This window comes from Barnesiella intestinihominis YIT 11860, assembly GCF_000296465.1.
In the GTDB taxonomy this organism is placed as follows: Bacteria; Bacteroidota; Bacteroidia; order Bacteroidales; family Barnesiellaceae; genus Barnesiella; species Barnesiella intestinihominis.
In genome coordinates, this window is sequence record NZ_JH815205.1 from 1 (window position 1) to 57,671 (window position 57,671).

General features: G+C 45.1%; 56 protein-coding genes, 1 tRNA gene and 2 pseudogenes (1 of these 59 running past the window's edge). 32 read left to right on the forward strand and 27 right to left on the reverse strand.

Annotated features, from left to right (window positions below):
• A partial coding sequence (locus tag HMPREF9448_RS14840) for a hypothetical protein (RefSeq protein WP_232297242.1) occupies positions 1 to 197 on the forward strand: 197 nt, incomplete at its 5' end.
• A 42-nt stretch (positions 198 to 239) separates the two neighbouring features.
• Here HMPREF9448_RS14840 and HMPREF9448_RS14240 read toward each other — a convergent pair.
• The 8 genes from HMPREF9448_RS14240 to HMPREF9448_RS08845 all read right to left on the reverse strand — a co-directional run bounded on the left by HMPREF9448_RS14240 (position 240) and on the right by HMPREF9448_RS08845 (position 12,048).
• Positions 240 to 3,089, reverse strand: a complete 2,850-nt coding sequence (locus HMPREF9448_RS14240) for an endonuclease (RefSeq protein WP_008862260.1) — start codon at positions 3,087 to 3,089, stop codon at positions 240 to 242.
• Positions 3,090 to 3,106: 17 nt separating this feature from the next.
• Complete coding sequence (locus tag HMPREF9448_RS14245) at positions 3,107 to 5,164, reverse strand: HNH endonuclease signature motif containing protein (protein ID WP_008862261.1); 2,058 nt, start codon at positions 5,162 to 5,164, stop codon at positions 3,107 to 3,109.
• A 152-nt stretch (positions 5,165 to 5,316) separates the two neighbouring features.
• Positions 5,317 to 6,543, reverse strand: a complete 1,227-nt coding sequence (locus HMPREF9448_RS08825) for an ABC transporter permease (protein ID WP_008862262.1) — start codon at positions 6,541 to 6,543, stop codon at positions 5,317 to 5,319.
• A gap of 17 nt (positions 6,544 to 6,560) precedes the next feature.
• Positions 6,561 to 7,742 (reverse strand): ABC transporter permease, encoded by a 1,182-nt coding sequence (locus HMPREF9448_RS08830; RefSeq protein WP_008862263.1) that lies wholly within the window; start codon positions 7,740 to 7,742, stop codon positions 6,561 to 6,563.
• A gap of 32 nt (positions 7,743 to 7,774) precedes the next feature.
• Positions 7,775 to 8,779: an HlyD family secretion protein gene (locus HMPREF9448_RS08835; protein ID WP_008862264.1), complete on the reverse strand. Its 1,005-nt coding sequence runs from the start codon at positions 8,777 to 8,779 to the stop codon at positions 7,775 to 7,777.
• Between the two features lie 37 nt (positions 8,780 to 8,816).
• Positions 8,817 to 10,271, reverse strand: coding sequence for a TolC family protein (locus HMPREF9448_RS08840; protein WP_008862265.1), 1,455 nt, complete (start codon positions 10,269 to 10,271; stop codon positions 8,817 to 8,819).
• A gap of 709 nt (positions 10,272 to 10,980) precedes the next feature.
• A complete protein-coding gene (locus tag HMPREF9448_RS14920) occupies positions 10,981 to 11,109 on the reverse strand; it encodes a hypothetical protein (protein WP_262483662.1) in 129 nt (42 codons plus the stop codon).
• A 45-nt stretch (positions 11,110 to 11,154) separates the two neighbouring features.
• Entirely contained in the window at positions 11,155 to 12,048 is an 894-nt protein-coding gene (locus tag HMPREF9448_RS08845) for a GumC domain-containing protein (protein WP_008862267.1), read from the reverse strand.
• A 260-nt stretch (positions 12,049 to 12,308) separates the two neighbouring features.
• Between HMPREF9448_RS08845 and HMPREF9448_RS08850 the strand changes: the two genes are divergently transcribed.
• From HMPREF9448_RS08850 to HMPREF9448_RS08885, 9 genes are all read left to right on the forward strand, one after another.
• Positions 12,309 to 12,941 (forward strand): PASTA domain-containing protein, encoded by a 633-nt coding sequence (locus HMPREF9448_RS08850; protein ID WP_008862269.1) that lies wholly within the window; start codon positions 12,309 to 12,311, stop codon positions 12,939 to 12,941.
• Positions 12,942 to 12,956: 15 nt separating this feature from the next.
• Complete coding sequence (locus tag HMPREF9448_RS08855) at positions 12,957 to 14,018, forward strand: RluA family pseudouridine synthase (RefSeq protein WP_008862270.1); 1,062 nt, start codon at positions 12,957 to 12,959, stop codon at positions 14,016 to 14,018.
• A 52-nt stretch (positions 14,019 to 14,070) separates the two neighbouring features.
• On the forward strand, positions 14,071 to 15,234 hold the full coding sequence (locus tag HMPREF9448_RS08860) for a hypothetical protein (RefSeq protein WP_008862271.1): 1,164 nt from the start codon (positions 14,071 to 14,073) through the stop codon (positions 15,232 to 15,234).
• A gap of 78 nt (positions 15,235 to 15,312) precedes the next feature.
• Positions 15,313 to 16,503: a metallophosphoesterase gene (locus HMPREF9448_RS08865; protein ID WP_008862272.1), complete on the forward strand. Its 1,191-nt coding sequence runs from the start codon at positions 15,313 to 15,315 to the stop codon at positions 16,501 to 16,503.
• Positions 16,500 to 18,629, forward strand: a complete 2,130-nt coding sequence (locus tag HMPREF9448_RS08870; protein WP_008862273.1) for a Tex family protein — start codon at positions 16,500 to 16,502, stop codon at positions 18,627 to 18,629. Before HMPREF9448_RS08865 ends, HMPREF9448_RS08870 begins: the two co-directional genes overlap by 4 nt.
• Positions 18,626 to 19,006 carry a 2-amino-4-hydroxy-6-hydroxymethyldihydropteridine diphosphokinase gene (gene folK, locus HMPREF9448_RS14250; RefSeq protein ID WP_008862274.1) on the forward strand — a complete coding sequence of 127 codons (381 nt, stop codon included), beginning with the start codon at positions 18,626 to 18,628 and terminating at the stop codon, positions 19,004 to 19,006. The genes HMPREF9448_RS08870 and folK overlap by 4 nt, the downstream gene beginning before the upstream one ends.
• Before the next feature lie 46 nt (positions 19,007 to 19,052).
• Positions 19,053 to 19,559, forward strand: a complete 507-nt coding sequence (locus HMPREF9448_RS08880) for a nitroreductase family protein (protein ID WP_008862275.1) — start codon at positions 19,053 to 19,055, stop codon at positions 19,557 to 19,559.
• 66 nt (positions 19,560 to 19,625) lie between these two features.
• Positions 19,626 to 19,811 (forward strand): hypothetical protein, encoded by a 186-nt coding sequence (locus HMPREF9448_RS14845; RefSeq protein ID WP_008862276.1) that lies wholly within the window; start codon positions 19,626 to 19,628, stop codon positions 19,809 to 19,811.
• A gap of 124 nt (positions 19,812 to 19,935) precedes the next feature.
• Complete coding sequence (locus HMPREF9448_RS08885) at positions 19,936 to 20,913, forward strand: hypothetical protein (RefSeq protein WP_008862277.1); 978 nt, start codon at positions 19,936 to 19,938, stop codon at positions 20,911 to 20,913.
• Between the two features lie 794 nt (positions 20,914 to 21,707).
• On the opposite strand, the gene HMPREF9448_RS08890 is transcribed toward HMPREF9448_RS08885, so the two are convergent.
• Positions 21,708 to 22,358, reverse strand: coding sequence for an HAD family hydrolase (locus HMPREF9448_RS08890; protein ID WP_008862278.1), 651 nt, complete (start codon positions 22,356 to 22,358; stop codon positions 21,708 to 21,710).
• Positions 22,359 to 22,518: 160 nt separating this feature from the next.
• On the opposite strand from HMPREF9448_RS08890, the gene HMPREF9448_RS08895 reads away from it, so the two are divergent.
• Positions 22,519 to 23,232, forward strand: coding sequence for an HAD family hydrolase (locus tag HMPREF9448_RS08895; RefSeq protein WP_008862279.1), 714 nt, complete (start codon positions 22,519 to 22,521; stop codon positions 23,230 to 23,232).
• A 309-nt stretch (positions 23,233 to 23,541) separates the two neighbouring features.
• A complete protein-coding gene (locus HMPREF9448_RS08900; protein ID WP_008862280.1) occupies positions 23,542 to 25,218 on the forward strand; it encodes a putative transporter in 1,677 nt (558 codons plus the stop codon).
• A 48-nt stretch (positions 25,219 to 25,266) separates the two neighbouring features.
• Here the strand turns inward: HMPREF9448_RS08900 and HMPREF9448_RS08905 are convergent.
• Positions 25,267 to 26,162, reverse strand: a pseudogene (locus HMPREF9448_RS08905) (helix-turn-helix domain-containing protein).
• Positions 26,163 to 26,519: 357 nt separating this feature from the next.
• Here HMPREF9448_RS08905 and HMPREF9448_RS08910 point away from each other — a divergent pair.
• The 8 genes and pseudogenes from HMPREF9448_RS08910 to HMPREF9448_RS08945 all read left to right on the forward strand — a co-directional run bounded on the left by HMPREF9448_RS08910 (position 26,520) and on the right by HMPREF9448_RS08945 (position 35,269).
• Positions 26,520 to 27,701: pseudogene (locus HMPREF9448_RS08910) on the forward strand (aldo/keto reductase).
• A gap of 7 nt (positions 27,702 to 27,708) precedes the next feature.
• Complete coding sequence (locus tag HMPREF9448_RS08915; RefSeq protein WP_008862285.1) at positions 27,709 to 28,734, forward strand: alpha/beta hydrolase; 1,026 nt, start codon at positions 27,709 to 27,711, stop codon at positions 28,732 to 28,734.
• A 138-nt stretch (positions 28,735 to 28,872) separates the two neighbouring features.
• A complete protein-coding gene (locus HMPREF9448_RS08920) occupies positions 28,873 to 30,195 on the forward strand; it encodes a TolC family protein (protein ID WP_008862286.1) in 1,323 nt (440 codons plus the stop codon).
• A 31-nt stretch (positions 30,196 to 30,226) separates the two neighbouring features.
• Positions 30,227 to 31,429, forward strand: coding sequence for an efflux RND transporter periplasmic adaptor subunit (locus HMPREF9448_RS08925; RefSeq protein ID WP_008862287.1), 1,203 nt, complete (start codon positions 30,227 to 30,229; stop codon positions 31,427 to 31,429).
• A gap of 13 nt (positions 31,430 to 31,442) precedes the next feature.
• A complete protein-coding gene (locus HMPREF9448_RS08930) occupies positions 31,443 to 32,189 on the forward strand; it encodes an ABC transporter ATP-binding protein (protein ID WP_008862288.1) in 747 nt (248 codons plus the stop codon).
• 11 nt (positions 32,190 to 32,200) lie between these two features.
• Positions 32,201 to 33,421 carry an ABC transporter permease gene (locus HMPREF9448_RS08935; RefSeq protein WP_008862289.1) on the forward strand — a complete coding sequence of 407 codons (1,221 nt, stop codon included), beginning with the start codon at positions 32,201 to 32,203 and terminating at the stop codon, positions 33,419 to 33,421.
• A 36-nt stretch (positions 33,422 to 33,457) separates the two neighbouring features.
• Entirely contained in the window at positions 33,458 to 34,525 is a 1,068-nt protein-coding gene (locus HMPREF9448_RS08940; protein WP_008862290.1) for a sensor histidine kinase, read from the forward strand.
• A 15-nt stretch (positions 34,526 to 34,540) separates the two neighbouring features.
• Entirely contained in the window at positions 34,541 to 35,269 is a 729-nt protein-coding gene (locus HMPREF9448_RS08945) for a LytR/AlgR family response regulator transcription factor (protein WP_008862291.1), read from the forward strand.
• A 63-nt stretch (positions 35,270 to 35,332) separates the two neighbouring features.
• On the opposite strand, the gene HMPREF9448_RS08950 is transcribed toward HMPREF9448_RS08945, so the two are convergent.
• The 3 genes from HMPREF9448_RS08950 to HMPREF9448_RS08960 are packed head-to-tail and all read right to left on the reverse strand — an operon-like array spanning position 35,333 to position 36,854.
• Positions 35,333 to 35,659: a hypothetical protein gene (locus tag HMPREF9448_RS08950; protein ID WP_008862292.1), complete on the reverse strand. Its 327-nt coding sequence runs from the start codon at positions 35,657 to 35,659 to the stop codon at positions 35,333 to 35,335.
• Complete coding sequence (locus tag HMPREF9448_RS08955; RefSeq protein ID WP_008862293.1) at positions 35,652 to 36,191, reverse strand: RNA polymerase sigma factor; 540 nt, start codon at positions 36,189 to 36,191, stop codon at positions 35,652 to 35,654. The genes HMPREF9448_RS08950 and HMPREF9448_RS08955 overlap by 8 nt, the downstream gene beginning before the upstream one ends.
• Before the next feature lie 9 nt (positions 36,192 to 36,200).
• Positions 36,201 to 36,854: a DUF6249 domain-containing protein gene (locus tag HMPREF9448_RS08960; RefSeq protein ID WP_008862294.1), complete on the reverse strand. Its 654-nt coding sequence runs from the start codon at positions 36,852 to 36,854 to the stop codon at positions 36,201 to 36,203.
• A 409-nt stretch (positions 36,855 to 37,263) separates the two neighbouring features.
• Here HMPREF9448_RS08960 and HMPREF9448_RS08965 point away from each other — a divergent pair, with 409 nt between their 5' ends.
• Complete coding sequence (locus HMPREF9448_RS08965; RefSeq protein WP_008862295.1) at positions 37,264 to 38,796, forward strand: carbon-nitrogen hydrolase family protein; 1,533 nt, start codon at positions 37,264 to 37,266, stop codon at positions 38,794 to 38,796.
• A 47-nt stretch (positions 38,797 to 38,843) separates the two neighbouring features.
• Here HMPREF9448_RS08965 and HMPREF9448_RS08970 read toward each other — a convergent pair.
• Positions 38,844 to 38,916, reverse strand: a tRNA-Gly gene (locus HMPREF9448_RS08970).
• A 100-nt stretch (positions 38,917 to 39,016) separates the two neighbouring features.
• Here HMPREF9448_RS08970 and HMPREF9448_RS08975 point away from each other — a divergent pair.
• A complete protein-coding gene (locus tag HMPREF9448_RS08975) occupies positions 39,017 to 39,514 on the forward strand; it encodes a metallophosphoesterase family protein (protein WP_008862296.1) in 498 nt (165 codons plus the stop codon).
• 9 nt (positions 39,515 to 39,523) lie between these two features.
• On the opposite strand, the gene HMPREF9448_RS08980 is transcribed toward HMPREF9448_RS08975, so the two are convergent.
• Positions 39,524 to 40,492 carry a diacylglycerol/lipid kinase family protein gene (locus HMPREF9448_RS08980; RefSeq protein WP_040296196.1) on the reverse strand — a complete coding sequence of 323 codons (969 nt, stop codon included), beginning with the start codon at positions 40,490 to 40,492 and terminating at the stop codon, positions 39,524 to 39,526.
• A gap of 444 nt (positions 40,493 to 40,936) precedes the next feature.
• Between HMPREF9448_RS08980 and HMPREF9448_RS08985 the strand changes: the two genes are divergently transcribed.
• Positions 40,937 to 41,449, forward strand: a complete 513-nt coding sequence (locus HMPREF9448_RS08985; RefSeq protein WP_008862299.1) for a DUF308 domain-containing protein — start codon at positions 40,937 to 40,939, stop codon at positions 41,447 to 41,449.
• A 19-nt stretch (positions 41,450 to 41,468) separates the two neighbouring features.
• Here the strand turns inward: HMPREF9448_RS08985 and HMPREF9448_RS08990 are convergent, their stop codons facing one another.
• Complete coding sequence (locus HMPREF9448_RS08990; RefSeq protein ID WP_008862300.1) at positions 41,469 to 43,883, reverse strand: TonB-dependent receptor; 2,415 nt, start codon at positions 43,881 to 43,883, stop codon at positions 41,469 to 41,471.
• 612 nt (positions 43,884 to 44,495) lie between these two features.
• Between HMPREF9448_RS08990 and HMPREF9448_RS14530 the strand changes: the two genes are divergently transcribed.
• The 9 genes from HMPREF9448_RS14530 to HMPREF9448_RS09035 all read left to right on the forward strand — a co-directional run bounded on the left by HMPREF9448_RS14530 (position 44,496) and on the right by HMPREF9448_RS09035 (position 48,389).
• A complete protein-coding gene (locus HMPREF9448_RS14530; RefSeq protein ID WP_009126113.1) occupies positions 44,496 to 44,882 on the forward strand; it encodes a hypothetical protein in 387 nt (128 codons plus the stop codon).
• Between the two features lie 161 nt (positions 44,883 to 45,043).
• Positions 45,044 to 45,259, forward strand: coding sequence for a hypothetical protein (locus tag HMPREF9448_RS09000; protein WP_004291535.1), 216 nt, complete (start codon positions 45,044 to 45,046; stop codon positions 45,257 to 45,259).
• 11 nt (positions 45,260 to 45,270) lie between these two features.
• Entirely contained in the window at positions 45,271 to 45,492 is a 222-nt protein-coding gene (locus tag HMPREF9448_RS09005) for a hypothetical protein (protein ID WP_004291534.1), read from the forward strand.
• Between the two features lie 13 nt (positions 45,493 to 45,505).
• Positions 45,506 to 45,922, forward strand: a complete 417-nt coding sequence (locus HMPREF9448_RS09010; protein ID WP_004291533.1) for a PcfK-like family protein — start codon at positions 45,506 to 45,508, stop codon at positions 45,920 to 45,922.
• Positions 45,919 to 47,250: a PcfJ domain-containing protein gene (locus HMPREF9448_RS09015; RefSeq protein WP_004291532.1), complete on the forward strand. Its 1,332-nt coding sequence runs from the start codon at positions 45,919 to 45,921 to the stop codon at positions 47,248 to 47,250. Before HMPREF9448_RS09010 ends, HMPREF9448_RS09015 begins: the two co-directional genes overlap by 4 nt.
• A gap of 24 nt (positions 47,251 to 47,274) precedes the next feature.
• Positions 47,275 to 47,532: a hypothetical protein gene (locus HMPREF9448_RS09020; protein ID WP_004291531.1), complete on the forward strand. Its 258-nt coding sequence runs from the start codon at positions 47,275 to 47,277 to the stop codon at positions 47,530 to 47,532.
• Positions 47,533 to 47,551: 19 nt separating this feature from the next.
• Positions 47,552 to 47,785 carry a DUF3873 domain-containing protein gene (locus HMPREF9448_RS09025; protein WP_004304291.1) on the forward strand — a complete coding sequence of 78 codons (234 nt, stop codon included), beginning with the start codon at positions 47,552 to 47,554 and terminating at the stop codon, positions 47,783 to 47,785.
• On the forward strand, positions 47,782 to 48,027 hold the full coding sequence (locus HMPREF9448_RS09030) for a DUF6956 domain-containing protein (RefSeq protein ID WP_004291529.1): 246 nt from the start codon (positions 47,782 to 47,784) through the stop codon (positions 48,025 to 48,027). Before HMPREF9448_RS09025 ends, HMPREF9448_RS09030 begins: the two co-directional genes overlap by 4 nt.
• 53 nt (positions 48,028 to 48,080) lie before the next feature.
• Complete coding sequence (locus tag HMPREF9448_RS09035; RefSeq protein WP_004304290.1) at positions 48,081 to 48,389, forward strand: hypothetical protein; 309 nt, start codon at positions 48,081 to 48,083, stop codon at positions 48,387 to 48,389.
• 33 nt (positions 48,390 to 48,422) lie between these two features.
• On the opposite strand, the gene HMPREF9448_RS09040 is transcribed toward HMPREF9448_RS09035, so the two are convergent.
• The 11 genes from HMPREF9448_RS09040 to traK form a co-directional block, all read right to left on the reverse strand.
• The gene (locus HMPREF9448_RS09040) at positions 48,423 to 48,626 is read right to left on the reverse strand and encodes a hypothetical protein (RefSeq protein WP_004316914.1); all 204 of its coding nucleotides are present in this window, start codon (positions 48,624 to 48,626) and stop codon (positions 48,423 to 48,425) included.
• 342 nt (positions 48,627 to 48,968) lie between these two features.
• On the reverse strand, positions 48,969 to 50,264 hold the full coding sequence (ltrA, locus tag HMPREF9448_RS09045) for a group II intron reverse transcriptase/maturase (protein WP_007567572.1): 1,296 nt from the start codon (positions 50,262 to 50,264) through the stop codon (positions 48,969 to 48,971).
• A 745-nt stretch (positions 50,265 to 51,009) separates the two neighbouring features.
• Complete coding sequence (gene erm(F), locus HMPREF9448_RS09050; RefSeq protein WP_004295323.1) at positions 51,010 to 51,810, reverse strand: 23S rRNA (adenine(2058)-N(6))-methyltransferase Erm(F); 801 nt, start codon at positions 51,808 to 51,810, stop codon at positions 51,010 to 51,012.
• 274 nt (positions 51,811 to 52,084) lie between these two features.
• On the reverse strand, positions 52,085 to 52,612 hold the full coding sequence (locus HMPREF9448_RS09055) for a glycoside hydrolase family protein (protein ID WP_004291526.1): 528 nt from the start codon (positions 52,610 to 52,612) through the stop codon (positions 52,085 to 52,087).
• Positions 52,609 to 53,112, reverse strand: a complete 504-nt coding sequence (locus tag HMPREF9448_RS09060) for a DUF3872 domain-containing protein (protein ID WP_004291525.1) — start codon at positions 53,110 to 53,112, stop codon at positions 52,609 to 52,611. Before HMPREF9448_RS09060 ends, HMPREF9448_RS09055 begins: the two co-directional genes overlap by 4 nt.
• Positions 53,109 to 54,011, reverse strand: a complete 903-nt coding sequence (locus HMPREF9448_RS09065; RefSeq protein WP_004291524.1) for a toprim domain-containing protein — start codon at positions 54,009 to 54,011, stop codon at positions 53,109 to 53,111. Before HMPREF9448_RS09065 ends, HMPREF9448_RS09060 begins: the two co-directional genes overlap by 4 nt.
• Positions 54,012 to 54,018: 7 nt before the next feature.
• Positions 54,019 to 54,594 (reverse strand): conjugal transfer protein TraO, encoded by a 576-nt coding sequence (locus HMPREF9448_RS09070; RefSeq protein ID WP_004291523.1) that lies wholly within the window; start codon positions 54,592 to 54,594, stop codon positions 54,019 to 54,021.
• A gap of 2 nt (positions 54,595 to 54,596) precedes the next feature.
• Complete coding sequence (gene traN / locus HMPREF9448_RS09075) at positions 54,597 to 55,583, reverse strand: conjugative transposon protein TraN (RefSeq protein WP_004291522.1); 987 nt, start codon at positions 55,581 to 55,583, stop codon at positions 54,597 to 54,599.
• A 34-nt stretch (positions 55,584 to 55,617) separates the two neighbouring features.
• Complete coding sequence (traM, locus tag HMPREF9448_RS09080) at positions 55,618 to 56,970, reverse strand: conjugative transposon protein TraM (protein WP_004291521.1); 1,353 nt, start codon at positions 56,968 to 56,970, stop codon at positions 55,618 to 55,620.
• The gene (locus HMPREF9448_RS14715; protein WP_018697145.1) at positions 56,951 to 57,238 is read right to left on the reverse strand and encodes a TraL conjugative transposon family protein; all 288 of its coding nucleotides are present in this window, start codon (positions 57,236 to 57,238) and stop codon (positions 56,951 to 56,953) included. The genes traM and HMPREF9448_RS14715 overlap by 20 nt, the downstream gene beginning before the upstream one ends.
• A gap of 27 nt (positions 57,239 to 57,265) precedes the next feature.
• Positions 57,266 to 57,671, reverse strand: partial view of a conjugative transposon protein TraK gene (gene traK / locus HMPREF9448_RS09090; RefSeq protein ID WP_004291519.1) — the 3' portion only. Its footprint extends 218 nt past the window's final position; the window shows 406 of its 624 coding nt (coding positions 219-624); its start codon lies off the right edge, out of view; its stop codon occupies positions 57,266 to 57,268.

Sequence of the window (57,671 nt, forward strand, 5' to 3'; positions counted from 1 at the left end):
TTTATTATACCTTCGAAGCGTTACCTGACCGAATTGACTTCTTTCTCTCTTATTTCCTGTACTACACTTGCTTCTTCAATTCCTTCAATGAACTTCTCTCTCCAACGGCGGCCCCGCAGCCTCCCCGTTTTGCGAAAGTGCTGCAAAGATACTGCCTTTCCCACTTACAATCCAAATTTTTCTCAATGTTTTTTTGAATTATTTTTTTAATAAAATATAACCATATAATATTCTGCATTTTACAGAATTATTTTTTTATTGAATATTTTATTCCTCGCCTCTATTTTTATTATATAAATTCCTCGATCGACATTTATCGCTATTTGGTTTTTCCCCTCAGCAGCCACTGCATATAACATTTGCCCAGATAGATTGTAAACCGATATTCGTTCGGAACCACAAAGAGTCGCTATTATAATTTGCCGTCCCGACACATATACGAGCGGATCACATGATCGAACAGATGTAACAGCCGAGATATCGGCCGTAACGGCTCTCTGTACCGAAGACCAATTTGAAACAACATCTTTACATACCGAACGGACTTGATAGCCATACTCTGTCTGAGGAGAAAGCCCCTCTATAACATGAGTCGTAATATTCCCGACCTTTTCCTGAGAGAAAATATCCTTAACATAAGCTCCATAAGTAATCGAAGCATCATCGACAGCTACGTTTCCTTTTTCTTTATGTGCATAAACGACTTTTACCGAAGTTACCTGCTCATCGATCGAAAAGGTATATTCGGGATAATTCTTAGAAGTATCGACATATCGCAATGTATCAATAGCTGTCCAACTATTATCCGATTCTTTCTCAACAACAATGTAGGATCCCGTCCCGGAGGATGCAAAACGATACATAAACGAAAACTTTACTATACCCTCGTTATACCGAGGGGTCTGTAAATATTCTCCCGTATTTTTCAATGCGACCGAAGGAGCCGACACTCCGCTACTTGCCACAGATGTATAATTACCGGAAGCTGTTCCCTCCCAATTATCGGGCAGAGGTTTTCCGGACGAATCTACTTCGTCAAATCCCTCAGTATAAACATGTTGTTCACCGGTCTGTGTAAAACAAATTATCTCATAATTATCGGCTCCCTGAACTTCTTCCCAATTTATTCGGAAAGTACTATCGGTTATATCCGAGGCATCGAGCAACTGCGGCACAGCCAGAGAATCTGTCTCAAATTGCATGCTGTATGCGGCCTTTACTATACCCGAAGGTATAACAGCGCTCACTTGATAGGTGTAGCGAGTCAACGGTCGCAATTCGGTAAAACGATAGTTTTGTACGAGCCCGATTGACTTATCGGTCTGTATATATTCCCGTTTGTCGTCAAGCTGCATACGAAAAAGCCCTATCCTCGAAAAATCATCTTTCGGAGACGATATCCACTCTTTCCCATTATATCGCGATGTAGGGTGTGTTATCTCGGATCGGCGATACAACGTTTTATCTTGCCCCCAATAAGCTATTTCCCCGGCAACACCCACCACATCAATTATTATACCATCGCGACAAAGCGCAACAGCATCATTCCCATTGAAATTGAGAGGCGAAGTTTCTCCCCCGGGAATAATCTGCGAAGCCTTAGCGATTAACTCCCCATCAGTCGATAGCGAATTTAATAATAAATAGGTCTCTCCGTTATTTAATATAGAAGTTCCTAACGGAGTATCGTTCACGAAAGAACCACTGCCATTAACCTCCATTCGCAAACTGTATGCAGAAAGGTCGACCGGGACTCCTGTTCCGTTATAGATTTCAATCGCTTTATTATACCCCGCTCCCTCGACATAAGCCGAAATAATCAAATCTCCGGCAGAGGTATTCCCCGACCAAAGAGAAACTTGGTAATCGATAGCTTCGGGGTAATTAACCCAATGTATCAAAGCCTCGGTGGCCGTAACATCGGATGCCGAGGTTTCTATAAACGAAGGGACTGAAACTACTTGTACCGGTATGCGGTACGGGGTCTCAATGCCCCCTCCCGAAATAATCACCGTATCGCGATATTCTCCTTTCCTCAGCTCTCGACACGATATTTCAACTGTACAACCATCGTGCACTTCTTGTGCCGACACTTCGTAATCGGAAAGTTCAAATATGCCTCCTATCGCCCACGAGAGGGACAAAGGAGAGGTGAGGTTGTTTCCCAATATATCAAGTTGTTCGCTTTTATTATCACCCAACATAATCACCCCCATATCCATGATTTGATCCCGACGAGGCAAAGCCAAGAAAGGGAGAGTCTCTGCGGGGAACCTGAACGGGTCTTCCCGATGAGCTCCCCATATATACTCGACCAAATCGGGATAATCTATATAAGGATTTCGATTCCCCTGTATGGTATAAACCGAATCGTTCCTCGCCAACTCTCTTTCGCACGGAGGGTCTTGCGAATGCCACTCCAACAGCATGTCCAACGCCCACTCTTTCCATACCGGATAAGTATTGTTATCGAGCATAGGCGACTGCCAATAGTCACACAAGTTTTCATAGGCCGTTACGACATAGAAATAGGCACGAGCAAAATCGCCCTTATACTCGTCGGCAGGTTCGAAGCAACGGTCGGTATAATCTACTCCCCAACCATTCTTTCCTACCTTCGAGATCCCATTGTCAAAGCCGGAAACTCCCGTGACCTCACCCAACGGCAAATTGTTTTTAGCGGAATTGGCCGATCCGTCTGCCGGGAACAAATGATGCAAATCCCTATAAGCATTATTTTCATAAGCGCCCCACCAACTTTTCGGGAAAGAGTGCTCTATATGCATGCCCCCGACGGCATTAAAGCCATCGAAATAGCGTATTTCATCGGAATACCTGTCCCACACACTGCCATCTTCTTTACGGTCTGTTCGGGAGAAGCCCTCCCACGTGGCATCTTCCCCACTGCCGTAACCGAGTGTATGCATCGAACTTATTATCTCGCATAATGCAGTTTTCAACTCAGCTCCATGTTTTCCATCGGCCGCATAATAATAGCCCGCAGGAACTGTGGCATCAAGCCGAAATCCCAGAAACGAAACGCCCAATACCCCGAAAATTATCCGGGCACAATTTTTCATAGTACTCATAATACAGATTTCTAATCTCAACGCGAGCTATGCACTCTCACCGTATTTTGTAACGACGGAGATACAACCCTCACGATATAAATTCCTTCGGGCAACTCCCATTCGACCTCCTCGCTATGCAAAATCCGCGAGCCACACAAACGCCCGTCCATCGTATACCACGAGGCAACAGCATTCATCGGGGCATTGAGTATATGCAACACATTCCCAGAGGTAAATATCAAAACACGATCTGCCTCCATATCATCGACAGCTGCCGACCACGTAGAGACCGAAATCGTATTAGACTCCGACTGAGCCTCTTCCCCGATATAAGGAGTCACCGTATAATGATACTGCACAGCGGGAGTTAAATCGGATACCATATATTCGTTTACATCTCCTACCCGACGAGGATATCCATCTAAAACAACAGGGGTAGAACCTCCGCCGCTTTTCACTTTAACGCTGTGCAAATAGACACGATGGGTTTTTTCTGCTTTGAACGTAATCTTCGATGACTTCGTCCCTCCTTTGAAAGGAATTGTTTTCGTCACCGTCCCTTCCGGTAACGATATTTCATCGACAGGTTCATCATCTACCAGAATGTACAAAACCGAATTATCGGTTGTTTTGTAAGGCGATGCCTCCACTGTTATAGACACATCGTCTGCCGACAAATCGACCACCGGAGAAATGGCGCTACCATCATCTTTACCTGAACCTAATCGTAATTTTCCCGATTCAACAGCAGTATATCCCTCATAGGTCCACGAATCGGGCTTCGACGAAAACGTCACGTCCAATATGTCCTTCTCAGGAGCACTCGACGAATAGTCGTCGTACCACACATTCAATTCATAATCGGTTGCTTCCGATTTCGGAGTCCAAACCGCCACAAAAGAATTTTTCGTAATATCCTTCGCCGGCAATGCGACAAAATCATCGATAGCCTGTCCTTTCAAATTAACGATAATCGGAGACTTTAACCCACCTCCCGATATTTCCAAAACAGCTTCGTGCGAACCTACTACCGAAGAACGATAGGCTAACTCGACAGTCGTTCCATTATTAACCTCATCGGCTGTAAGTTCCCGACGATTCACCGAAAAGCACTCACTATCATTACCCCCTACTTCAACCGAAACAGTACTCTCGATATTACGTCCTCTAACAGACAGTTGAACCGTTACCGGTGAAGAACTATTCACCGAAGCGATTCCCATATCGACAGTCGATCCGTTTCGAGGAGCCTCGATATACGGAGCATCTCCTCCATCTGGCATAAAGGGGATATTACGACTGTCTCCAAAGATGAGATCGACCAATTCGGGATAATCGATAAACGGGTTCCGATTTCCTTGACGCGACTCATAGACAGCTTCATTTCTATCCAATTCTTTTTGGCTAACGGGGTCTTGTTCGTGCCAACGAAGTAACATATTGAGTTGCCAATCGATAATATGAGGATAATTAGAAACAAATATACTTCCCCAATTCGTTATACGGTTTTGATACCGAGTAGCAAAGTAGAAATAAGTACGCGCAAAATCTCCTTTATATTCATCGTTCGGCTCGAATACCGTACCCGAATAACCGGGAGTCACACATTTCCCCCATTGGGAAAATCCATTTTTTGAGCTCGATGCGCCAGAGCCTACCTCTCCAAACGGATTATTACTACGCATTCCGTTTATTTTTCCATCGGTTGGATAGACATGCCACACATCGGACTTCATAGGCGACTGCTCACTAAACCAGCTTTTAGGAACCGAGTGCTCCCTGTTATAGCAATCGCCTTCAACCCCATATGTGCCACATTGATCGGTTCCAAAAGTATAGTTCGTTACATCGGAATACATGTCCCACACTTTCCCATCGGAACGTCTATCTGTCGTTTTATAAAGATTCCACAAGCCATTATAACCTACATCGGTTGCATCGTTTAAGATGGTAGACAAACTTTTTTGCAAATCCTCACCGCTTTTTCCAACAGCATCATCATAATATCCGGCAGGAATCTCTGCAAATACAAAGAACGGAAACAAGCAAGTCAAAACGACAAGCAACAAACAGTTACGTGAAATACAGCTCATTATCTATTATTTAAGTTATATTTTTAGAAAAGGGACGTAAAGATAATAATAAAATATCAAAACCGTTTTAAAATCGATGGATTTCACAAAAAACAACAAAGCCGACTATCTATTAAGATGTCGGCTTCTATCTATATAACTAACCTGTTCTTTTAATCTACCCCTGAATCGAGCACTCCCGAAAAGCCTCGTTTTTTATCTTTCCAAATCTGATACCTATAAACCAAGCAAGTCGTCACAAAATAAACTCCCGTCAGAATCCATAACATCGTATAGGCATGACGCACATCATAAATACCAGCCCCGGCCGTATTCATACGTACAAAGCCTTCTATTCCCCAAGTAGACGGAATGAGAGCACCCAACCACTTCCAGTACTCCGGCATGGCATAACGAGGCCATGTAATACCCGATATGAACAAAAATATAACCGAAGTAAAGACAAACAACAAGAAAGAACTTTCACGTTCTCGAACAAATATAGATAGCGTCATTCCAAAAAATATAGAAGATAACAAGAACGGAACGGCAAAAGAATAAATTTCTACCTGACTACCTATCTGCGGATATTTAAAAAGCCACGGAATAAAATGTAATATGTATGCCGTACATAAAATATACAAGCTAAAATAGCACAATGATTTGCCTATCACCAAATGCAATACATTATTGTGCATATGTTCTCGTCCACTGTAAAACAGGTGTAACTGTCGATGTTCATAAATTCCCCCAGCCATCATACCAATTCCCAAAATAAGGCTCTGCTGTAAAATCAACACCAATATGGCAGGCAATAAAAACGATGCCAAACCCGACTCTGGATTATACAAATTAATAGAGCTATACGGAATGGGTTGTGTCGCTACATTGATTTGTTCCTGCGTGGCTCCACCCAAAGCCTGAGTCTGTAACTTTCCTCCGAGGTTCATCGTCACATCGGTTAACGCAATTAAAAAACCTTTGTAATTCAAGAGAATACTCATATCCGAATAGAACGAAACGACACTTTGTTCACCTCGCTCTATTTTTCGACTGAAATCTTCCGGAATAAACAATATTCCATAACAACGCTTTTCATACATCATGTGCTTCGCCTCGTCCATATCGGCACAATACGAAACAATATGCGCATTCGGTGTCGCGTCCATCTCACGAGCGAGCTCCCGGCTCAAAGGGGTACGGGCATTATCCACGACGACCATAGGCACTTCCCTCACTACCTCAGGGTTATACACTGCGGCATATACAATCGGATAAGCGAATGGTAAAGCAAAGAAAAACAGCACGATTCCCAAATCATGAAAAACAGCACGGTATTCCCGCCGCCAAATGTAATAAATGTCGGACAAACCTATTTTTATAGAATGAAACAATTTCATATCATTTTATTTTTACATCACGGTACATATACTTGACGCATCAAAGCCTTTTTCAACCGGGGTAACAACGGAGTGGATGCCACCGCAAACAAAATCAATGCGACATAATGTACACGCGAATAATAAAGAGGTATTCCATTCAATGCCTGATCTACATAAATCAAAAAATAATGCCGTACAGGCAACACATACGAGATAGCTTGGAACGGCAAATACATAGCCGGCACAGGGAAAGAAAATCCCGCGATAGAAAGAGACAAGACTCCCACCAGACCACCGACACTCAACCCAATTCTTAACGAAGGCGCAAAACACATAATAATTACCGCAAAACTCTGTGAAGCGACAACCAACAAGAACATCGCGAAAATCATGTGCCAAATGCTGTTATGCATCGGGAAATGCAAATAACCGTATAGCAACGACAAGTATAAAAGCCCCATCGAAAAAAATATGATCGTTTGGGGAATGAGTTTACCTGTAATAGCAATAATAATCGAATCGTCGGCAGTCCGCAGCCATTCTCTCGACGTGGCTCGTTTCATCTCAGATCCGATACTGAAAACCGTAACCAACAGAATCATCAATTGCAATAACCCGGGAAGGAAAGAATTATTCAGATAAACCGAATAGCTAATCCACGGATTGCCCAACGCATGCATATCCGTCGCTATCGGCTGCAACTTAGCCATAATCTGTGACTCCTCGGCTCCCGCAGAAAGTAACACTTGGCGCACGACTGCACCCGAAGCTAACACCGACATGGTTTTGAAACTTTTATATAGCAACGACGCAGGAATGTAATAGGCATCATTCGTATAAAAAGAAATCTCGGGTTGACGACCGGCGATAGCCTTCGCTTCAAAATCCTCAGGAATAATCAAAAATCCGAAAATATCACCCGACTGCATCAACTCCCGAGCCTCGGTAAAGCTATTCAACTTATAGGTAACATCGACCGACTCCTGAGATCCAAGCTGTTGAATAAAATTCCTAGACGTAGAGGTGTGATCGTGATCAACAATCGCTACCGGAATCTTATGAGGTAACCCTTCGTGCATCAAGGAAAGCAGGAATATGCAACTGAATAGCGGCGCTCCTACCATACAAAGTACATAGATAGGACGCGAAACCAGTTGTTTCAATTCCCGGACAATAGTAGCCCAAAGCCCCGTTTGATATTCCATTCGTTCTGACATATAGACATTCTCGAAGTTACAGAACTTCCTTTTTACTTTTTATCTCTTTTCAACAATACCGACATTCCCGGACGTAGATTATCGACCGGTTCGACCGGACGGGCTTTCACTTGGAAAGTTTTAGCATCGTATTGCCCGGTAACTTTCGTAGCGCGCCATACCGCATAAGATCCCATATCCCGAATATAAAATACTTTCAAAGTCACTTCCTTATTTTCCAATGCCGGAATTATGGCCTGTACTTCGGCTCCCATAGTCAAATTTTCTAACAAATCTTCCCGAACATTGAACGAAACCCACATATCGTCGAGTTTCAATACATTCATAATCGGAGCACCTAAACTCACCAATTCCCCCACATTCGGAAAAATATCGAAAATTTCACCGTCGGTAGGAGCCGTCAGATAAGAATCCGACAAAATAGACTCGACCTCTGCGACACTACCTTGTGCGGCGGCGACCATAGCGGCAGCGGCAGCCTTATCCTCGGCCTGCGCACCGGCCTTTGCCATTTCATATTGCGATTTAGCCGCACTTTCAGTAGCGACCATTGCTTTATAAGCAGCCTCGGCTTCATCGCGTTTTTGTTCCGAAACTACTCCTTTCTTATACAACGACTGCATACGCTCATACGTCTTCTTGGCGATCGTTAAGCCGGCTTGAGCCTGTTGCCACATATCATAAGCAGAATTCAACAGTTCCACACGCGTACCACTGTCCACCTTTTTATTCTGAGCCTTAGCTACGGTTTCCATAGCCTCGGCCTGTGAGAGTTTCGCCTCTACCAACGAAGAATGAATATGTACCAATGTATCCCCCGCCAGAACATGCTGTCCCTCCTCTACCATGAATTCGACCACTCGGCCGGGCAACTTTCCTGAAACCCGTACTTGTGTCGCTTCGGCCTGCCCTTGAATAATTTGGGGCTCCGGTTTAAGCAAAAATAATCCGATCAAGGCCAAAACAACTATAATGACAATCAAAGCAATGAGGCCTACGACCAAACTGCGCTCTTTCTTTTCTCTTAGATTTTCCATTGTAAATCTGTTTTGCTATTTTTTATATTTTCTATTTTCAATATTTCATAGTACCCAAAGCCTTAGCCAAATAAACCTCGCAAAGCCGGGTATCGATTTCGGCATCTATTTTTTCCGATTGGGCTTCGAGCCATGCTGTTTGAGCTTCAAGAACATTTGTCGTCGTAAGTACTCCCTCTTGAAATCCAAGTTGCGCATTCCTCAAATTTTCATCGGCTTTCTCCAAATTTTTCACAGCCATTTTATAAGTTCTATAAGCCTCAGAAGTTTTAAAAGCCGCTTGACTTACCTGCAATTCTATCTTTTCTTTCACGTCGGCCAATTCCAACTTGGCAACAACCGCTTCACTCTTAGCGGCACGAATCTTATTGTAGTTCTTTCCCCAATGAAGGATTGGAATATTGAGCATTACTCCCACGCTGAACATACCGTCGAACTCGTTTTTAAATCCGTTAAATACGTTGGGATTGGTAAAAGAATAAGTCCCTACCAAAGCCAACTTGGGTAACATATCGGAAAGAGCCAAGTTTTTCTTCTTTTCATAGATTTTCGCCGCATAATTAAGACTCAACACTTCATTCCGATTTTTAAAAACCTCCTCCATATTATACGACAACGGAGTCTCCTGCGGAGCTACACGCTCCAACGATTCATCTTCAAGCGTAAATATAGAATTGACCGGCAACCCGCAGATTTGAGACAAAGCCATACGCGACAAAGCCAATCCGTTATCGACCTTAGCAAGGGTTATCTGAGCAGCATTCAACTTCACGGCTACGGTCAATCCGTCCGACTGAGTCGCAACTCCTTCGGCTATCATCTCTTGTACATGCCGGTTCAACGTATCGAGTAAAGCCGTATAACTCTCGGCCAGTTTTCTCTTATGAACGAGAGAGACCACTTGCCAATAAGCCTCATCTGTCTGATAAATAATTTCCTTCTCGGCCGTATTCTTCTGCGACACCGCCAACTTCTCGGCATATCCGGCAATATCGTTCAATGCCTTTATCTTACCCCCCATAAAAATAGGTTGCGTCAGTGTCACCAACCCGGCATACACATTATGTACATCGAACTCGAAAGCCTCCTTCGGGATCATGGCGACGGTCGACGGTATAGGCTGCCCGTTGTTCAATATAGGTTGCCCGGTCGCCGGGTTAGTTACCACATTATACTTGTATTCTTGACTGGCTAAATCGAATGTCTTTGTAGGCAAATATTGGTCGGACTCCAAAAGCGATATCGACTTTTGATTATACATATAAGACCCGGTAAAATCTATTCCCGGGAAATAAGCTCCCCTAGCCGATTTTTTTGTATAGCCTGCCCCTTTCACCTTTTCTTCGGCTATACGTAGTTGCTTATTATTCTTTAATGCCATCTGTCGGCAAGAATCGAGCGAAACCGGTTGTTGTGCCGAACCCATCAGAAAAGATAACAAGAAGGCTGCTAACAATGCCCTCCCTGCCCATATGCTTCCATTTATTTTCATACGCTTCTATTTATCTCTTACTTTTCTTTAACGGAACTAATACTTGTTTTGCTTATAGTTGCATAAACAATTTTATTTCTTAAAAAAATAATGCACCCGGCATTACACCGCAAAAATACGCCGAGTTTAGCATTAAACAAATATTTAAAGATTTTAGTTTTCTATTTTTACTATTTTTTAAGAATCGGCTTTGAATTTTTCCACGCTGTATTCGAAAGCTATTTTCGAAAGCATTTTTCATGAACGAAAAAAACTCAATAACCAAACGATAGAATGCTACCGAAAATATGCTTCATAAGATACATAGAAGAATCATCTCTCTACGCAAAATATCGACTGAGTCGACATTTTCTCCTTTTATACCTCTAACCCCTCAATCAAAGATTATATGATTTTTTCAACCCCCTCGCCCTGCGGGCACTTCCCCTATTGCTGCGCGACACAGGGGGAGAGGGCTAAAACTCACTTCGGAGATTTCAATAGAGGAGAGGAGTTGAATAATCTGGTACTAACTATGAAGTGAAATGTTTCCGGTTAGGTTAAACTTGTTCAACTTTTTGGGGGCACTTCACAAATGAATAGAGGGTTACTTTTAAACTCCTCTGCCGTGCCCCGCAGCATTGCGGGGTGTTTTGCACGACAAAATATAGGGGAGGTGGCACGTAGTGACGGAGGGGTTAAATTTTTCAAGAATCTATTCGGCCGCTTTTTAACCATTCACCAAGAAGACAGGAATACACTTATCGACAAGAGATTCATCGCTAAAATTCAAGTCTGCCTCCCCACAAATTATCGACAAAGCCAAAATATCGATAAAATCGGGAAGAGCTTTACCCATACTTTCACATCGGCCCGATTCTCCAAACAAATACAGAGGCGGAAGCTATTGTTTCAAAGTGAACGAACGAGTCCCTATCTTATAGTTATCGGCAAAGATATCCACGCGATATTCCCCGGGATATAAAAATTCTTCCACGGCCCAATACATTGTCACGTCATTCAATTCTTCACCTGTATATTCAATCAATTTTCGGCAAGAATAATTTATTTCACGATCTTCAAAAGGAAATACATCGGCCCTATCCTTCACCAATACATCTCCATCGGGTTTTACAATACGGGCATAAATATATTTCTCACCGACTTCGGCCGTTACATTTTTGGCTATGGAGAATGTTATCTTTATTTTATCGGTTTTTTTAATTTTTTTTGCAGTCTTTCCTCTCGAATCTATCGGAGTCACCACAATACCTACGGCATCGAGTTTTGCCGCTAATGTTACCTTTTCGGTCAATTCCTCTCGTTCTTGTTTCAATTGACTTGCTGTTTGCGCTACCTCTCTATACCGCCGGGTCACCTTCGCATTCTCTTCCCGTAACTGCTTATTGGCGACATTCAACGAATCGATTTGCATCACATAATGACGCATAATTCCCCGCAACGTAGTCAACTCCCGCTTTAATTCCTCGATACGAGCCGAGCTCGTATTTTTCACAGTCCGCAACTCTTCCAACAATCGTTGAACTTTCACCTTCTCGGCATCGAGCTTTTCGATCAACGAGTCGTTATTGAACATCATCTTCTGCCCCTCGAACTGATCGTATTGGGCAGCCAAATCGCTATATTCTTTTTCAAGCTCGCTCCGCTGTTTGTCGATCTCCACTTGCTCCTTGAAATCGGACATTTCTTTATGTTGCATGTATATGAAAATCCCGGTTCCCAACAATGCGACGACCAGAACAGCGATAACAACCCATACCAAATTACTCCTTTTCATAATATACAGAAGCTTATTTTTTTCTTGCAAAAGTAAATCATTATCGAATATCAATCAAGAACAGACAGATTATTTAAGTTATAAATGTTAAATTATATTCTTCCTCAAATTCGAAAAAGGAATCATGCAGCTCTTCATTTCACCAAAGAAATATTGGAAGGACAAAATCTTTTTGTCATAAAAATAATTAAGTTAACACCGTTGCAAGCTATTTTCCCTATCTTTGTGAAATCTTAGATAAGTTATGCACCTAAGCGATTATGGGAAAAATAATTGATTTTTTCAAAAAGCACCCGATAATCAAAACGTTAGTATTGATGATTATCGTTTTTTTTCTGCTGATAGCACTCACTCTATACGGGTTAAAGCTATATACACGGCACGGGAAAGCGGTCATTGTCCCCGAGGTCAAAACAATGATTTTACCCGATGCTCTACGCATACTCGATCGGGAAGGATTTCGGTACGACATAATAGACTCTCTGTTTATCGACGGTGCGGTTCCGGGCAGTGTCATCGAACAGACCCCTGCTGGTGGAAGCAAAGTAAAAGACGGTCGAATTATTTATCTATCGATCAACGCTTACTCCCCCAGAATGATTTCTTGTCCAAAAGTCTCCGATATGTCGCTTCGCCAAGCTCTTTCCACCTTAGAAAGTGTAGGGTTGACAGATATTAAAACACAAAATGTACCATCGGAATACCCCGATCTCGTTATCGGTATACAATACAAAGGCGAAAACCTCGAACAAGGAGATAAAATTCCTGCGGGAAGTTCCTTAACTCTACTTGTGGGAGACGGCATACCCGAAGAATATCCCGACTCGACGATCGACGAGATTCCACAAAATGCGAAAGAAGCACCTCTCACCGATGAAAGTTGGTTTAACTAAACAATCTCGAATGCAATGAACACTTGCGACGAAGACATAGAAGCCGATGACAAAATCATCGCAGAAGAAGGTGAGCGGGAATTGTATGAACACTTCCGGTTCGTGGCAGACAAAGGACAAAATCTATTACGAGTAGATAAATTTCTCGTAGCACGTCTCGAAAGTTCTTCCCGTAACCGGGTACAACAGGCAGCCGAAGCCGGCTGTATTCTCGTAAACGGGAAAGCGGTCAAGTCGAACTATCGCGTAAAGCCGCTCGATGTCGTGTCTGTCGTCATGGATCGACCCAGATACGAATTCGAGATCATACCCCAAGACATACCGCTCGATGTCGTATACGAAGACAAAACCGTCTTGGTTGTCAACAAACCGGCAGGATTGGTCGTACACCCCGGACACGGGAATTATAGCGGGACACTGGTAAACGCACTGGCGTACTATTTCCGGGATACCCCCGACTATGATGTAAGCGACCCCCGTTTGGGATTGGTACACCGTATCGACAAAGACACTTCCGGATTATTAGTCATAGCCAAGACTCCCGAAGCCAAAACAAACTTGGGTTTACAGTTTTTCAATAAAACTACCCAAAGGCAATACGTAGCTTTGGTATGGGGTATTATGGAAAAAGACGAAGGAACGATAACCGGAAATATCGGTCGTAGCCTCAAAGACAGATTACAAATGACCGTATTTCCCGAGGGAGACTTCGGCAAACATGCAGTAACTCATTATAAAACCTTAGAAAGATTGGGATATGTTTCTATCGTCGAGTGTAAACTCGAAACTGGGCGGACACACCAAATCAGGGTACACATGAAACATATCGGACACACTCTTTTTAACGACGAACGTTACGGGGGAGACCAAATTCTCAAAGGGACGACTTTTACCAAATATAAACAATTTGTACAAAACTGCTTTGAAATTTGCCCCCGGCAAGCCCTACACGCCAAGACACTCGGATTCAAACACCCCGTAACAGGAGAAGAGATGTTTTTCGATTCCCCCATACCGCAAGATATGACCTTGCTGTTTGACAAATGGCGTAATTATACGGCCAATCGAGATATATAAAACATAAGAATAAAAACAATAGACGGTTCTATACCTTAAAAATATTAATGTTATGGAATGCCCAAAAGAATTTGACGATATTCGACCTTTTTACGACAGTGAATTTCACGACAAAATGAAAGTTCTGGTTACAGAACCCGGATTCGAGCACGCTGTTCGTTACGTACTCCGCGACATTAACTACGAACTATTCTGCCAAGAATTGTTGACTATCGACAACAAAAAAGACTTTCAATTACTGGTTATGCGCTCTTTCCTAGAAGGGCTAACTCAGAAAACCACCAAAGGACTTACCGGGAACAATCTCGATGTACTCGATAAGGCAAAAAGCTACACATTCATGTCCAACCATCGCGACATTGTGCTCGATGCCTCTCTACTCAATCTGCTACTCATTCGAAACGGAATAAAAACCAGTGAAATAGCCATCGGAAACAATCTGCTCATATACGACTGGATATCCGATTTAGTTCGGCTCAACAAGAGTTTTATCGTCAAACGAGACGTAGGCGTGCGCCAAATGCTCGATGCCGCCCGACAGCTATCGGGATACATACATTTCGCTATAACGAAAAAAAACGAATCGGTATGGATAGCCCAACGGGAAGGCCGTTCGAAAGATTCCGACGACCGCACACAAGAATCTCTCATTAAAATGTTAGGCATATCCGGAGAGGGAGACCTCATCAATAATTTGAAAGAAATAAACATTGTTCCGGTCTCCATATCCTACGAATATGATCCCTGCGACTATCTCAAAGCACACGAGTTCCTGCTCAAACGAGACAATCCCGATTTTAAAAAATCCCAAAGAGACGATTTGCACAGCATGGAAATAGGTCTACTCGGCTTCAAGGGGCGTGTACATTTTCAAATATCCCCGTGCATCAACGACGAACTCGACAAATTATCGGCAATCGACGAAAAATCGGAATTACTGGCCAACATACTCAAAGTAATAGACAAGGCCATTCATACCAATTATAAAATATATCCCGGTAATTATATCGCTTACGATATTCTCGACGGACAGAAACGTTTCGCCGACCGTTACACAAATAAAGACCAAACCACTTTTGCCAATTACCTGAACTCACAATTGGCAAAAATCCCCGACGTAACGAGTAAAGACAAAGACTTCCTGAAAGAGCGCATTCTCTCCATGTATGCCAATCCGTTGAAAAATCAATTGATAGCATTAGGGCAAGAAGCCTGAATGACAACACAATAAGGAAACGATGAGTGTTGCGTTGAAAACACTCATCGTTTCCTTCTCAACATTCGATAAAATTATATGCGGTTACCCCTTCTTCTCATTTTACTTCCACTGTTGGCTCTATCGGCCGATTTCTATATCTTTCGACGCAACTTTCGTCATAAATCTAAATGGATAAAAATTCTTTGGTGGGGCCTTTCCTTAGTCACTCTCCTTCTCGTGTGTATAGGGGTGACGGGGCTATTCGCTTTTCCGGGGAAGCTCGATATAAATATCTCCATGTGGATATTCTATATTTTCTTCTTGGTCTACATGCCCAAATGGTTTTACTCCATATTTTCTCTATTCGATTACGTCCCCCGTCTATGGAAAAGGAAGAAAGGGAAATGGGGTCACATGATCGGTACGGCATTAGCCCTGTATGTCATCGGGTCCATGCTCTACGGCGCATTCTATGCCCGACAACACCCCATATATAATTACAGGACAATCTCTTTTCCCAATTTGCCGGAAGACTTCGACGGATACCGCATCGTCCAATTCTCCGACCTTCACCTCGAAACTTTGGGCTCCGCAGCCAATTACTTGCCCCGATGGATAAACCGCATTAATCAACTACACCCCGACCTTATCGTTTTTACGGGAGACCTCGTCAACCGCCGAGGAAACGAACTGCCTCCTTACATGAACGAACTTTCCCGTCTCTCTGCGCCCGATGGAGTATATTCTATCTTGGGGAATCACGATTACGGCGACTATTTCCATTGGGAAAACCCCGAAGAAAAAGAACAAACACTCCGTTCTCTCATCGTCAACGAGGAAAAAATGGGTTGGACGATGTTGAACAATCGTTCGGTATTTCTTCACCGGGGAAACGACAGCATCGCCCTTATCGGTGTTGAAAATTGGGGACTTCCACCTTTCCCGCAATACGGGAAATTGGATCAGGCATATTCCTCGTTGAACGATTCGGTTTTCAAAATACTGCTCTCTCACAACCCGCTGCATTGGAAACACGAAGTTATTCCACACTCAAACATCGACCTCACTTTATCGGGACACACCCACGCCATGCAGCTGAAATTAGGCTGGGAAGGATTCGAATATTCTTTTGCCGAACCCTTGTATCCCGAATGGAGCGGTCTATATACCGCCCCCGATAAACATCAAATGTTATACGTCAATGAAGGTATCGGTTGTGTATTCCTTCCCATGCGAATCGGCGCCCGCCCCGAAATCACGATTATAACATTAAAGAAAGAATCATGAATACATCGATATACAAGCTCCTGTCACAATCACTGGGTTTTGCCGAGAAACAAATCGAAAAAACAATCGAACTGCTCGACAGCGGAGCCACTATTCCTTTCATCAGCCGTTACCGCAAAGAGGCTACCGGTTCCCTCGACGAGGTACAAATAGGTAATATCAAGGAAGCATACAATAAACTATGCGAAACCGAAAAACGAAAAAAATTTATCATTTCGACAATCGAGGAACAAGGAAAGTTGTCGGAAGAGTTGAAACAACGCATAGATTCTTGTTGGGACATTACCGAGCTCGAAGATATATACCTACCCTATAAACCCCGTAGAAGAACCCGTGCAGAGATAGCCCGGGAACACGGATTAGAGCCCCTCGCCAAAATCATCATGGCGCAAAAAAGCGAAAAGATAAAAACGAGTGCCGCCCGATTCGTTACTCCCGAAATCCCCGATGAGCAAACAGCGGTCGAAGGAGCTTGCGACATTATCGCCGAATGGGTCTCCGAGAACGAACGAGCCAGAAATACCATTCGGCGTTGTTTCGAGCACAGCGCTGTCGTCCATGCAAAAGTCATTAAAGGGAAAGAAATCGAAGGCGATAAATACCGCGATTACTTCGAATGGAGCGAACCGTTACGACGTTGTGCTTCCCATAAAATCTTAGCGGTGAGACGAGGAGAAAATGAAGGTATTCTCAGAGTTTCTATTACCCCCGACGACGATACAGCGATAGAACGGTTACAACAAATATTTATCAAAGGCTCAGGAGAAACGTCGAACCTTGTCGACAAAGCGATAAAAGATAGTTATAAAAGACTTCTGCGCCCTTCCATAGAAAGTGAATTCGCCGCCGCCTCAAAAGAAAAGGCAGACAACGAAGCTATCCGAATTTTTGCGGAAAACGTGCGACAATTACTTTTAGCACCACCATTAGGACAAAAACGAGTATTGGCGATAGACCCGGGATTCCGGACCGGCTGTAAAGTAGTTTGTCTCGACGCTCAGGGAAATCTACTACACAACGAAACCATATACCCTCACCCGCCTCGTCAAGATTCGGTAGGAGCTGCACGCAAACTCACACAGCTGGTAGAAAGCTACAAAATCGAAGCTATCGCCATCGGAAACGGAACTGCCGGACGGGAAACGGAACAATTCGTCACAAACCTCCGTTACGACCGCAAGATACAGGTCTTCGTCGTCAGCGAAAGCGGCGCATCTATCTATTCCGCCTCAAAAGTAGCTCGGGAAGAATTTCCCGAACACGATGTGACGGTACGTGGTGCTGTATCTATCGGTCGCAGACTCATAGATCCGTTAGCCGAGTTAGTCAAAATCGACCCGAAATCTATCGGGGTAGGACAATATCAACACGATGTCGACCAAACCAAACTGAAAAAATCGCTCGACCGAACGATTGAGTTTTGTGTAAACTCCGTGGGAGTAAACGTAAACACCGCCAGCAAGCACCTACTCACTTATATATCGGGATTAGGCCCTCAACTCGCTCAAAACATAGTCGATTATCGCAAAGAGAACGGAGACTTCGCCCGAAGAACCGACTTGCTCAAAGTACCCCGCATGGGAGCCAAAGCGTTCGAACAAGCCGCCGGGTTCCTTCGTATTCCCCATGCACAAAATCCGCTCGACAATTCTGCCGTCCACCCAGAACGATATCCCATCGTAGAAAAAATGGCGGACGATCTAAACTGCACCGTAAGCGATCTGATAGAAAACAAAGAGCTGAAAAAACAGCTCGACCTCAAAAACTACATATCCGGCGATGTGGGTATGCCCACTTTATCCGACATTATAGCCGAACTCGACAAGCCCGGCCGGGACCCCCGCCGTTATATCGAAATGATGGAATTCGATGCCAAAGTCAAAACGATAGACGACTTACAAGAAGGAATGATTCTCAACGGTATAGTCACCAACATTACCCAATTCGGCTGTTTCGTCGACATCGGTATCAAAGAAAACGGATTGGTACATATCTCGCAAATGGCCGACCGATATATCTCCAATCCGGCCGAAATCGTCTCTATGCACCAACCGGTTAAAGTCCGTGTCATCGGTATCGACCGAGAACGGAAACGTATACAACTCTCCCTAAAAGATGTGTCATGAATACAGTTTTGATCAGCCTAGCCTCAAACACGCCCGACAAACTGCGACAAATGAATAACGCATTTGCCGAATTACAGGAAATGGGACTCGTTGCCGCATCTTCTTCTATTTATGAAACGGTAGCTTGCGGAAGCATAAAAAGCCCCAACTACCTCAATGCCGTAGTTAAAATATTCACCGATACTGACCATCAAGAACTACATAATGTCTTAAAAACGATGGAGAAGGCACACGGCCGTACCCCCGAATCGAAACTTTCCGGTAAAATTCCATTAGACATCGACATCGTTGTCTGGAACGGAGAAATAATCCGTCCTCAGGACTGGAAACAAGATTACTTCCAGACAGGACTTAAAGAACTGGAACAAATGACTTGAAAACCTTTCTATACACTTAATCGTTTAACTCAAAATATCATTCATTATGAAAACAATCGAAGAAACTTTACTGAACCGCACATCGGTCCGTCGCTACGAATACGATAAGATACCGTCCGAGACACTCGATTTCATCTATCGAGCCATCGCGAATACCCCGACAAGTTACAACGGGCAACAATTCTCGGTAATAGCTATCGACGATCAATCCATTAAAGAAGAGCTCTACGCCATTACAAACCAAAAACAAATTAAAACTTGCGCCACTTTACTGGTATTCTGCGCCGACTATCATAAAATTGACATCTTGGCACAAAAAAAGAGAATCGACAATCCTCATTTCGAGAATACGCTCGACGGCGTTATGGTAGGAATCATCGATGCAGCCCTAGCCATGCAGAATGCGGTAGTAGCAGCCCAAGCCGCCGGACTCGGTAGCTGCTGCGTAGGTTATGCTCGTACAGCCAATCCGGAGAAAATAGCCGAAATTCTAAAATTACCCGAAGGTACGTTTGTCGTTTGTGCACTCACATTGGGCATACCCAGAGAATAACCCGACGTAAAGCCCAAACAACCGCTATCATTAGTCATACACCACAATCATTACCGTACTGACGACATGGCTCCCGAGCTCGAACAATACGACCGAACCATATCCGAATATAATCGCCACCGCAGCGGAACGACCTCCGAAAACGACTGGTGCGCCCATATTTTAGATTATTACCGGATAGCTTTGGGCTACGACATGGAAGGCTATTTGAACAAACAAGGGTTCAAACTCCCGTTCTCCGATAAGAAATAATAATATTATATATACTATAATAGGGGGAAAGAGAAAATCACAATCAGATTTTTATGTATATCTTTGAAGTCGATTACAATAAAACGGTTTCAAAGATATACGAATCATCAAACCCATACTTACTATGAAAACCAAAGCCATTCTCAGTTCCTTATTAGTCTGCATAGTAACGACATTATCTGCCCAAATCAATCTCAACGATTCTACGGTACAGGTTGTAGCCTATTGGTCGAAAGGAGACAGTTACGATTATCTGTACGATTATTACAAATACAACATACAGGGCAAAGACACCATATCGTGGGAAAGAACCATATCCAAGATAAATATCACGATTATCGACTCTACCGAAAACAGCTATACGCTACAAGCCGTTTATGATACTCCCAACGCCATTCGCTCTGGTTCGGACAGTATAAGCCGAGAACTCACCTCTCGAATAAGCCGTACTTTCGGCAACGACACAGTCATCGTCGAGACAAACGAATTGGGCACGATAAAACGGCTTGTCAATTTCGACAAACTGAGGTCTCGTTACCTGAAAGCCGCCGAAATGACGGCCGAAGCATTGAGCGCCCAACAAGATTCCGAAGCGCAAAAAGATTCCCTCTTCCGGTTTCTCAAATCCACCCTGTCCAAACAGATGGGCGACACGACCGTCATAGTATCCACCGCACTCGAAGAACTATCCTTTCTACTCTACTATCACGGTTGTAAAATGGATTTTAACGAAGAATATCAAATCGAAGAAAATTTCCCATCTCTTCTCGGTGGTGCACCCTGTAAAGGTATGAGAACATTTTGGATCGATGAAGTCGATCCCGAAAACGGTTCCTTTCGCATAACCAGCGACGCAATAGTAAATACCGACCAAGCCATAAGACAATTTATAGAACTCATACAGAGCAATCTACCCGAAGAAGACAGGAGAAAACCGATTGACAGTTCTCAAATTCCGATTATTATGGCCCAAGACCAAAACGACACTTATATACACGCCGATACCGGTTGGCCTCTCGTCGTCTATTACACCCGAACGACACAAGTAGGCGAAAATAAAAGCGGACAAGAAATTTCTTTGGAAATAAATATCCCCGAATAATATATGACATATAACAAAAAAAACGGGCGGTTAAGCGACATGTTTACGCTTTTTGTCGATACTGTTTTGGTTCTTTATAAAATTTAGATATATTTGTATCACAATTAATTAATCGCCCCATGTAAATATTACAGACTATTTTTTTCGATTAACTATTCTATATATTTTGGTTATGTAACAATTCCGCTGTGAAGCGGGGTTGTTACTTTTTTATCGCTTCACAAAAGAATCCCCAATTTCACAAAACCGAAATATCGGTTTAGTAGAAATTTAGTGGGGATAGACCTGAATTTTAGCAAATGAGATGAGCTGCGTTTCTCCTTTTCCCCTGCCGTATCCCGTAGCCTTACGGGAAGTCGTGTAGCAATATAGAGGAGAGGGGTTGGAAAGATTTCATAAACTTTTTAGCTATAAGAGTTAACCCCTCCGTCCGGCGGACACCTCCCCTATATTTTGCTGTGCAAAACACAGAGGAAGAGACTTAACACCAGTCTGTTACATCGTTTTAACGAATGAGATAATTGTATTTACACTTCTCCCCTGTGTGGCGGTAGCCATATAGGGGAGACACCGAAGAAACGGCAGTTTCTGAGAAGAGGGGTTGGAAAGATTTCATAGACTTTTTGGCTGTAAGGGTCACACCCCGTCACTGCGTGACACCTCCCCTATATGGCTAACAAAACACCTCGTAAGGCTACGGGACAAGGCAAAGGAGAAAGACGGACTAAGATGTCTCTGCGAATTTTTTTCCTCCCTACCTGCGAATATAAGAGTTAAAAGACAATCCCCACTAATTATAGACTGAGCCGGAGTATCTCGATGGGACTATCCACTAAATGACAAGCTCCGGCTTCAATCAATTCTTCACGGCTCCGAAATCCCCATGTTACACCGACCGATTCGACCCCGGCAGCCTTCGCGGTAAACATATCCACATCTGAATCTCCCACATACAGGGCTTTTTCCGCCTCAACCCCCGACTTATTTAGAATTTCATATACAATATCAGGAGCTGGCTTTACCGGAATACCGTCACGCTGTCCCAATACAGATACGAAATCGATTCCGGGGAAAAAATACTGTATTAACTTTTGGGTTCCTGCCTGATATTTATTCGACGCCACAGCTATTTTCACACCATGAGAATTTAAAACAGACAATAATTCCTCCACTTTATCGTAAGGGCGAGTATAATCGGTATTATGTACCGAGTAATATTCCAAAAAATAACGCCTCACACGAGATACATTATCCGACGAACGACACTCTTCCGGCAAAGCTCGCTCGAACAATTTAGTTATTCCGTTCCCTACAAAATGAAAATATTCCTCCTCCCTATGTTCTGGAAAACCGCAACGACGCAAAGCATAGTTCGTACTGATAGCCAAATCGGCAATCGTGTTTAACAAAGTCCCGTCCAAATCAAAAATAACCAACTCTTTCATCTTCTTTTATTTTACAAAATACAAAGGTAGTGTAAAGCAAACGCAGAAACAATCAAAATTCACAAATCCGAAATTTAGGACAATTATATGCCCATTACGACCTTGTAAAGAATCACCTCCCGAAATAACTTTGCTCCCATCTTCAAGAAAAAATAAAACGATGGAAAAGAGACACGACATAAAAGGTATTCTATTCAATTTCTCAGGTACAATCGATACCGAGGGGAGTGATTGGTTCGACCTCATTTGGAAAGAATACAGGGAAATCGGGATACCTATAACCAAGAGCGACTATCTGGCCGCCCATGAATTTGCAGAAAAGGAAATATCCGAAAAAGGACTAATCGAACCCTGGTTTAATTTTTATTTTACCTTACATACCAAACTATCGCTTCAAATCAAATATCTTATTTCAAAAGGATTATTATCCGACAATCGATGTACTCAAAAGTATGCCCAACAACTGGCCACGATTTGTTATAACATGGCGATCATGTATGTAAGACAAAACGAAAAAACACTCGAAAACTTGGTAAAACAGTATCGTTTGGGAATCGTCGCTCAATCATACGGAAACCTACCGGCTGTTTTGGTAGATTTCGGATTGGCCTCCTACTTCACCGATGTCATTGAATCCAGCATGGTGAACCTGAGCAAACCCGATAAAGAAATATTCCGATTATCGGTCAATGCATTACACATCGAGCCGGAAGAAACTCTATGCGTCAGCAATTCTCTAAACAGCGACTTATTGCCGGCAAAAGACATCGGCTGCAAAACAGCATGGCTCTGCCAACGAACAGTTCCCCAAGCTAAAAGAGTTTCGAACTACCACATAGCTTCTTTAAAAGAATTGAATAATCTACTATCCTAAAACTATAATAGTATACGCCGAAGATTATAACAGACTTGTTATTACGGCGCATTCTATTACATGAAGACAAATCTAACTGAAATATTCCGGAAACTGTGCGGGAGCATGGTCGAGGAAGGCTCTTAGCATAAAAAAGTGTATTGACTTGATGGAAAGCCACAGACGTGATGTCTGAGGCTTTTTTCGTTTCATACGCCAATAAATCGAACCGGCTCTCAAAATGCACAAACAAAATCTTCCTTTAAAGGATTGTTTATACAGATTATTGCTACCTTTGCAAAAAAATTAAAAAAATACTATTTATCTGCAATGGATTGGATTCAAAATCTATTATTCAATGACGCCTCGGTAGCCCACACCGTTATCTTGTATGCATTTGTCATCGCATTGGGAGTAGCCTTAGGAAAGATGAAATTCTTCGGCATTTCATTAGGAGTCACATTTGTACTTTTCGTCGGCTTGATTGCCGGGCACTTCGGTTTTTCCGCCGAAAAAAATATACTCCATTTCGTACAGGAGTTCGGACTCATTCTATTCATTTATTCCATTGGACTGCAAGTAGGACCGAGTTTTTTCTCTTCCTTTAAAAAAGGAGGACTAACCCTAAATATGCTGGCTGTCGGTATCGTCATACTCAACATAGCGGTCGCTCTCACCCTCTACTTTATACATCAGGGAGAAATAAGTATGCCCATGATGGTAGGTATTCTTTCGGGGGCTGTCACGAACACACCGGGATTAGGAGCGGCGCAGCAAACGCTTTCACAGCTCAAATTCGACGGGTCCATTTCCGAGGTTCCAGAAATCGCTCTCGGATATGCGGCCGCCTATCCGTTGGGAGTAATCGGAATCATCGCCTCCATGCTGGTTATCCGGGCGATTTTCAAAGTTAAAATGGAAAAAGAAAGTCGACAAATCGAAGAAGAAAACCAATCGAGCCAGCTCGTCCCGCATGTCGTTACTTATAAAGTAGAAAACAAACTTATCTTTGGCAGGACTCTCGACGATTTGACCAAACTCATTGATCGTAATTTTGTAGTATCGCGTATTAAACATAACGACGAAGTAATCATACCCAACTCAGATACGACACTCCAAGAAGGAGACTTGCTCCTCGTTGTCCTCTCTTTACATGACGAAAGCGCATTGGAAGCATTTATAGGTCGCCCCGTCGAAATGAACTGGGAAGCTATTCCTGCCCCTGTGGTTTCTCGTCGAATACTGGTTACCCGCCCCGAATTCAACGGACGCAAGATAGGAAGTCTACGTCTCAGAATGGGATATCGGTTGAATGCGACCCGTGTAAACCGAGCCGGTCTTGATCTTCTGGCCAATCCTAATCTGGAATTACAAATAGGAGACCGTCTTACCGTTGTAGGACGAATCGAAGACATCAATCGTCTGGCCGAGAAACTCGGTAACTCTACGAAACGCCTCCACGAGCCCAACATGGTAACGCTATTCGTAGGCATATTCCTCGGTATCATATTGGGAAGCATTCCTCTCGCCATTCCGGGAATGAGCGTACCCATGAAGTTGGGATTAGCCGGAGGACCGCTGGTCGTCGCAATTCTCTTGGGCCGTTTCGGTCATAAAATTCACCTCGTCACTTACACTTCGACCGGAGCCAGTCTCATGCTACGGGAAATAGGTATCTGTCTTTTCTTAGCCAGTGTAGGTATATCGGCAGGAGGCGAATTCGTCAACACGATTATGTCCGGCGGACTCATTTGGGTATGGTGGGGATTTCTCATCACCGTGATTCCTCTTCTCATCATCGGAATTATTGCCCGAGCACACTACAAGATCAACTATTGCTCTATCATGGGATTGCTTTCAGGAGCTTGTACCGATCCCCCCGCCCTCGCCTATGGCAACAAGGTCTCGGGGAACGATGCCCCATCGGTAGCTTACTCGACGGTTTACCCCCTCGCCATGTTCCTGCGAGTGCTTTCGGCTCAACTGCTCATTTTGCTTTTCTATTAAATTACATATATAAATAGTCTGCTACGAAAGGCAGACTATTTATGTTAACTAATTCGAGTATCTATACTCATTCGGTGTACAACCGGTCATTTTCTTGAACCAACGGCTGAAATGCTGTGGGTAGGGAAATCCTAATTCATAGGATATTTCGCTGATTGACTTCGACGTATCGAATATCCGTTCTTTTGCCACATCAAGCATCTTCTGTTGAATATGTTTTAATGCAGACATACCTGTTTGCGGCATAAGTCGCTGAAATAGTTGGCAGACAGGCAAAGTTTATCGGCGCAATATTGCACTGTCGGCATACCTCCCTTTTTGGCAGGAGCATCAGATGCAAAGTATTCCGCCAAGAGATGCTCAAAACGGGATAACAAGTCGTGATTGGCATTCTCCCGGGTAATAAACTGGCGGTCATAGAAACGTATACAGTAATCGAGCAACAGTTTGATATTATCCACAATCAGCGATTTGCTGTGTTTATCTATCGGATATTGCAACTCACAACGAATTTTCTCCATGCAATCAATGACGGTCTTTCGTTCCTGCTCGGACAAATGCAGAGCTTCATTGGCATTATATGAGAAATAAGAATACTCCCGCATGAGGCTTGCCAATGGTGTACCTCTTAAAAGTTCAGGATGAAAAGCCAAGACCCACCCCTCAGGCTGATGCAATTGCCCGTCATCTTCCGACCTCATTACCTGACCGGGAGCGAGGAAAAGCATTGCTCCTCGCTGATAATCGTATATACTGCGTCCATATTTCAGATTTCCGCAATCCGTATCTTTCAGCAAAATGGCATACACATTATATAGTTTCCGACAAAACCGTAATGGCATAGCTTTCTTCCCTTCGATTACACAGACTAACGGATGTAAAGTTTCCACACCGAAGTAGTCATTGTATTGCTGGACAATATCTATTTTCATTATTTCATTCATAACCTTTTATTTATGATTGCAAAATTACTTTTTCATTGCAAAATTATACGATTCTATCAACACAATCTGTTTCAAAATCATCGTAAATACTACCCATTTTACTGATGGCAAAATATTGTATCCCGGTTACAGATGAAATTGATATGTATATCCGTGAAATTGATACCTGACAGGCTGATTATTCCCGCTATTTTTGCATTACAAATGTATTAAATACAATGAATAGGAAAAGTTATTGGTATTATCGCTTGTGCCTCATTCTGTATAAGCAGCATGTATGTCCAAAATAAGGCGGCTAATCATGTGGATTTCTACAACCGAATGGATAAGTAACCAATAATGAATAAAATAACAGACATGAAAACAGAACAAAACAACGAAATGAGCCGTCGAGGTTTTCTGAAACGGACGGCATTGGCAGGAGCGGCAATCTGTATTGCACCGACATGGGGAAAAGTAACAGCGGCAGAAAAAGTCATTACAGGCGAATCCGCAATATCGCACACCACCATTCCGTCAGGTATGGCGGCAGTCCGTACACAAAGGACATTGGGCAGCGGTAAGGCTGCATTTACCGTATCGGCAATGGGTTATGGTTGTATGGGATTGAACCATAACCGCAGTCAATATCCAAGCAAAGAAAAGGAAATAGCACTGGTACGCGAAGCCGTAGAACGTGGAGTGACGCTGTTTGACACGGCGGAAAGCTACGGTTATCACGTCAATGAAAAGTTAGTCGGGGAAGCCCTGAAAGGTTATACCGACTGAGTATTCGTATCATCGAAGTTCGGACATAAGTTCGTGAATGGTGTGCAGGTGAAAACCGAAGAAGACAGCACTCCGGCAAACATTCGCCGTGTATGCGAAAATTCCCTGCGCAATCTTGGTGTGGAAACACTCGGCATGTTCTATCAACACCGCATAGACCCGAACACACCTATCGAAGTAGTAGCAGAAACATGCAGCGAGTTGATCAAGGAGGGCAAAATTCTGCATTGGGGAATGTGCGAAGTCAATACAGACACCATTCGCCGTGCGCACAAAATCTGCCCTATTACGGCTATCCAAAGCGAGTACCACTTTATGCACCGCACGGTCGAAGAAAATGGTGTGTTGGCTCTTTGCGAGGAATTGGACATCGGCTTCGTCCCTTACAGTCCGTTGAACAGAGGTTTTCTCGGTGGTATGATTAACGAATACACGCAATTCGACACCTCCAATGACAACCGCCAAACTTTACCCCGTTTTCAACCGAAAGCCATTCGTGCCAACTATCGCATCGTAGAAGTGTTGAATGCTTTCGGACGGACAAGAGGAATCACTCCGGCACAAGTGGCATTGGCTTGGTTGATGAACAAGAAGCCGTTTATCGTCCCCATTCCCGGAACGACCAAACTCTCGCACTTGGAAGAGAACCTTCGAGCTACCGAAATCATCTTCATGCCGCAGGAAATGAAAGAATTGGAAGATACAGTAGCTGCTATTCCGATTATAGGTAGCCGATACGATGCTTTGCAGGAATCGAAAATTCAAAAATGAAACCACTATGAAGAAGATATTTATCGCATTGGGCTTGTCTATGATATTGGCGTCCTGCCGCAATAGTGGTAATGTATTGCAGATTTCCGAACAAGGCAGCTTCGCCGTGGGAGGAACGATACTTACCGACTCGTTGGGACATACTTATCATGGCGACCATGCTTATGTATTTTATCAGAAACCCGTCCACGCACGAAAATATCCGCTCGTTTTCGCCCACGGCGTAGGACAGTTTTCCAAAACGTGGGAAACCACGCCCGATGGACGAGAGGGATTTCAAAATATCTTCTTGCGACGTAGTTTCTCGACCTACCTTGTCGACCAGCCTCGGCGTGGCAATGCAGGGCGTAGTACCGAAACCGTTACCCTATCTCCTGTCTTTGATGAAGAAGAATGGTTCAACCGTTTCCGGATAGGAATATACCCCGATTATTTCAAGGGTGTACAGTTCAGCCGTGACAAAGAGACCCTTAACCAATTCTTTCGCCAAATGACACCCAATATCGGCTCGGTAGATTTCGAAGTCTATTCCGACGCCTATGCCGCCTTATTCGATAAAATAGGTCCTGCAATCTTCGTCACTCATTCACAAGGCGGTCCGGTCGGGTGGCGCACGCTACTCAAAACCGACAATATCAAGGCGATTGTGGCTTACGAGCCGGGCGGAGGTATTCCTTTCCCGAAGGGACAAGTCCCCGAAGAGGGCAAGATACTGACCCTATCGAAAAAAACGGAGGGCATAGAAGTATCTATGTCCGACTTTATGAAATATATGGAAATCCCGATAATCGTTTATTACGGCGATAATCTGCCCGAAACAAATGAACGTCCCGAACTCTACGAATGGACACGACGCCTGCACCTGATGCGGAAATGGGCAGCTTTACTCAATAAACATGGTGGCGATGTGACAGTTATACATTTACCCGAAATAGGTCTGTACGGCAACACTCATTTCCCGTTCTCCGACCTGAACAATGTGGAGGTAGCAAACCATCTATCGAAGTGGCTGCATGAGAAAGGGCTGGATTGAAACCAGCCCACCTCCAAACCATCACCCGTTTATCGATAAAAGAAGATACTTTATCCTCAAAAAAAGGGACTCTTTCTATTACTTTTTTTTCATCATCGGCTAAATGTTAAATTTGAATCGAAATTTAACGTATCGATAATGAAAAAATTAATAATATCCACCGGAGTCCCCCTGCTTCTATGCAGTACCGCTTTATGGGCACAAGAAGAAATACCCTCCACATGGACATTACAAGATTGTTTCGAATACGCCCGTGACCACAGCATCACCCTGCAACAAAACCGACTGTCCGTAGAAGAAAGCGAGGTTAACACCAAAGAGGCAAAAGCTCAACTTTTTCCTTCGTTCGACTTCTCGACCTCCCATAATTACAATAACTATCCGATGGCCGACGGCAGCCGGTCGGGCAAAAACGTCTATACGGGAACTTACGGAATCGACGCATCATGGACAATTTTCGATGGGAAACGGCGAAACACGATTAAAGCCAACCGAATACAAGAGAAGCAACAACAATACGCATTCAAAGAAACACTCGATAATTTGCAAATAGAAATCCTCACCGACTACCTCCAAATACTCTATGCCGAGGAAGCCGTGAACATTTGCAAACAGACCGTAGAAGTTTCCCTTCGCCAAGTAGAACGATCTCGCGAATTACTGGCTGCCGGTTCTATTTCCAAAAGCGATTTGGCCCAGCTCGAAGCCCAATACAGTAACGACAAATACCAATTAGTCACAGCCGAAGCCAATCGAGACCAATTAAAACTCGAACTAAAACAATTACTCGAACTCGACATCAATCAAGAGATGAATCTGGCAACTCCCGAAATCGACGAAAGCAAAGTTCTCGTTCCCCTACCCGATAAAAGCACGGTCTACACTACGGCATTAGGGTTCGTCCCCTCCATACAGAGCGGAAAATTAGAGCTCGAAGTCGCCGAACTGAATATAGCGAATGCCAAAGCCGGCTACTACCCCAATCTCTCCTTGAATGCCGGTATAGGCAGCGGACACAATACAGGGAACAACGGGAGTTTCGGGACTCAAATGAAACAAGGATTCAACGAATCGGTCGGGCTGACGCTATCCGTCCCTATATATAGCCGCCGCTCTAACAAATCGGCTGTCGAACGGGCAAAAATTCAACAAAAAATCAGCCAATTGGATCTTAAAAATCAAGAAAAGGATTTGCTGAACCAAATAGAAAACGCATGGCTCGATGCTTCGTCTGCCCAATCGAAATACCTTGCGGCAAAAGAACAGCTCAACGCCACAAAGACCTCCTACGAACTCACCGAAGAACAGTTCTACCTCGGTATGAAAAATACGGTCGAGATGCTCACGGCGAAAAACAGCTGGCTGTCGGCTCAACAAGAAGAACTGCAATCCCGCTTCATGGCTTTGCTCAATTTGAGACTACTCGACTATTACGAAAACAAACCTCTTACCCTCGACTAACTCAAACTCGAATATAAACTGTCATCGAAATATGAAATCAAAAAAAATCATCATCGTTACCGTATCGACCGTTGTCGCCATCGCCATACTCTGGTTCTGTTTCGGCGGGAAGTCGAAGAGCGCGAACTATGTTATCGAAACGGCTCAGGCTGTACGAGGAGACGTCTCGGAAGCCGTCACGGCAACCGGGACAATCGAGCCGGTCACACAAGTCGAAGTCGGGACACAAGTATCGGGTATCATAGACAAACTGTATGCCGACTACAACTCCATCGTAACCAAAGGACAACTCATCGCCGAAATGGATAAAGTCACTTTGCAAAGCGAACTCACCTCCCAGCAGGCCACGTACGACGGAGCAAAAGCCGAATATGAATATCAAGAAAAAAACTTTTTCAGAAACAAGGCCCTGCACGAGAAACAACTCATCAGCGACACCGAATACGAAGAGTCGAAATACAACTACGCAAAAGCTAAAAGCACCTTCGAAAGCAGCGAGGCAAATCTGGCTAAGGCTAAACGAAATTTAGCTTATGCCACTATTACTTCGCCTATTGACGGCGTAGTCATCAGTCGGGCGGTCGAAGAAGGACAAACCGTAGCTGCCGGATTCGAAACGCCGACCCTCTTTACCATTGCTGCCGACCTGACCCAAATGCAGGTTATAGCCGATGTCGATGAAGCCGATATTGGCGGGGTGCAAGAGGGGCAAAGAGTCATATTCACCGTCGACGCTTACCCCAACGACACGTTTGAGGGAACAGTCACACAAGTGCGCTTAGAGGCCACGGAAGAAAGCAATGTAGTCACTTACGAAGTGGTTATCTCTGCCCATAATCCCGATTTGAAATTAAAACCGGGATTAACCGCCAACATCACCATTTACACCGCCGAACGCCGCAATGTCGTGAATATACCGCTCAAAGCCCTTCGATTCGTTCCCGATCCGCCATCGGGCAAAAAACGCCACGAACCGGAAGATTTGCCTCAACAAGAAATATCCGGAAACGACAGCTTGAAAATCGTCTGGGTACAAGACGGGCAAGAATGGAAACCTCGTAAGGTCGTCGTAGGCATGGACAATAGCGTAAACGTCGAAATTTGCTCCGGGTTGGAAGCCGGTGAAACCGTAGCCATAGACCGCAAAAGTAATATAAGCGCAACCAATCGACAATCATCGGAAGAGAAAGAAGAAAGCCCGTTCATGCCCAAACCGCCGGGAAAAAAGAAATAATCAGGAAACCGACATGACAACGAACGAAATCATTCGATTAGAAAACATAAGACGCAATTTTATCGTAGGGAGTGAAACCGTACATGCTCTGCGAGGTGTCAATTTCACCATAAATTCCGGTGAGTTCGTAACCATTATGGGAACCAGCGGCTCGGGAAAATCCACTCTGCTCAATATACTCGGCTGCCTCGACACCCCCACATCGGGAGAGTATTACCTCGATGGTATTTCGGTTCGGAGTATGGGTAAAAACGAACGGTCGGTTTTGCGAAATCGGAAAATCGGGTTCGTATTTCAATCCTACAACTTGTTACCCAAAACGACCGCACTCGAAAACGTGGAATTACCCCTCATGTACAACTCCTCCATCTCGGCCAAAGAAAGACACGAACTGGCATCGAAAGCTCTTGATGCCGTTGGACTGTCCGAGCGAAAAAATCATAAATCCAACCAAATGTCGGGAGGGCAACAACAGCGGGTAGCGATAGCTCGCGCATTGGTTAACAACCCTGTAATCATTCTTGCCGACGAAGCCACAGGAAACCTTGACACCCGGACTTCATTCGAAATTTTGGTTCTCTTTCAAGAACTGCATGCCCGGGGACGTACCATTATCTTTGTGACCCACAATCCTGAATTATCGGCATATAGTAGCCGAAACATCGTATTACGGGACGGGAAAGTAATCTCCGATATACGGAACGAAAAACAAGCATCGGCTTTGGAAATGCTGCAAAAACTACCGGTGGAAACCGACTAAGGAATAATATTATGAATCTGACCAATCTGACTAAAATAGCTCTAAAAGCGCTCAATAACAATAAGCTACGTTGCTTCCTCACCATGTTGGGTATCATCATCGGCGTAGCATCCGTCATCACGATGCTGGCCATCGGGCAAGGTTCGAAACGAAGCATACGAGAACAAATCTCAGAAATGGGTTCAAACATGATCATGATACACCCCGGCAACATGGAAAGAGGAGGTGTAAGGCAAGACGCATCGTCTATGCAAACACTCAAATTAAACGATTATAAATCCATCTCCGAACAAGCTGAATACGTGTCGGCTTGTTCCCCCTCGGTAAACAGCAGCGGACAATTCATATATGGAGCGAACAACTATCCCAGTACGATATACGGTATTACCGAAGATTATCTGGATATTCGTAAAATTTCTTTGGAAGAGGGAAGCATGTTCACTCCACAAGACGTCATCACTTCTGCCAAAGTCTGTTTAATCGGGAAAACCATTACCGACAATCTCTTCCCCAATGGAGAAAGCCCGATCGGAAAAGTAATCCGGTTCAATAAAATTCCACTTAAAGTCATAGGTACTCTCACGCCCAAAGGATACAACAGCATGGGTATGGACCAAGACGATATGGTACTCGCACCGTATACTACGGTACAGAAACGCATTCTCGCCATTACCTACTTGCAAGGTATCTACTGTTCGGCATTGTCGGAAGAACTTACCCCTCAGGCAACCGAAGAAATCAGCGAGATTCTACGGAAAAACCATAAAATAAAAGAAGGAGAAGATGATGATTTCGAAATACGTTCACAAGAAGAACTAAGTTCCATGTTAAGCTCGACAACCGACATGATGACAATCTTGCTCGCCTGCATTGCAGGTATATCGTTATTAGTCGGAGGTATCGGAATCATGAATATCATGTATGTCTCCGTAACGGAACGCACTCGGGAAATAGGGTTGCGCATGTCCATCGGAGCCAGGGGTATCGATATCCTCGCCCAATTTCTTATCGAAGCCGTTCTCATCAGCGTTACCGGCGGCATTATCGGGGTCGTCTTCGGAGTAGGTGCATCGGTAATCGTCAACGTCCTGTTCAAATGGCCTGTCTACGTACAAGCCTATTCGGTCATACTTTCTTTCTTCGTTTGTACGATAACCGGGATATTCTTCGGTTGGTATCCGGCTCGTAAAGCCGCTAATCTCGATCCCATCGAAGCGATTCGCTACGAATAATTTCACTTTTACCTTTCGAATGAATATATTTGTACAATGGCATCCGATAAGCTACATCTAAGTAAAAAATGGAATACCGTCTTTATACATCTGGCGGCATGGAGTATCTTGTTTATTTTTCCACTCTTGTTTATCGAACGATTCGGGAACATCAACCGAATGCACAATTTCAGCCTGATAAAATTTTATATCCAACCGATTTGCATAGCCTGTATTTTTTACATCAACTACTTATGGCTCATCGATAAAGTCCTGTTTCGTAAAAAAACCATACGATTCATTCTCTACAATTTATTACTGGTAGTCATGGCCAATATAGCTATCTATTTGGTACACCGCATGGTCATTCCCGAAAGCATTCTGCATCAAAGACCCACTCCCATTCCCCCTCCTCGCCCAGGGTTCATGCAATGGCAAGATTCCATTACACTGGTTCTGGTCGTTGGGCTGAGTGCCGCTATAAAAGTCACTCAAAAATGGATCACCACCGAAAAAGAACGTAAGCAGTTGGAACAGGAACGTACCGAAGCAGAATTGAAAAAATTGAAAAATCAACTCAATCCTCATTTTCTATTCAATACGCTCAACAATATCTACTCGCTTATCGCTATCAGTCCCGAACGGGCCCAAAGCGCAGTTCTTGAACTGAGCAAGTTGTTGCGTTACGTCCTCTACGAAAATACACAGCCCTATGTTCCTATGGAAAAAGAACTGGAATTCAACCATAACTACATCGAGCTCATGCGATTGAGGCTCGCCCGCCACGTCCAAGTAGATGTAAATATTCCTACCGGCTTGTGTCGAGGGTATAAAATAGCACCGTTGCTTTTCATCACACTCATCGAGAATGCTTTCAAACACGGGACCAGCGCATCTACCCGATCTTTCGTAAAAATCAATATGTCCGAACCTTCACCGGGAGTTATCGAATGCGATATAGAAAACAGCAGCTTCCCGAAAAATGAAACCGACAAGAGCGGTTCGGGTATCGGACTAAAAAATCTATCCCGACAACTCGAACTTCTATACCCGGGAAAATATAATCTGCATGCCGAGAGCGATTCGCACATCTACCGCTCCATGTTGACTATCGACCTGAATTAAATAAACACTGCGACTATGATATTGAAATGTTGTATTATCGACGATGAACCCCTTGCAATCGAGCTACTGGAAAGCTATGTCAAGAAAACGCCTTTTCTACAATTGGAGGCTTCGTTTACCTCGGCTGTTCAAGCGATCGAAAGAATCTCGAAAGGAGATATAGATTTGATATTTCTCGATATACAAATGCCCGAGCTGGACGGTATGGAATTTTCTCGCATGATAGAAGGGAAAAGCCGTGTCATTTTCACTACGGCATTCGGACAATATGCCGTAGACAGTTATAAAGTCAACGCCGTCGATTATTTGTTGAAACCTTTTGCCTACACCGATTTCCTGAAAGCGGCACAAAAAGCGTTGCAATGGTTCGAATTATCGTCCGGGACGGGTGAAATGCATTCCCCAGACAAATCATATATCTTTGTAAAAAGCGATTATAAACTTAAACAGATTCCCCTCGATAAAGTACTCTATATCGAAGGGCTGAAAGATTATGTAAAAATTTACCTCGAAGACGAACCGCACCCCATTCTTTCCCTGCTTAGCTTGAAATCTCTCGAAGAAATGTTACCCGATAGCCGGTTCATTCGGGTGCACCGGTCGTTCATCGTACAGGGTTGTAAAATCAAAATGATCGATCGAAACCGAATCGTATTTGGTAAAGAATACATTCCTATTTCGGATACTTACAAAGATTCTTTCGCCGAATTTATCTCCCGCCACACTCCGCTATCCAACAAATAGAACGAGAGACATAAGTCTTGTTCAACCCATGCCTCTCGCTCGTTACTTAAATTTATTTCAGTTTTAGGAAGCATCATAAATCCTGCGCAGAAAGGAACCCAACTGTCCGACACACAACCCGCAAGCCACAGACAATCCCATGTAAGCCAACCAAGTGTGTGCACAAGTCCAACAAGGATTGTAAATCATTTCTTTGGCAAATATCAAGCATAGAACCGTACAAATTGCAATAACAAGTACCGAAACGACAAATGAAATTTTGGCTTCTATGCTCCATCGCTTGCGAGGCAGTCTATTCAACACCCTACGCGTGAACCACTTATCTGTCCGAAGTTCCAACGAATGATCGCCGAAAAACTCCCGCCACTGATTGTCATTCCATTCATTCATATCCGTTTTTCTTTAAATATTCACCCAATTTTTGTTTTGCACGAAATAAATGCGACTTTACCGTACCTTCCGATATACTCATAATCTCTGCTATCTTTGCCACGGCAAGGTCCTCGACGAAGAATAAAGTTATCGCCGTTCGCTCCTCGGGGCGTAAAATAGACAAAGCTCGCGATATATCGATATTCCGGTCCACACACTCAGGAGGTTGCTCCAACAGATTGGCCACCTCGTCCACAGAAGCATCTTCCCATTCCCGGCTCTTTCGTAACTCATCGTAAAACACATTGTAAGCTACTCGATAAATCCATGTCGAAAAAGAAGACAAGCCTTTATAACTACGCAAATTATAATAAACTTTGATAAAAGTCTCCTGCGCCAAATCATCGCTGAGCACTGGATCTCCACCGGTAAGATTCAGGAAAAAGCGTTTCAATCGCACCTGATACTTATCGACAAGGCAGGCAAAAGCCCGCCGATCGTCGAACAAAGCACAACGAGTCACCCACGCTATATCCTCGTTCTTATTCATCGCTCCGGCCTACTCGATTTCGGTAGTTTGCTCATCGGTATCACGAACTTCTTTTCGCGATTCTACCCGATAAAGAATCAGTTTCCCTATACCTATCAAAGTGAATATAGCCGCCAAACCAACCAAAAGAGCCCCGAAACCTTCGTCCAATTCATAAGCCCCACCTATACACCATATAAAAGACCCGATTCCGACAGCCGTACAAACAAGACCTTGATTCAGAGTGGAAAATTTACTGGGTCGCTTCGACTCCGGTTCGTCGAAAAAGCCTTCGGGCAATTCTCGACCCGACTCTATCGCTTTCTCCATCACCCGATAGCGGGATTGTACTTTTTTATTACGATAATAAATATAGAAAAAGACAATTAAAAAAGCGATAAGAAAAGGTGAAACAATAGCAAAAAGAGGAACCAAAGAATCTATTATATCCTCGGCATCCGGCTCATCTTGAAAGAACGTTTTATCCCGTTCAAATTCGAGTTCTTTCATACGTATTTGAAAAGCCTCGCTCGAAGTCATACCGTTAAGTGTATCGGCTGCTACGACCGCTTCTTGTTGTGCCACAGGGCCATTCGATTTCAGAGGAGCTGTTGCCTCGGTTGCTGTTACGGCTCCTGTCCACGATACGATAGACAAAAGCATCATCATAAACATCTTTTTCATATTCTCTTCTATTTTAATTTTATAGGTTATTTATAGTCGTTCTCTTTCCGGAAATTCAATCATTAGACGTAACCAACCACTCGTTTGGTTGCAGAAACCTTGAATTTTTTTTCAAAAATAGTCTAAATGAAGGAACGGCACACATTATCTGCATGAAAATGAGATTAAAGAATGTTCTCTCTTTCTGTTGTTCCCGTATCATCGCAAAATGGAACATCGACGACATAAAAGAGATGAAACCAATCGACAAAAAGATTCATTAAAAGAAGGCAAAGGAAGTACCCAAAAGGGAAGCACATATTTTATATGCGAACTGTATAAAATACCCGGCATAAAGAAAATCGAAACAAAACGGACAACAAGCGGGTAAAAAAAGTAATTTTGCATACCTAAACCAAACAAAGGATTCATGAAACAAAAAGAAATCAATAAAGTCGAAATACGCAATCTTCAAAAAGAAGATTACGACCAACTGGCTAGCTCTTTCACCCGTGTCTATGCCGACGGTAGCGACGTATTTTGGACTCCCGAACAAATCGACAAACTCATTCGCATATTCCCCGAAGGACAAATCGTCACGGTCGTCGATGATAAAATCGTGGGCTGTGCCCTCTCTATCATCGTAAACTATAACGATGTAAAGAACGACCACACCTACGCCCAAGTCACAGGAAACGAAACATTCGACACTCACACGCGGAAGGGAAATATCCTGTATGGTATCGAAGTGTTCATACACCCCGATTATCGGGGCCTACGCCTCGCCCGACGTATGTACGAATATCGCAAAGAGTTGTGTGAAAAGCTCAATCTGAAAGCGATCATGTTCGGCGGACGTTTGCCGAACTACCACAAATACGCCGACCGAATGCGCCCCAAAGAGTACATCGACAAGGTGCGTCAACGCGAGATATTCGACCCGGTGCTATTGTTCCAACTCTCCAACGATTTCCACGTCCGTAAGGTAATGCGAAACTATTTGCCCAACGACGAGGAGTCGAAACACTTCGCCTGTCTGCTCCAATGGGACAACATCTACTATCAAGAGCCTACCGAAGAATATATATCTCCTAAGACCACCGTGCGGGTAGGCCTCGTACAATGGCAAATGCGTAGTTACAAAACGCTCGACGATCTTTTCGAGCAAGTGGAATTTTTCGTCGATTCCGTAAGCGGCTATCAAAGCGACTTCGTCCTCTTTCCAGAGTATTTCAACGCCCCGCTCATGGCTCGGTTCAACGATGCGAGCGAGTCTCAGGCTATCAGAGGATTAGCTCGATATACCGACGAAATACGAGAACGTTTCATCAATCTTGCAATTCGGTACAACATCAACATCATTACAGGAAGTATGCCGCTGATTAAAGAAGACGGACTGCTCTACAACGTAGGTTTCTTATGCCGTCGAGACGGTACCTACGAAATGTATGAAAAACTACATGTCACCCCCGACGAAATGAAATGCTGGGGATTGAGCGGCGGTAAAGCCATTCGGACTTTCGAGACCGACTGCGCCAAAATCGGAGTCTTGATTTGTTACGATGTCGAGTTCCCCGAACTCTCCCGAATCATGGCCAGCGAAGGTATGCAAATATTGTTCGTTCCGTTCCTCACCGATACCCAAAACGCCTATTCCCGTGTAAGAGTCTGCGCACATGCCCGTGCCATCGAGAACGAATGCTTCGTAGTCATAGCCGGTAGCGTAGGCAACCTGCCCAAAGTACACAACATGGATATTCAATATGCCCAGTCGGGAGTTTTTACCCCCTGTGATTTCGCATTCCCGACAGACGGACGCAGAGCCGAGGCTACCCCGAACACCGAAATGATTCTTATCTCGGACGTCGATTTGGATCTTTTGAACGAATTGCACACCTACGGTAGCGTGCGCAACCTCAAAGATCGTCGCAACGATCTCTATGAAGTGAGAATGAAGAAATAACAAAAACGAAAACGGTCTCTTGAATATTCAAGAGACCGTTTTCATCGAGCGGCAAACGAGACTCGAACTCGCGACCCTCAGCTTGGGAAGCTGATGCTCTACCAACTGAGCTACTACCGCAGTTTTTCATTTCTTATTACGGGGACAAATGTAGAAGTTTTTTTTCTACTTTACAAATTATTGCCGTATTTTTACCACATAGAAAAATCATAAAAACGATATGGTAAAAATTGGTTTGTTGTCCGACACCCATGCTTGGTGGGACGACCGTTACGAAAAATATTTTGCCGAATGTGACGAAATCTGGCATGCCGGAGATATAGGCTCAGTCCAAGTCGCCGACCGGTTCGAAGCCTTGAAACCATTTCGGGCGGTATACGGGAACATCGACGGTCAAGAGTTACGGATTCGCTATCCTCAGCACCAACGTTTCAGCATCGAAAATACCGATATATGGATAACACACATAGGGGGCTATCCGGGCCGATATGCACGCGAAGTGACCCCGGAAATATACATACACCCACCCCAATTATTCATATCGGGTCACTCGCATATCTTGAAAGTTCTTTATGACAAAACCCTACACTGCCTGCACATCAATCCGGGAGCCGCAGGAATGTACGGATTCCACAAAAAACGTACATTGGTACGCTTCGCCATCGATAAGGGAGAATTTAAGGATTTGGAAGTTATCGAACTAGCTGATAATCGATAAGTACAAAAATCAAATATTCAACTCCTGACGAACGGTTTCGATAAATTCCCAAAATACCGAAGCGAAAGGTTCGATAATAGAGCGTTTCGGTTCACCCGAGGGAATGAGCGCATGCAATCCACCTTTGAAACAACGCACATCTATGCGGGTTCCCATCTCTATGGGCTCTCCGTCGAGATGTATCGCACCGGGCTTTTCCCTCTTAATCGTGAGCGATTCGGTCGTGAAGCTCTTGATATTGGAATCTTGATCGATATGTTTGGTAAATAGCAAAAGAGCCAATGCAGCCGTATCGAACGGGGTAAAGGGCATAAGCACCGTGACATCGATTTTCCCGTCCTGCATGCTGGCATGAGGGGCTATATAAGCATTATTACCATATTGCGAGGCATTGCCGCAGGCAATCAAGAAAGCCTTTTCGGTCACCGTCCCGTCAGGCATTTCGATTTGATAAGTTTCCGATTTATATTTGAGATACTCCGTAAGAGCCTTAGCCACATACGACAATTTTCCTCGGCGTTTTCCCTGCGCGAATTTCAAGCTCACCAAAGCATCGAAGCCGACCCCGCAAGTGCAGAAAAAAGGGCGATCGTTTGCCGTACAATAATCCAAATCTACGATCTGCCCGTCGTTGATAATTTCGAGAGCTTTTCGCACGTCCATCGATATACCCAAATGGCGGGCAAGTCCATTGCCCGAACCTACCGGAACGATAGCCAATGCCGTGGAAGTATCGATAAGCTCCCGGGCTATTTCGTTGCAAGTTCCGTCTCCGCCTACGGACAGCACGATGTCCACACTTTCGTCCACGGCCCGGCGAGTCAATTCGGCTCCATGCCCCGCATACTGTGTAAAAACACATTCCACCCGATATTTCGAAGGTTCTATTACTTCCCTTATCAGAGCAGGGATTTCTTCCTTATCTTTTGTTCCCGATATAGGATTTATAATAGCTAAGAGTCTTTTCGGTGCAGACATAGAATTTTCTGTTTTCGAAAAAGCATAGGCAAAACCCGTACATGGAATGAATACAAGACATTCGAACAATCCCGATTCATCGAAACTTAACGGCCCGATTGCCATAGCGGGTGACAAAGGTACGAATTTTTCCCAAACTTTTACAAACCTATAACACGCTTCCGACTTTACGTTATAAACTAAATGATAAAATGGCCAACAAAAAACTCGTATTTCTCAAACAACTTAGTACCTTTGTAGAAGATAGGAGTCTTTGGGTAGAACCAAATCGGAAATACGATTTCCGTTTGTCTCCGAACCCACCTTTCACTATATTTGTAGAATATAGGTTGCGGTTCGACATAGTCAAGTCGGAAATAAATTTCCTATTGACTTTGCACTAACCTTTCACTATATTTGTTGTTTATAATATAAAGCGAACATTAACTAAAAAAGATATATTCCATGAATGCTTTTCAAAACCCATTAATACGTATTATAGCCTCTATCGCCGTAGGCTTGTTACTCATTTTATATCCGAATGCCGCTCTGCCTACGATTCTTTTAATCATCGGTATTCTCATCGGATTACCCAGTCTATACGCTCTCCTCATTTATCTATTGAGCGAGGATAGAAATAAGTTACCCTTCCCCGTTTTATCCTTAGTGATGTTGCTGTTCGGTTGTACGCTTATGCTGTTTCCCGGCTGGTATATAGGCATTACGGTATATGTTTTGGGTGGAGCGCTGGTATTGATAGGAGTTTATCAAATACTCTATCTGCTGACACTTAAAAAAAATCTGAGGAGCAAAGCGGGTTGGCTCTCCTATCTGTTACCGGCTATCGTTCTGCTCATCGGCATAGAAATTTTGGTCAATCCGTTCTCGGCGACCGAGAGGGTTATGGTGATTACTTTCGGAGCGGCAACACTTCTTTACGGTATCACTGACCTGATTTACTATATCCGGTTAAAATAAATTCCGTAAAAATTATTTCTCAAAAATCTATGGAAAGCCTCAGATTTATCTGACGGCGAGTAAGGTAATTGGGCACAGCATATTGCGCATTGGTAATATCCGTCACCCAATAGTACGAGTTCACATTACTTATATCTAACAGGTTAAAGACATCTATTCCTATCCACACGCTTTTCAAATGACGTAAAACGCCTTTCTGCAAAAGTTTATCTTCGCCTCCGACCAAAATACGAGAAGCTCCTATATCGACACGCTTATATGCCGGAGCGCGGAAATAACCTGCCTGTCGGCCTTTCCGGGGCGAACCCACCGGCAAACCGTCGGCAAAAATAGCCCGTAGACTGAATTTATACTTCGGGAACCGAGGTACATAATCTTGAAAATAAAGCCCCACACTATATCGTTGGTCGGTAGGTCGAGGTAATTTCACGCCATTGATTTCCTCCTGTGTCTTCATCAGAGAAAACGTAAGCCACGAATCGACACCGGGCACGAACTGCCCGAAGAGTTTCATATCCAATCCGGCGGCATACCCTTTCGCCTCGTTCTGCCCGCTGTACCACACCCGCAGATTATCTACTTCATAAGGAATAAGATGGTCAAGTTTCTTATAATACAACTCTGCCGTAAATTTGAAAGGTCTGTCCAATGCCCGGAACGAATAATCTCCACCCAGTACCACATGAATAGAACGTTGAGACTTGATATTCCGATTGAGCTGCACGACATAATTGTTAGCGGCATCACAAACCGTGTCGCGCAACTCCTTATAAAAAGGAGCTTGATAATAAAGCCCGCCGGCAAGACGAGTCGTTATCTGTTCGTTGGCAGCCGGAATAAAAGAAATCGACGCACGAGGACTGACAAGGGTCTCCTTGTTGAATCCCCAATAAGAAGCCCTCAATCCGCCGGTAAAGATAAAGCGCCCCCACAAAGTCCGTAACCGGTAGGTATCTTGCAAATAGGCCGACAAACGATGGCTCTCCATATCTTGTCGGGAAAACAAGTTATAAATCATCTCGACCGATTGCCCCGTATGCGGCAAAGAATAACCAGCCGAATCTCGCATCTCCCATTCCCTCACCCGATCGTGTATCTTTTCGTATTGGTGGGTCAATCCCCACTTCAACTCATTCTGCCCCAATTTTGTAGCTCCTTTCAATGAAGTAGCCACCACCGATGCTCTCAACCGGTTACGAGCATGCTCGTGATAAGTCCCCACTCCAAGAGCTCCCTTATTCTCGGTCGACTCGCCGTCCTCGCCATTAGCCAAATCGTCCAACCAATACTGCCCGGCAATATCGTAAGTCACCAGTTCGTTCGTGACGAAAGCCGAGGTCATCAAAGCCCATTGAGTATATTTATCGGGGAAAAAATTCAACGAAAAAGCACCGAAATAAGTCTCGAACTTATCTTTTTCATAACCGTCGAAATAGACTTTAAACTGTTTGGCATCGGTCGCCGTACCGAATGACGTATTCCGCTCGTGGGGAGTAAATTTATAATTGTTAATGGAAATATTGCCCAGCAAAGAAGCCTCCCACTTCGGTGCGAATTTATAAGTAAGATAAGTTTGATAATCGAAAAAAGAGGGCTCGTACTCTCCTTTGGTATCGAGAGAACTCAACAAAGTAGAATTGGTTTTATAACGCACGCCGTGTAGTTGCGAGAATTTCTTGGTACTCTGTCCTACCGAAGCGGTAGCCCCTAAAAAACTGGCGGACACCGATCCTTCGAACGCTTCGGGATGCTTGTAAATAATATCGAGCACCGACGACATCTTGTCGCCATATTCGGCCGAAAATCCGCCTGACGAAAATCCTACGGCCCCTACCATATCGGGGTTGATGATACTCAACCCCTCCTGTTGCCCCGAACGGACAGTCAATGGTCGATAGACCTCTATACCGTTGATATACACGATATTTTCATCAAAATTACCCCCTCGCACGGAATATTGCGAACTCAGCTCGTTACTCGAATTGACACCGGCAAAAGTTGTCAACATAGCCTCGATACTGCCCCCCGTCGCATCGGGCATCAATTTCAAATCCTTCGTGTCGATCGTCTGCAACGTACTCGTCTGCCGGCGATGAGTCGCCACGACAACCTCGTTCAACAACTTGGCGTTCTTGTTCAGACGTACCGACAAGGAAACATCTTTCGTGAGATTGAGCAACTGGCGGCGCTCCTCCCGATACCCCAAACAGGAATAAATCACCACGATGGAATCTCCTGCCGGAATGGAAAGCTGATACTCCCCTTTCAAATCGGTCATCGTCCCCATCGTCGTTCCTGCCACTCGTACCGTAGCCAACTCTATGGGCTGATTGTCACTGTCATACACGCGTCCTGTCAGCTTCACACGCCCCTGTGCCGCCAACTGAAAAACCGCGCCTATCGTGATAAAAAGGAATAATATCTTGTATCTCATCGGGATTCTATACACACTGTGCCTCTTTCGTCGAAGGCACATTTATTAAACGGGAAAAAACTCCGTTCAGTATACGGCCGGACGAAAAGTATCAAAAAAAGTTTCTACCATTAACCGTAGAACAACAAGGTTATTGTATCTTTGCGTCGCGAAGTTACGAAAAGAGTGTAATTTATTGGAAATGAGCGTAGGTTAATTGCTCTTGATAGTAATAGGTTACGATTTAGTTAGTTATCTACTGCATTATCCTTCTGCGCGTTGCGTAACCTTCAAAGAACTCTTCGTATGCAAAAGTAGCTATTTAATTCGAGATTTTGATATAAACTCCCGTTTTTTATCCCCTCATTCATAAGAATTTTCCGTAAAAGCGGTATTGTCCGTCGGCACACCATTGCCCAAAACGAGTTTGGAACAAACGTGTGCCGACTACCGCATAGCTGGAGAAAAGGGCATTGCCTCACGCCTAAACGATGTTTAGACAGATGAAGCAATGCCCCTTTCTTTTGCGCCTATGCCAAGAGGTGCTTTTACGGGTTTTCAAATGATTTTTCTTTTTTCGCTGTCTCTTTTGCCGGAAGCGGAAAGTGAATGCAGAGTGTGTCAGCCTGCCCCATGAATGAAACAGGCGCCCACACACAGCCGGACAAACCGGGAAGAATGATTGTTGCCACCCGGCTGAACAAGTTCCGTCGGATCGGAAACAATCATACTTCCTTTGTTGTGGTTTGCCCTTTTCACGCTTCCGGTGATGTCTTTTTCCTTTTGGTGATTCTTTTTTTTACGGATTTTCCCCTGAAGTTTTTTTCTACACAATCTGCCTCTGTTTTCGTTTACCTCCATTTTGCGCCTTTCAGTAAGCCGCATCAGTCAGTCATTTTCGTTCTGGGCGCAAAGGTAATTCCGGGATTGGACGGGAAAGCAAGGTCAAGCCTCCTGTTTTCGGTAAAAATCTCCAGCCCTGCGGGTAGTATTTTGACCGAAAAACCTTGCATTCCCTAATCCCTACCTTTTCAAGCACCCGAAACGAAAACGACCGATGCGACAGAAAGACGCATAAAAAAAATGTCGGATAAACGAGAGGCAGATAAGATAGTTTGAAACTCAACTCCCTCAGCTCTTGAATCCGCATTAAAAACAAAAAAATCAAAAACAGCGAAGATATGACGGCAACGGCAAATTTCAGACAAATGGCGCAACACATCGGGTTGGCGATATGCGGCTTGATGATGCGCACCGCCTTCGGGGTGTTCGGCATCCTTTGGGGCATCATCAGAGAGATTGTAAACGGAGTGTTCCGAGTGGCGATAGGTGTAATCGTGGCTATCCTTTCCACCATTGCCTTCTTTGGCTTCATCCTTTGGTTATTCACCCTTTAACCCTTACCGACATGGCAAAAAGAAACAGCAAGACGGCAGCGCAGCAGTGCAGATATTACGAGGTGGACAACATCTTCGTGTATATGGTGGAAACGTACATCAACGGCAATTTTGAAACTTTCCGAAGATTGTACCACGAACTGAACAAGGACGCACGGAGGGATTTCATGGACTTCCTTCTCAGCGAGGTAGAGCCGACCTATTGGAGAGAGATACTGAAACAGATAATCTAAAAATGACAGCGATATGAAAGGAACAGACCATTTCAAGAGAACGATATATATGTACTTGGAACAGCGTGCGGAGGAAGATGCGCTATTTGCAAAGAAGTACCGCAACCCTGCCAAGAACATGGACGAGTGCGTGACCCACATTCTGAACTATGTGCAGAAAAGCGGTTGCAACGGTTTCACGGACGGAGAGATATTCGGGCAAGCCATCCACTACTATGAGGAAAACGAGATAGAGGTGGGCAAACCGATGGACTGCCAAGTGGTTGTGAACCACGTTGTGAAACTCACGGCAGAGGAAAAGGCGGAGGCACGTCAGAACGCTGTCCGCAAATACCAAGAGGAGGAACTCCGCAAGTTGCAGAACCGCCACAGACCGTCAGCGAGAAAAGAAAACCAACCCCAACCCTCATTATTTGATTTAGGCTTATGAAACCGAAGACCAAGATACAGAAAGAGGTGGCAAGACTTTCCGCCAACCTTCGCCCCATATCAGCGACACAAATAGATTGGGCATACCGCCACTGCGTTGAGCATATCGGCTACCGCACCAAGAAAGGGAACATCACCTGTTCCGACTGCGGTCACGAGTGGCACAGCGACAGCGGACTATGCGACACCCTTGAAGGCTGCACCTGCCCCAAATGCCATGCCGAACTCAAAGTGCAGGACACACGCAGACGCATCTACAAGGAAACGCAGAATTTCAGCGTGATAACCACCTGCAAAGGGTATCAGGTAATCCGCGTGGCGCAGGTCAGATGCGAGAGCAGGAAAGGCGAACCGATGCGTTTCTACTGCCACGAGGTCGTGCAGCGTTGGATTTCACCCGACGGCAAGGTTACGGACATGGCGTTGCTCCGTGGCTTCCTTTTCTGCTATTGCGATGTGTGGGCATTAGGCAGCGATATGGAGGTAAGACCGCACAACAGCCTATACGATGATGTGGTGGCAAGAAGCTGTGCATATCCAAAGATGAGGATATTGCCCCAACTCAGACGTAACGGCTTCAAGGGCGATTTCCACGGCATCTCCCCCGTGCGTCTTTTCAAAGCCTTGCTTTCAGACCCAAGAATTGAAACCCTTATGAAAGGCGGTGAGATTGAGGTCATGAAACACTTTCTTTTCAATACCCGTACTGCCGATGAATGTTGGGCATCATATCTGATTGCCAAGCGTCACAAGTATCAGATAGACAACCTCTCAATGTGGTGCGACTATCTGCGTATGCTCAAAAAACTCGGTCAAGACCTCCGTAACCCGAAGAACATCTGTCCCGAAGATTTCATGGCGGCACACGACAACGCAACCCGAAAAATTGAAGCCATACACGAGAAGGAAAGAGCCGCAGAGCAACGCCGTTGGGAGATTGAAAGGCGTGAGCGTGAGCAACAGCGACAACTCCAACGAAAGAAAGATGCGGAGGATTTCATCGCCAACAAATCCAAATTCTTCGGCTTGGTAATCACGGACGAGGAAATAATCGTCAAGGTGCTTGAAAGCATAGACGAGTATTACAACGAGGGCAAGACGCAGGGCATCTGCGTGTTTGGCAGTGGATACTACAAGAAAGCCGACACCCTCATACTATCGGCAAGGATTGGCGATGAGATTATTGAAACCGTAGAGGTGGACTTGCGAACCCTCGAAGTGGTGCAGTGCCACGGCAAGCACAACCAGGACACCGAATATCACGAGCGCATCATAGACCTTGTGAACAAGAACGCCAACCTTATCCGTGAGCGGATGAAAGCGGCATAGCATAACCCCTAAAACAACATTGATATGGAAGTAAGAATTGAAAGTATGATTTGTGTGTGGGATGATGCAATCCCCACGATGTTCCTTGAATTTGTGAACCTCCTCACTCTCACAACGAGTGAGGGGGAATTGAGAAAGAGCGTAAAGGAGTTTGCCGAGAAGCACGAACTTGACAAGTTTTTCCTTTACGGCTTCGGCTCACACCATTTCTACCTGCACCAACGCTACACAAGCAACCCCGAAATGGTGATGAAGAACAGAGTTCTGTCAGTACATTTTTAACCATCTAAAAAGCAACATTATGACAACACGAATGACCATCAACGGAGTAAGCACCTGCGCGGAAGCAGGTACGGAGAAATACGAGCGTTTCCAATCGGGTATCGGAAGACGCAGGCGGACACTTGTGCAGTACGACTACCGCCACCCCATAGACAGAGAATTGTTCTCTTGTGTCAAACCCACGTTGGACGAGTGCCGAGCCGCACGGGACAAGTGGCTGAACGCAAAGAAGGGAAAGGAGGACAGACTATGAACACGACCTATCAAACGCTGATAGTCAAGTTCAGCGAACCTATCACGGCATTGGACGGTATCTTTGACGATACCGGAGCGTGGGGAACGGACACCCTCAAGGGGTGGATAGATGATTACGAAAGCACACGTTTCACCGCCACCGACAGCCATACGGCAGTCATCACGAGCGAGTACAATATGGAATGTGTGAAAGAGTGGCTACAACGGCAGACCCCCATTTCCGAAATGCGAGAATTTTGAACGGGATGGCGGTGTCCGCACCGCCAATACTTAAAACCCTAAAAACAAAAGATATGATAGCCAAGACGATATTACAGCAGATAGGCGGAAAACGCTTCACCGCCATGACAGGTAGCCGTGATTTCATAGATATGGGCAACGGCTTACGGATGAGCCTTGCAAGGAACAAAACAAGTGCCAACCGCCTTGACATCATCTATGACGAAGGGGCAGACCTCTACAATATGCGCTTCTACCGCAGGACGTTCAGCAAAAAGACCTTTGAGTGCAAGACAAAGGACATTGCCGTACACGAGGGTATCTATTTTGATATGCTGGAGGAAATGTTCACGATGGTGACGGGACTTTACACACGCTTTTGAGTGGCGGGGCGGCGAGAGCCGCCCTACTTTCTTTCAGTGAGCATGATGGCGGACAAAGAAAGTAGCAAAGAAACCTTTGTCCAATCTGCGATAACTAAAAAATCCGCAAGTAAAACTTGCGGAGGCTATATATTGGGTCGTTATTTTTTGGTGGAGGGGAATGATAATCTCGAACCGTTGAACTACACATTTCTGCTTCGTCTCCATTTCCCCCAACGATTTGATACGTTCAATCATTTTTGTTGTTGAAATCGTGGAGAAGTGAATAGACAGTATTACCCGACAGAGCAACTATGACAACGTAACGCCTTTACAAAAAAGTCGGTACACGAAACCCATAGACTAATTGTCTTGACCTAAAAGAGATTGGAATTTTCAGGACTGCCTATCACTTAGATAGAAGTCCAAGGTCTGCTGAAATACATAATTCAAAAATTGAAATTGCTTGACTGCAAATTTAGTAACTTTGCTTGACAAATTAACGAGAAAGAAGAGAAAATGAAAACCGACCGCATAATCGAGTAGACGGCTCCGCCAGTAACTGACGGAGTGCGCCTCTCACACCACCGAGCGTACGGGTCACGTACTCGGCGGTTCGCAAAGAGATGGGTTAAGTTGTAAATGTAATTCAGTTAAGGAAACATATCCTCTTTTCTTCAAGCGTTGTAAAGTAATGGTAGTGCCTAGAATAGGACTTTGTGCTATTGCCCAACCGCCTTTCCGTGTTCTGCTCCAAGCGTAGGCATGGTCTTGGTCTACACCTAATCGAATCAGGTTTTTCCTTTTCCTTTCGGGTTTTTTCCAATGATGCCAAATGCAATAGCGCAGTCGGTTGCGAAGCCAACCATCTAAATCTCGTAATTTGCCCAAAATACTCGTGCCTTGGAAATAGTTCAACCATCCGCGTTGCACTTCTTTTATCTTGGCAATACGCTCTTCAAATGTGGCTGGTGTGGTTTTTCGGGTGATTGTTTTAAGTCGTTCTTTTAGTTTCTTCCATGCTTTTTCCGATACAATAAGTTGGTATTGATTTTTACTTCCTTTCTCGTACGTAGGTACGAATCCGAAACCCAAAATTGTGAAGTGGATTGGTTTTCTGATACCACTCTTTTCTTCATTTATAGTTAATTTGAGTTTGTTTTTCAAAAACTTTTCAATTACCACTCTTGTTGCCTTGGCTTGATTGTGGCTTTTGCAATAAATACTAAAATCATCCGCATAACGTACAAATTTGTGTCCTCTTCGAGTCATTTCCTTATCCAGTTGATGTAGTAAAATGTTCGACAATAATGGACTTAAAGGGCTTCCTTGCGGAACGCCTTTTCTTCTCTTTCGTAGCTTTCCGTTGATTTTAATAGGTGCTCTGAGCCATTTGCGTATGAGTTGCATGGTAGCTTTGCATTTCACTTTTTGATAGATTAAATTCAGTAATAAACAGTGGTCAACTTCATCAAAGAAGTTTTTCAGGTCAATATCCACAATGTGGTTTAATCCTGAATGGATGTAATCCCGAGATTGTCCAACGGCTTGTCGGGCATTCTTGTGAGGTCTAAATCCATAGCTGTAATTACTAAATTCGGGCTCAAAAAGTGGTGCAATAGTTTGTGCTAAGGCTTGTTGCAACACACGTTCTGTAGTGGTGGGAACACCCAATAATCGAGTTTTCCCATTTCCTTTCGGAATTTCAATACCTAAAATGGGTTGTACTTGATAGTTGCCTTGTTTGATTGCTTCAATCAGTTGTAGTTTCTTTTCAGAAAACACCTTGCGGAGCTCTCTTATAGAAACACCATCAACACCCGCACTACCTTTATTGGCAATCACGTGTTCCAATGCTCTTTGAAGATTAAACGGATGTACTACTCTTGTTATCATTTTAGTTGTTTTTAACCTGTTTTCGTTAAGTAGGGCTACTATGTGTTCCGTTACCTATTGAAAACCTCTTTACGTTCAGTCCTTCCTTGTTTGTGAGACCTATGCGGTATCTATTCGCACCTCGTTTGCCCTCAAGTACTATGACCTCTGCTGACTTCTTGGATTGATTAACTCGTAATCGCCAAGACCTCCCCTGGTAAATGCTTTTTCCTTCCGTCTATCGCCGGTACATCTACATAACAATAATCTGATTTAATAGCATGTTCAGAACACTGTTTTGGACTTCGTATTGCTGTGGATACTCATCCTTATTGTTATGCCTCTTATGTACTTTCTGTTCGTCGGTACAGACTTTTGCAGTTCTGCTTCCTTCAGTGCATACCTCACGATAAACCACCTTGCAGCTTGCTAACGATTCGGGGTTTCAATCCGCTCGTAAGGGACTTGCACCCTCTGGAAAAATAACACCCCGAAAACTTGGTTCGTAAAACTAAATTTGTATTTTTGAACTATTTGAAAAGCTTTCGGGGTGTGTCCTGCATATGCAGGGCACACACATATGGTAGCCGATAATTGCCGGCTTTCGTGCCAACTTGATACTTTGGTGCTTTTAACGAACCGAAGTGCTAAATTGATACGAAAGTGCTGTAAATCCGGCAACTACGGCTACCATTTTTCGTTATGCGGCAGCTTAAAAGACGACACCAAACCAGAAAAATCATCTTGACAACCACCCGACTTTGAACTACGAAGGATGAAATTTTTCAGGGACAACTTCCAGCATTTCCAAAAAACAGTTTACCCATTGACTTGGAGACAAACAAACAATTTGAGCATTAAGGTTTAAACCGAATTTTTCCGAAATTGACCTGACCTGACTTTTCCTGAAAATCGACTTTAAAGCTGTTTTTACAGATAAATCAGGTTTCTCTAACAGACAGGAAATAAATGCTAAGTATTTGGCTTTAAACTTAAAATCAAAAAATAACTGTTTTCTTTTAATGTTTAACAGGGCTGATTTGACAGTTGGCGGTGGAAAGAAACTTTCAGGACCTACCTCATAGACAAGTTTCAAATCAAAAAAAGTATGATAGAAAACGGTATATGGATTGTAAAGCTTCCTCGAAAATAACTTTTGTGTAGGTTCTAACTGAAGGACAATGGAACCTCCCAGAAAATTTCCAAGACTCTCAAACATCAGGATTTTGAAAATATCGGAAGTAATGCCATAAGGAATATTTGACACCACTTTGAAAGGAAATTTCGGAACTGCAAAATTCCTAAAATCACAACCGACAACTTGAACATTTCGGGCATCAGAAAATAATTTTCGTAAATGTTCAACCAAAGCTGTGTCGTTTTCAATAGCAACAACATTGTTGGCGATTTTTAATAAATGAACAGTAAGAAACCCCTTGCCTGCCCCAATATCTAAAACCGTATCCTGATTACTTATATTTGCTTGTCTTATTGCATCTTTTATTAGCACTTTATCAATAGTAAAGTGCTGACCCGTAAAACGAACGGGCAATTTCTTTTTTGTCATTAGTAACTTCTTACAGGTGAATACTTGAATTGTTCCTTTCTGAATTTTCCTAAATACTTTCTTCATAATTTCGCTATACTTTTTATGGTTAATAACTATGTTTTGTATTGCTCTCACAACACTTACAACTTGAAGTGTTATTTGGAAACCGATAGGCAAAAATGGCTCAACGATGTCAATTAACGAGAAAATCCTACGATAATCTATCAAGTGATAGAGCAAAAGACGTGCCAAGTTAAATATGGCACGTCTTTTGCCAGTTTTGTCAGTCCTTTTATGGGATATACAACAGCGCAAACTCCGCCTTTCTCCGTTTGAGCAGCATGGCGTGGCGTTTTCCTTTGTAGTTGCAGAAGGCTATATACTCACGGTAGATGTTCCTGTCACCAGCTTCCAGCTTCTTGATTAAGGTGCTTTTGGGGATTGTTTTGCTGCCTAACAGCTTCGCCGGTCCCACATTGTAAGCTAACGTGCCAAGCAAAATCGAATCAACCCCGAATTTACGGAACATGGCGACAAATTTGCGCAGGTCTTTCCGCAAAAGTTCATCCGCATCCCGTTTTGTCATGGTTCGTGCCGAATACTTCTCGTTTGGCAAAAGTTTGTGACCCCAACCGACGTATGGGTAGTGTTTTTCTGAGTGCCAGCCTTCAAAGTAGCGGCAGCATAAAAAAGCACGTTCCATAAGCGGCAGTCGGTAGATTGCCGCCTGCCCGTCCGTTCCCTCTTGGCGGCTGATCTGCGCGGACACAGAACAGACCGTCAGAAGTGAACAGAGCATTGTCATGAATACACGCATCATTTCAACAAGGGGCTGAAGTTGCCGATGGGAACGATGGTAAGATCGTCGTCCTTTACATTCCTGTTGTTGAAGTCAAATTCCAGTTCGTAGGAGTTGCTAAAGTTATCCTCCACCACCACGATGAAATTATGCGCCTCATCACCCGCCGCCGTGTAGTACAGGCGGAATTTTTCGTTCTCCAGCAGGTAGCGGTCGTTAGGCAGGAAGGTGATGCCGTTATCCATTTTGAGCGAGCCTTCCCCCTCGAACTGGAAATAGCGGATGGTATAGAGCGTACCCGAAAAGTCGCCCTCCTTTTTCAGTTCACAGCGGATTTCCACTGTCTGCCCCTTTACTACCTTGTTCGGCACGGGCATGACCTCCACCGTGAAGGGATAGGACTGCTGGATGTCCATGTCATCGTCACATGACACGAGGGTGAATGACATGGCGGCTATCAGGCATAACGCCACTGCCTTGAATATTGATGTTCTCTTGTTTCTGTTGTTCAGTATGTTCATTGTTCTTCGATTTTTAGATGGTTGTTTTTCTGTTTTTTCGTTGTCAGTTGCAGGTACTCGTTCAAGTCCTTGCAACCGTCATAGAGGGAGGAACGGTCGGTGACACGTTCCCCGTATCGCATGGTAAGTGCGGCAAGCGTCCGCCGTCCGGCTTCGTCACGGTCGAGGAAGCAGCCGATGCGCCCGTATCCGTCCAGCAATCCCGCCGCCTTCTCCACGTTGGCGACTGAGTTCAGCACAAGACAGTCAGCGTTACCGGTTACACCAAGCGTCACGGCAGAGAGAAAGTCCATGAAGCCCTCGAACACGAGGCACTCGTCAGCCGGGATGTCATTCGCCTTTACCAGTGATACAGACTTCGGAGGTATGCAACCCTTGAAATATCGGCTTCTGACTTCATAGCCACCTGCCATGTTCGGAAAGCCAACGGCAAAATACCGTTTCCCACGCACACCGTAGTTCAAGCGGCAGCAGTGACGGGATGCGATGGCGTAAGGGATGCCCCGTTCCTCTAAATACTCCGTCAGCAGTGAGCGGAGCAGCGGAGCGACCTCCACATCCTCAAAAACGGATTCGGTCGGCTTCGAGAGATAGACGGGCTTTTCCCATCCGGCAACCGTCATATTGGCGGCTTCCGCTATGAACTTCGCTTGCTTCATGAAGTCATCGCTTTGCAGAAACTCCCCGGCAAGCGTGAAGATGTCGCCGCCCTTGCCCAAACCGAAGTCGTACCAGAGCTGTTTCGCCACGTTCACACGGAAAGAGGATGTGCGCTCGCCCCTGTACGGGGCAAGATACCACAGCTCGTTACCGCTCCTTCTGACAGGCTCATGCCCCAGCCGTGCGAGAAAATCCGCAAGCGGCATCCTTCTGACAGCATCTATTTCCGTCCTTTCCATGCCCGTGTCAGTTGATGATGAACTTGATACCGACCCCGAACTGCGTGTGGAACTTCCGTGTGTCGCCACCCCAAAGGCAACGCTCCCGCAGGTTGGCAAGCAGGGCGATACGGTCTGCCACGTAACACTCCACATCGAGCGTCAGCGCACCGCCGTAGATGAAGGCGTCCCGGTCGTGCAGCGTGGAGCCGTCATGCAGCACCTTCTTCCCCCAATTTACCGCCTCATATCCGGCGAGAGCCGAAGCCCCGGCATAGACGAAAACAATCTTTCGGGCGTCCGACAGTATCTTGAAGTAATAGCCGCCCTCCGCCGTGAACTGCGCCACGGGTATCTTGGTGTCCTTGTAGGGATTGTTCTTCAACAGGTATTCGCCACCGAACACCCACTTGTTCCCCTTCTTCGTGTAGGTGGAGAGAGCCGCCCCGAAGCTGTACCCGCCGTCCTTGCCGCCGAGATTGAAGCCGTCCGCCATGTCCGCCCTCACCTCGATGCCCTGCATCTTCGGCAGACACCGCTGGGCGTGCGCCTGCCCTGTAAAAAGGGCAAGCGACGCGATGATTATTGCGATGTACTTTCTCATGGTCAGCGTACTTGAAGTTCGTTGATGGTACCCGCGCGTACCAAATCCTCGTTCTCAATCACGAAGGACTGGTGACGGCCGCCGTTCTTCTCGTTCAATTCCACCACGAGGCACTTGTCATCGGGGATGGTGAACTTCGCCATCGTGAAGACCGTGCGCTCGCTCTTTTTGCCCGGCACGAGGGTGGCGTAGTTCTGCGCGCGGAGCGGCAGAATAATCTGCTCCTGCACGGCAGTACGCTTCGCAACCTTCTTGTCCACGATTTTCCAAGTGATGTAGTCCACATCGAAAGGCACGTTGCTCTGGTTCTTTATCTCCGTGTGGAAATAAAGCAAGCCGTTGTGCGTGTAGATGCCTTTCAACAGGTATTGGATGCCGAAACGCTTGCAGCCGATATGCTTCACCTCGCGCTTGTTCTGTTTGTGGATGGACTTCATGATAAGGCGCACCAGCATCGGGCTTTCGCTGCCCAGCTCTTTCAGATAGATTTCCTGCGCGTTGTTCGGGCGGTTCACCGTGCTGCCGTCATGGATGAAGTCGCACATCTCCACGTTGAGCAACAGCGGTTCGGCGGCGTACTTCACGTTGAAGGTGTAGAAACTGCCGTCCTCCGTGATGACGGACATATTCGTTTCGTTGGGAAAATTCCTTACGGTAGCCTTCACACGGATGATGTTCTCCGCTCCGTCGGCTTTCCCGGCAATCAGGTCGGGCGAGCCTAAATCGACATAGCGCACCTCCGCCGGAAAAATGACGTGGACGGTCTTGTCGTAGGTCACTTCCAGACCGTGCGGCGGTATCATGCGGTCGAAGGTCAGCTTGCGTGACAGCCCGTGATATAGGTCGCCGTCCGCCTCCTTCTGCGGATAGACCTCCTTCGTCAAGGTCGGTTGTTCACTTCCGTTGGTCGTTTCAACGGTTACATTCTCCTGCGCGTTGGCAGTTATGATGCCCATAGCGAGGGCAAACATGATGATTACTTTTCTCATTACTTTTGGATTTTAGTGGTAATTTTTATTGTTTTCAATATTTTTCTTGGTAAAGCATGACCCTGTACCCGGCTTTCAGATGCACCTTGACGGTTCGCATCTTTTTGGCGATGTACTGGCTCGTGCCTTGTATCAGCCCCTTGCCCAAGTCGGAGGCGAGCTGCGCCCCGGCATTGGTGGAGATGTTGATGCTGCTTCCCAGCGAGCCGCCCATGTTGGCGGCGACCTCCCGGACGGCGTTCATCTCCATCGAGTTCGGGATGAAGATGCCGGGCTGTCCGTCCGTGTCATAGACCGCAAGCTCCACGGGGATAATCGTGCCGTCGTATTCCAGCGAGGTAATCTCGATGTCGAGCCGCTCACCCTGTATCTTGCCCGTGCCGACCACCACCGCACCCCGGGGTATTGTCCTGCCTGCCACCGCCATAGGCTCCAGCAGGCGCAGCCTTACCGTCTGCCCGTCCGTCACGCTCTGCGCCCCATGCACGCACGCCGGTATGGTGTTCCTGTCCAATACCTCCGCCGTGCCGACAGCCGTGTTGAAACCCCGGTTGCGTTCCTGCGATAAGGCGGCGACAAACTCCGCGTTACTCATAGGCTGTGAGAGTGAAGAAACTACTTGATGCTCCACCTGTCTGATAGGCATTGCCTTGTTCTTCTTCCCTTTCTGCACGGTAGTTGGCTCTGCCCTCTGTTCCGCCGATGGCTGTCCTCCGTTCTGACCGCCCATGTACTTTGCCGCCAGCTCGTAGGACTTCTCCATAAGAGCCACCTGCTCGTCCATAGAGGAAGCCTTGCCCCTCTCGCTTTCCAGTTCCGACTCCAGCGATGCGATGCGCTCCAACAATTCGTCCATCTCCGCATTGTCGTTTTTCGGCTGGTCGTAGAAGTTTCCGAGCGTGGCGTTCAGGTCACGGTAGGCGGCTGCGGAGGACTGGATGGTCTGCGGCGTGGCTGGCTTTGCCCTTTCTTCCTTGCCGCCCGGATTGGCGAGGTCGAAGTCCACTCCGTTCTCCGTTCCCGCTATCTCGCGGTCGAACATGTCGCCCAGCTGCCCGATGGCACGGTTGCGGCTCTCCTGACGCTCTTCCATCTCCCCATGCTCGTAGGCTTTCAGCTTGTCGCCGATAATCTGCCGGTTCGCCTTGTCAGCGTCGGGCATCTCGGTGTTGTATCCGTCCGTTCCCGGCGGTTGCTCCTTGCCGGAGGACGGGGCGAATATCAGCCACATCGCCCCGATGAACACCAACACCATAGCGGGCAGCACGATCATCTTCTGCCGTTTCAGCCGTTGCGCCTCTGTCAGCGGTTCGCGCTCCTTTTTCGGTTTCCCCGTTTCGGGAGCAGCTTTGTTCTCTTTCGTCGGTTCATTCTTTGTCTGTTCCATATAAATAAGGTGTTAAGTGATTGCCTGTTTCCGCCGGGGTCGGCAGTTCCACCCGTCCGGCGTGTCCCGTTTCCATATGTGAGCCGTCGTTCCTGCCGATGTCATAGACGGCTCTGCCGAAGGTGTAAAGGGCAAGCACCGCGAAGGCGGCGAACATCCCCAGCACGATGCGGCGGCGTGTTTCCGGCGGCAAGCCGTCCAGATACCCTTTGAGACTTGCCGCCAAGCGTTTCCGTTTGTCGTGGAGTTTCCAATACATGCCCCACATTGATTTTCTGATACTTTTCATGTCCTGTTACCGTTTGATAGTCTGTAAATCCTTGTTCTCAATGATGGTGAAACCCTCGATGGTAAAACCGTTCGGGTTGTCATCCGACCGCGATGCGTTCAGCAGGCGGCAGGTGGTCACGAGGCTGCGCTCGGTGACGTTGCTCTGCCGGATGATTTTCTGTGTGGCGTAGGTCACGGCACGGTAGGGATAGGCGTTGAAGTCGCACACCACGCTGTCCACCTTCAGCACTTGGTTGATGTTCCCGGCGATGATGCGGTTGTAGTACCCCTTCTCCGCGAAGTCCGAATAATAGTGGTACACGCTCTTGTCCGCCAGCAGCAAGGCACGTTTCACGTTGTGTTCAATCGCGCTTTTTTCAGGTGATAGCGTGAAGAACATCTCGTGGAAACGGCGCACATGTTCCCGTGCC

Coding starts and splice junctions, on each gene's coding strand:
- HMPREF9448_RS08965 (WP_008862295.1), top strand. CDS start 37,264: ATGAAACAAAAAGAAATCAATAAAGTCGAAATACGCAATCTTCAAAAA.
- folK (WP_008862274.1), top strand. CDS start 18,626: ATGAATACAGTTTTGATCAGCCTAGCCTCAAACACGCCCGACAAACTG.
- HMPREF9448_RS14715 (WP_018697145.1), bottom strand. CDS start 57,238: ATGTGGGGCATGTATTGGAAACTCCACGACAAACGGAAACGCTTGGCG.
- HMPREF9448_RS09025 (WP_004304291.1), top strand. CDS start 47,552: ATGACAACACGAATGACCATCAACGGAGTAAGCACCTGCGCGGAAGCA.
- HMPREF9448_RS08980 (WP_040296196.1), bottom strand. CDS start 40,492: ATGTCTGCACCGAAAAGACTCTTAGCTATTATAAATCCTATATCGGGA.
- HMPREF9448_RS09030 (WP_004291529.1), top strand. CDS start 47,782: ATGAACACGACCTATCAAACGCTGATAGTCAAGTTCAGCGAACCTATC.
- HMPREF9448_RS08920 (WP_008862286.1), top strand. CDS start 28,873: ATGAAAAAATTAATAATATCCACCGGAGTCCCCCTGCTTCTATGCAGT.
- HMPREF9448_RS14245 (WP_008862261.1), bottom strand. CDS start 5,164: ATGAGCTGTATTTCACGTAACTGTTTGTTGCTTGTCGTTTTGACTTGC.
- HMPREF9448_RS08860 (WP_008862271.1), top strand. CDS start 14,071: ATGGAATGCCCAAAAGAATTTGACGATATTCGACCTTTTTACGACAGT.
- HMPREF9448_RS08895 (WP_008862279.1), top strand. CDS start 22,519: ATGGAAAAGAGACACGACATAAAAGGTATTCTATTCAATTTCTCAGGT.
- HMPREF9448_RS09055 (WP_004291526.1), bottom strand. CDS start 52,612: ATGATGCGTGTATTCATGACAATGCTCTGTTCACTTCTGACGGTCTGT.
- HMPREF9448_RS08890 (WP_008862278.1), bottom strand. CDS start 22,358: ATGAAAGAGTTGGTTATTTTTGATTTGGACGGGACTTTGTTAAACACG.
- HMPREF9448_RS09070 (WP_004291523.1), bottom strand. CDS start 54,594: ATGAGAAAGTACATCGCAATAATCATCGCGTCGCTTGCCCTTTTTACA.
- HMPREF9448_RS08825 (WP_008862262.1), bottom strand. CDS start 6,543: ATGAAATTGTTTCATTCTATAAAAATAGGTTTGTCCGACATTTATTAC.
- HMPREF9448_RS08960 (WP_008862294.1), bottom strand. CDS start 36,854: ATGAAAAAGATGTTTATGATGATGCTTTTGTCTATCGTATCGTGGACA.
- HMPREF9448_RS09000 (WP_004291535.1), top strand. CDS start 45,044: ATGACGGCAACGGCAAATTTCAGACAAATGGCGCAACACATCGGGTTG.
- HMPREF9448_RS08945 (WP_008862291.1), top strand. CDS start 34,541: ATGATATTGAAATGTTGTATTATCGACGATGAACCCCTTGCAATCGAG.
- HMPREF9448_RS08885 (WP_008862277.1), top strand. CDS start 19,936: ATGAAAACCAAAGCCATTCTCAGTTCCTTATTAGTCTGCATAGTAACG.
- HMPREF9448_RS09065 (WP_004291524.1), bottom strand. CDS start 54,011: ATGGAAAGGACGGAAATAGATGCTGTCAGAAGGATGCCGCTTGCGGAT.
- HMPREF9448_RS08975 (WP_008862296.1), top strand. CDS start 39,017: ATGGTAAAAATTGGTTTGTTGTCCGACACCCATGCTTGGTGGGACGAC.
- HMPREF9448_RS09015 (WP_004291532.1), top strand. CDS start 45,919: ATGAAACCGAAGACCAAGATACAGAAAGAGGTGGCAAGACTTTCCGCC.
- HMPREF9448_RS08870 (WP_008862273.1), top strand. CDS start 16,500: ATGAATACATCGATATACAAGCTCCTGTCACAATCACTGGGTTTTGCC.
- HMPREF9448_RS09005 (WP_004291534.1), top strand. CDS start 45,271: ATGGCAAAAAGAAACAGCAAGACGGCAGCGCAGCAGTGCAGATATTAC.
- HMPREF9448_RS08900 (WP_008862280.1), top strand. CDS start 23,542: ATGGATTGGATTCAAAATCTATTATTCAATGACGCCTCGGTAGCCCAC.
- traM (WP_004291521.1), bottom strand. CDS start 56,970: ATGGAACAGACAAAGAATGAACCGACGAAAGAGAACAAAGCTGCTCCC.
- HMPREF9448_RS08940 (WP_008862290.1), top strand. CDS start 33,458: ATGGCATCCGATAAGCTACATCTAAGTAAAAAATGGAATACCGTCTTT.
- HMPREF9448_RS08840 (WP_008862265.1), bottom strand. CDS start 10,271: ATGAAAATAAATGGAAGCATATGGGCAGGGAGGGCATTGTTAGCAGCC.
- HMPREF9448_RS14845 (WP_008862276.1), top strand. CDS start 19,626: ATGGCTCCCGAGCTCGAACAATACGACCGAACCATATCCGAATATAAT.
- HMPREF9448_RS08855 (WP_008862270.1), top strand. CDS start 12,957: ATGAACACTTGCGACGAAGACATAGAAGCCGATGACAAAATCATCGCA.
- HMPREF9448_RS08990 (WP_008862300.1), bottom strand. CDS start 43,883: ATGAGATACAAGATATTATTCCTTTTTATCACGATAGGCGCGGTTTTT.
- traN (WP_004291522.1), bottom strand. CDS start 55,583: ATGAGAAAAGTAATCATCATGTTTGCCCTCGCTATGGGCATCATAACT.
- HMPREF9448_RS08835 (WP_008862264.1), bottom strand. CDS start 8,779: ATGGAAAATCTAAGAGAAAAGAAAGAGCGCAGTTTGGTCGTAGGCCTC.
- HMPREF9448_RS08915 (WP_008862285.1), top strand. CDS start 27,709: ATGAAGAAGATATTTATCGCATTGGGCTTGTCTATGATATTGGCGTCC.
- HMPREF9448_RS08865 (WP_008862272.1), top strand. CDS start 15,313: ATGCGGTTACCCCTTCTTCTCATTTTACTTCCACTGTTGGCTCTATCG.
- HMPREF9448_RS09020 (WP_004291531.1), top strand. CDS start 47,275: ATGGAAGTAAGAATTGAAAGTATGATTTGTGTGTGGGATGATGCAATC.
- HMPREF9448_RS08850 (WP_008862269.1), top strand. CDS start 12,309: ATGGGAAAAATAATTGATTTTTTCAAAAAGCACCCGATAATCAAAACG.
- HMPREF9448_RS09035 (WP_004304290.1), top strand. CDS start 48,081: ATGATAGCCAAGACGATATTACAGCAGATAGGCGGAAAACGCTTCACC.
- HMPREF9448_RS08935 (WP_008862289.1), top strand. CDS start 32,201: ATGAATCTGACCAATCTGACTAAAATAGCTCTAAAAGCGCTCAATAAC.
- HMPREF9448_RS14920 (WP_262483662.1), bottom strand. CDS start 11,109: ATGGGTAAAGCTCTTCCCGATTTTATCGATATTTTGGCTTTGTCGATA.
- HMPREF9448_RS08845 (WP_008862267.1), bottom strand. CDS start 12,048: ATGAAAAGGAGTAATTTGGTATGGGTTGTTATCGCTGTTCTGGTCGTC.
- HMPREF9448_RS09010 (WP_004291533.1), top strand. CDS start 45,506: ATGAAAGGAACAGACCATTTCAAGAGAACGATATATATGTACTTGGAA.
- HMPREF9448_RS08955 (WP_008862293.1), bottom strand. CDS start 36,191: ATGAATAAGAACGAGGATATAGCGTGGGTGACTCGTTGTGCTTTGTTC.
- HMPREF9448_RS08880 (WP_008862275.1), top strand. CDS start 19,053: ATGAAAACAATCGAAGAAACTTTACTGAACCGCACATCGGTCCGTCGC.
- HMPREF9448_RS08950 (WP_008862292.1), bottom strand. CDS start 35,659: ATGAATGAATGGAATGACAATCAGTGGCGGGAGTTTTTCGGCGATCAT.
- HMPREF9448_RS14530 (WP_009126113.1), top strand. CDS start 44,496: ATGAATGAAACAGGCGCCCACACACAGCCGGACAAACCGGGAAGAATG.
- HMPREF9448_RS08925 (WP_008862287.1), top strand. CDS start 30,227: ATGAAATCAAAAAAAATCATCATCGTTACCGTATCGACCGTTGTCGCC.
- HMPREF9448_RS09040 (WP_004316914.1), bottom strand. CDS start 48,626: ATGATTGAACGTATCAAATCGTTGGGGGAAATGGAGACGAAGCAGAAA.
- HMPREF9448_RS14240 (WP_008862260.1), bottom strand. CDS start 3,089: ATGAGTACTATGAAAAATTGTGCCCGGATAATTTTCGGGGTATTGGGC.
- HMPREF9448_RS09060 (WP_004291525.1), bottom strand. CDS start 53,112: ATGAACATACTGAACAACAGAAACAAGAGAACATCAATATTCAAGGCA.
- HMPREF9448_RS08985 (WP_008862299.1), top strand. CDS start 40,937: ATGAATGCTTTTCAAAACCCATTAATACGTATTATAGCCTCTATCGCC.
- ltrA (WP_007567572.1), bottom strand. CDS start 50,264: ATGATAACAAGAGTAGTACATCCGTTTAATCTTCAAAGAGCATTGGAA.
- HMPREF9448_RS08930 (WP_008862288.1), top strand. CDS start 31,443: ATGACAACGAACGAAATCATTCGATTAGAAAACATAAGACGCAATTTT.
- HMPREF9448_RS08830 (WP_008862263.1), bottom strand. CDS start 7,742: ATGTCAGAACGAATGGAATATCAAACGGGGCTTTGGGCTACTATTGTC.